This is a genomic window from Acinetobacter sp. SH024, from assembly GCF_000163635.1.
In the GTDB taxonomy this organism is placed as follows: domain Bacteria; phylum Pseudomonadota; class Gammaproteobacteria; order Pseudomonadales; family Moraxellaceae; genus Acinetobacter; species Acinetobacter pittii.
In genome coordinates this window covers 149,362-207,032 of the sequence record NZ_GG753603.1, presented here as the reverse complement: position 1 = coordinate 207,032, position 57,671 = coordinate 149,362, and the positions used below count along the sequence as shown (strand labels likewise).

47 protein-coding genes and 1 riboswitch (2 of these 48 only partly in view) are annotated in these 57,671 nt (G+C 40.3%); of the genes, 15 read left to right on the top strand and 32 right to left on the bottom strand.

Annotation, left to right across the window (positions count from 1 at the left end; genetic code table 11):
- Nucleotides 1–800, bottom strand: partial view of a 4-aminobutyrate--2-oxoglutarate transaminase gene (gene gabT / locus HMPREF0013_RS19730; protein ID WP_002117401.1) — the 5' portion only. The gene continues 493 nt to the left of window position 1, outside the view; the window shows 800 of its 1,293 coding nt (coding positions 1–800); it begins with the start codon at nucleotides 798–800; its stop codon lies beyond the left edge, outside the window.
- A 156-nt stretch (nucleotides 801–956) separates the two neighbouring features.
- On the opposite strand from gabT, the gene HMPREF0013_RS19725 reads away from it, so the two are divergent.
- Nucleotides 957–2,456 (top strand): PLP-dependent aminotransferase family protein, encoded by a 1,500-nt coding sequence (locus tag HMPREF0013_RS19725; protein WP_005804466.1) that lies wholly within the window; start codon nucleotides 957–959, stop codon nucleotides 2,454–2,456.
- A gap of 66 nt (nucleotides 2,457–2,522) precedes the next feature.
- On the opposite strand, the gene HMPREF0013_RS19720 is transcribed toward HMPREF0013_RS19725, so the two are convergent.
- Together HMPREF0013_RS19720 and HMPREF0013_RS19715 are read right to left on the bottom strand one after the other, a co-directional pair.
- Nucleotides 2,523–3,965: an amino acid permease gene (locus tag HMPREF0013_RS19720; protein ID WP_005804465.1), complete on the bottom strand. Its 1,443-nt coding sequence runs from the start codon at nucleotides 3,963–3,965 to the stop codon at nucleotides 2,523–2,525.
- Between the two features lie 305 nt (nucleotides 3,966–4,270).
- A complete protein-coding gene (locus tag HMPREF0013_RS19715; RefSeq protein ID WP_002117406.1) occupies nucleotides 4,271–4,819 on the bottom strand; it encodes a helix-turn-helix domain-containing protein in 549 nt (182 codons plus the stop codon).
- 68 nt (nucleotides 4,820–4,887) lie between these two features.
- On the opposite strand from HMPREF0013_RS19715, the gene HMPREF0013_RS19710 reads away from it, so the two are divergent.
- Nucleotides 4,888–5,583: an AzlC family ABC transporter permease gene (locus HMPREF0013_RS19710; protein ID WP_005804464.1), complete on the top strand. Its 696-nt coding sequence runs from the start codon at nucleotides 4,888–4,890 to the stop codon at nucleotides 5,581–5,583.
- Nucleotides 5,580–5,903 carry an AzlD domain-containing protein gene (locus HMPREF0013_RS19705; RefSeq protein ID WP_005804463.1) on the top strand — a complete coding sequence of 108 codons (324 nt, stop codon included), beginning with the start codon at nucleotides 5,580–5,582 and terminating at the stop codon, nucleotides 5,901–5,903. Before HMPREF0013_RS19710 ends, HMPREF0013_RS19705 begins: the two co-directional genes overlap by 4 nt.
- A gap of 40 nt (nucleotides 5,904–5,943) precedes the next feature.
- Here HMPREF0013_RS19705 and ssb read toward each other — a convergent pair whose 3' ends face one another.
- The 3 genes from ssb to HMPREF0013_RS19690 form a co-directional block, all read right to left on the bottom strand.
- Nucleotides 5,944–6,531, bottom strand: coding sequence for a single-stranded DNA-binding protein (gene ssb / locus HMPREF0013_RS19700; RefSeq protein ID WP_005804461.1), 588 nt, complete (start codon nucleotides 6,529–6,531; stop codon nucleotides 5,944–5,946).
- A 51-nt stretch (nucleotides 6,532–6,582) separates the two neighbouring features.
- Nucleotides 6,583–7,947 (bottom strand): MFS transporter, encoded by a 1,365-nt coding sequence (locus HMPREF0013_RS19695; protein WP_005078603.1) that lies wholly within the window; start codon nucleotides 7,945–7,947, stop codon nucleotides 6,583–6,585.
- 146 nt (nucleotides 7,948–8,093) lie between these two features.
- On the bottom strand, nucleotides 8,094–9,176 hold the full coding sequence (locus HMPREF0013_RS19690; protein WP_005066886.1) for a DUF475 domain-containing protein: 1,083 nt from the start codon (nucleotides 9,174–9,176) through the stop codon (nucleotides 8,094–8,096).
- Nucleotides 9,177–9,438: 262 nt separating this feature from the next.
- Between HMPREF0013_RS19690 and tenA the strand changes: the two genes are divergently transcribed.
- Complete coding sequence (gene tenA / locus HMPREF0013_RS19685; protein ID WP_005804459.1) at nucleotides 9,439–10,113, top strand: thiaminase II; 675 nt, start codon at nucleotides 9,439–9,441, stop codon at nucleotides 10,111–10,113.
- A gap of 50 nt (nucleotides 10,114–10,163) precedes the next feature.
- On the opposite strand, the gene HMPREF0013_RS19680 is transcribed toward tenA, so the two are convergent.
- The 4 genes from HMPREF0013_RS19680 to HMPREF0013_RS19665 all read right to left on the bottom strand — a co-directional run bounded on the left by HMPREF0013_RS19680 (nucleotide 10,164) and on the right by HMPREF0013_RS19665 (nucleotide 12,560).
- Nucleotides 10,164–10,505 (bottom strand): GlpM family protein, encoded by a 342-nt coding sequence (locus HMPREF0013_RS19680; protein ID WP_005804458.1) that lies wholly within the window; start codon nucleotides 10,503–10,505, stop codon nucleotides 10,164–10,166.
- Nucleotides 10,506–10,557: 52 nt separating this feature from the next.
- The gene (locus tag HMPREF0013_RS19675; protein ID WP_005066877.1) at nucleotides 10,558–10,911 is read right to left on the bottom strand and encodes a DUF1304 domain-containing protein; all 354 of its coding nucleotides are present in this window, start codon (nucleotides 10,909–10,911) and stop codon (nucleotides 10,558–10,560) included.
- Between the two features lie 65 nt (nucleotides 10,912–10,976).
- A complete protein-coding gene (locus HMPREF0013_RS19670) occupies nucleotides 10,977–11,954 on the bottom strand; it encodes a zinc-binding dehydrogenase (RefSeq protein WP_005804457.1) in 978 nt (325 codons plus the stop codon).
- A 3-nt stretch (nucleotides 11,955–11,957) separates the two neighbouring features.
- Nucleotides 11,958–12,560 carry a TetR/AcrR family transcriptional regulator gene (locus HMPREF0013_RS19665; RefSeq protein WP_005804456.1) on the bottom strand — a complete coding sequence of 201 codons (603 nt, stop codon included), beginning with the start codon at nucleotides 12,558–12,560 and terminating at the stop codon, nucleotides 11,958–11,960.
- A gap of 296 nt (nucleotides 12,561–12,856) precedes the next feature.
- Here HMPREF0013_RS19665 and uvrA point away from each other — a divergent pair, with 296 nt between their 5' ends.
- Nucleotides 12,857–15,688: an excinuclease ABC subunit UvrA gene (uvrA, locus tag HMPREF0013_RS19660; protein WP_025464166.1), complete on the top strand. Its 2,832-nt coding sequence runs from the start codon at nucleotides 12,857–12,859 to the stop codon at nucleotides 15,686–15,688.
- 39 nt (nucleotides 15,689–15,727) lie between these two features.
- On the opposite strand, the gene HMPREF0013_RS19655 is transcribed toward uvrA, so the two are convergent.
- Nucleotides 15,728–17,437: a GGDEF domain-containing protein gene (locus HMPREF0013_RS19655; protein ID WP_005804454.1), complete on the bottom strand. Its 1,710-nt coding sequence runs from the start codon at nucleotides 17,435–17,437 to the stop codon at nucleotides 15,728–15,730.
- Nucleotides 17,438–18,446: 1,009 nt separating this feature from the next.
- On the opposite strand from HMPREF0013_RS19655, the gene omp33-36 reads away from it, so the two are divergent.
- Nucleotides 18,447–19,346, top strand: coding sequence for a porin Omp33-36 (gene omp33-36, locus HMPREF0013_RS19650; RefSeq protein ID WP_025464165.1), 900 nt, complete (start codon nucleotides 18,447–18,449; stop codon nucleotides 19,344–19,346).
- Between the two features lie 60 nt (nucleotides 19,347–19,406).
- Here the strand turns inward: omp33-36 and HMPREF0013_RS19645 are convergent, their stop codons facing one another.
- From HMPREF0013_RS19645 to HMPREF0013_RS19630, 4 genes are all read right to left on the bottom strand, one after another.
- On the bottom strand, nucleotides 19,407–21,374 hold the full coding sequence (locus HMPREF0013_RS19645) for a BCCT family transporter (protein ID WP_005078623.1): 1,968 nt from the start codon (nucleotides 21,372–21,374) through the stop codon (nucleotides 19,407–19,409).
- 166 nt (nucleotides 21,375–21,540) lie between these two features.
- Nucleotides 21,541–22,233 carry an ion channel gene (locus HMPREF0013_RS19640; protein ID WP_005804452.1) on the bottom strand — a complete coding sequence of 231 codons (693 nt, stop codon included), beginning with the start codon at nucleotides 22,231–22,233 and terminating at the stop codon, nucleotides 21,541–21,543.
- A 172-nt stretch (nucleotides 22,234–22,405) separates the two neighbouring features.
- Nucleotides 22,406–24,121: a cation acetate symporter gene (locus HMPREF0013_RS19635; protein ID WP_002121878.1), complete on the bottom strand. Its 1,716-nt coding sequence runs from the start codon at nucleotides 24,119–24,121 to the stop codon at nucleotides 22,406–22,408.
- Nucleotide 24,122: 1 nt separating this feature from the next.
- Nucleotides 24,123–24,455, bottom strand: a complete 333-nt coding sequence (locus tag HMPREF0013_RS19630; RefSeq protein ID WP_000372818.1) for a DUF485 domain-containing protein — start codon at nucleotides 24,453–24,455, stop codon at nucleotides 24,123–24,125.
- A gap of 181 nt (nucleotides 24,456–24,636) precedes the next feature.
- On the opposite strand from HMPREF0013_RS19630, the gene HMPREF0013_RS19625 reads away from it, so the two are divergent.
- Nucleotides 24,637–28,134: a PAS domain-containing hybrid sensor histidine kinase/response regulator gene (locus tag HMPREF0013_RS19625; protein ID WP_005804448.1), complete on the top strand. Its 3,498-nt coding sequence runs from the start codon at nucleotides 24,637–24,639 to the stop codon at nucleotides 28,132–28,134.
- A 387-nt stretch (nucleotides 28,135–28,521) separates the two neighbouring features.
- On the top strand, nucleotides 28,522–29,289 hold the full coding sequence (locus HMPREF0013_RS19620) for a hypothetical protein (protein ID WP_005804447.1): 768 nt from the start codon (nucleotides 28,522–28,524) through the stop codon (nucleotides 29,287–29,289).
- Between the two features lie 39 nt (nucleotides 29,290–29,328).
- Here the strand turns inward: HMPREF0013_RS19620 and HMPREF0013_RS19615 are convergent, their stop codons facing one another.
- The gene (locus tag HMPREF0013_RS19615; RefSeq protein WP_002122041.1) at nucleotides 29,329–29,979 is read right to left on the bottom strand and encodes a response regulator; all 651 of its coding nucleotides are present in this window, start codon (nucleotides 29,977–29,979) and stop codon (nucleotides 29,329–29,331) included.
- A gap of 376 nt (nucleotides 29,980–30,355) precedes the next feature.
- Between HMPREF0013_RS19615 and msuE the strand changes: the two genes are divergently transcribed.
- On the top strand, nucleotides 30,356–31,093 hold the full coding sequence (msuE, locus tag HMPREF0013_RS19610) for an FMN reductase (protein WP_005066848.1): 738 nt from the start codon (nucleotides 30,356–30,358) through the stop codon (nucleotides 31,091–31,093).
- Between the two features lie 44 nt (nucleotides 31,094–31,137).
- The gene (gene sfnG / locus HMPREF0013_RS19605; protein WP_005804446.1) at nucleotides 31,138–32,250 is read left to right on the top strand and encodes a dimethylsulfone monooxygenase SfnG; all 1,113 of its coding nucleotides are present in this window, start codon (nucleotides 31,138–31,140) and stop codon (nucleotides 32,248–32,250) included.
- A gap of 95 nt (nucleotides 32,251–32,345) precedes the next feature.
- Here the strand turns inward: sfnG and HMPREF0013_RS19600 are convergent, their stop codons facing one another.
- On the bottom strand, nucleotides 32,346–32,759 hold the full coding sequence (locus HMPREF0013_RS19600) for an Lrp/AsnC family transcriptional regulator (RefSeq protein ID WP_005804445.1): 414 nt from the start codon (nucleotides 32,757–32,759) through the stop codon (nucleotides 32,346–32,348).
- A 105-nt stretch (nucleotides 32,760–32,864) separates the two neighbouring features.
- Between HMPREF0013_RS19600 and HMPREF0013_RS19595 the strand changes: the two genes are divergently transcribed.
- On the top strand, nucleotides 32,865–33,407 hold the full coding sequence (locus tag HMPREF0013_RS19595) for a cysteine hydrolase family protein (protein ID WP_005804444.1): 543 nt from the start codon (nucleotides 32,865–32,867) through the stop codon (nucleotides 33,405–33,407).
- A gap of 41 nt (nucleotides 33,408–33,448) precedes the next feature.
- Here HMPREF0013_RS19595 and acs read toward each other — a convergent pair whose 3' ends face one another.
- A complete protein-coding gene (gene acs, locus HMPREF0013_RS19590; protein WP_025464164.1) occupies nucleotides 33,449–35,398 on the bottom strand; it encodes an acetate--CoA ligase in 1,950 nt (649 codons plus the stop codon).
- Nucleotides 35,399–35,692: 294 nt separating this feature from the next.
- Here acs and HMPREF0013_RS19585 point away from each other — a divergent pair, with 294 nt between their 5' ends.
- Together HMPREF0013_RS19585 and HMPREF0013_RS19580 are read left to right on the top strand one after the other, a co-directional pair.
- A complete protein-coding gene (locus HMPREF0013_RS19585; RefSeq protein ID WP_005804442.1) occupies nucleotides 35,693–36,268 on the top strand; it encodes a DUF805 domain-containing protein in 576 nt (191 codons plus the stop codon).
- Nucleotides 36,269–36,381: 113 nt separating this feature from the next.
- Nucleotides 36,382–37,362, top strand: a complete 981-nt coding sequence (locus HMPREF0013_RS19580; RefSeq protein ID WP_002121934.1) for a mechanosensitive ion channel family protein — start codon at nucleotides 36,382–36,384, stop codon at nucleotides 37,360–37,362.
- Here the strand turns inward: HMPREF0013_RS19580 and HMPREF0013_RS19575 are convergent.
- The 5 genes from HMPREF0013_RS19575 to prfB all read right to left on the bottom strand — a co-directional run bounded on the left by HMPREF0013_RS19575 (nucleotide 37,342) and on the right by prfB (nucleotide 42,203).
- Entirely contained in the window at nucleotides 37,342–38,049 is a 708-nt protein-coding gene (locus HMPREF0013_RS19575) for a 16S rRNA (uracil(1498)-N(3))-methyltransferase (protein WP_005804441.1), read from the bottom strand. The genes HMPREF0013_RS19580 and HMPREF0013_RS19575 overlap by 21 nt on opposite strands.
- Nucleotides 38,046–39,338 carry a 3-deoxy-D-manno-octulosonic acid transferase gene (locus HMPREF0013_RS19570; protein WP_005804440.1) on the bottom strand — a complete coding sequence of 431 codons (1,293 nt, stop codon included), beginning with the start codon at nucleotides 39,336–39,338 and terminating at the stop codon, nucleotides 38,046–38,048. The genes HMPREF0013_RS19575 and HMPREF0013_RS19570 overlap by 4 nt, the downstream gene beginning before the upstream one ends.
- A 158-nt stretch (nucleotides 39,339–39,496) precedes the next feature.
- On the bottom strand, nucleotides 39,497–40,555 hold the full coding sequence (locus tag HMPREF0013_RS19565) for an alkene reductase (protein WP_005804439.1): 1,059 nt from the start codon (nucleotides 40,553–40,555) through the stop codon (nucleotides 39,497–39,499).
- A 28-nt stretch (nucleotides 40,556–40,583) separates the two neighbouring features.
- Complete coding sequence (locus HMPREF0013_RS19560) at nucleotides 40,584–40,886, bottom strand: ArsR/SmtB family transcription factor (protein WP_002121891.1); 303 nt, start codon at nucleotides 40,884–40,886, stop codon at nucleotides 40,584–40,586.
- Nucleotides 40,887–41,107: 221 nt separating this feature from the next.
- A protein-coding gene (prfB, locus tag HMPREF0013_RS19555) for a peptide chain release factor 2 (RefSeq protein ID WP_099475557.1) occupies nucleotides 41,108–42,203 on the bottom strand; the annotation gives its coding sequence in 2 pieces (ribosomal slippage) (nucleotides 41,108–42,130 and nucleotides 42,132–42,203; 1,095 coding nt in all).
- A gap of 392 nt (nucleotides 42,204–42,595) precedes the next feature.
- On the opposite strand from prfB, the gene HMPREF0013_RS19550 reads away from it, so the two are divergent.
- Nucleotides 42,596–43,363: a putative porin gene (locus HMPREF0013_RS19550; RefSeq protein WP_002121889.1), complete on the top strand. Its 768-nt coding sequence runs from the start codon at nucleotides 42,596–42,598 to the stop codon at nucleotides 43,361–43,363.
- A 46-nt stretch (nucleotides 43,364–43,409) separates the two neighbouring features.
- On the opposite strand, the gene recJ is transcribed toward HMPREF0013_RS19550, so the two are convergent.
- The 5 genes from recJ to HMPREF0013_RS19525 form a co-directional block, all read right to left on the bottom strand.
- Nucleotides 43,410–45,110 carry a single-stranded-DNA-specific exonuclease RecJ gene (recJ, locus tag HMPREF0013_RS19545; protein WP_005804436.1) on the bottom strand — a complete coding sequence of 567 codons (1,701 nt, stop codon included), beginning with the start codon at nucleotides 45,108–45,110 and terminating at the stop codon, nucleotides 43,410–43,412.
- A complete protein-coding gene (gene pdxH / locus HMPREF0013_RS19540) occupies nucleotides 45,111–45,767 on the bottom strand; it encodes a pyridoxamine 5'-phosphate oxidase (protein ID WP_002121930.1) in 657 nt (218 codons plus the stop codon).
- A 10-nt stretch (nucleotides 45,768–45,777) separates the two neighbouring features.
- On the bottom strand, nucleotides 45,778–47,115 hold the full coding sequence (glmM, locus tag HMPREF0013_RS19535; RefSeq protein ID WP_002121981.1) for a phosphoglucosamine mutase: 1,338 nt from the start codon (nucleotides 47,113–47,115) through the stop codon (nucleotides 45,778–45,780).
- Between the two features lie 149 nt (nucleotides 47,116–47,264).
- The gene (guaB, locus tag HMPREF0013_RS19530) at nucleotides 47,265–48,731 is read right to left on the bottom strand and encodes an IMP dehydrogenase (protein ID WP_002121951.1); all 1,467 of its coding nucleotides are present in this window, start codon (nucleotides 48,729–48,731) and stop codon (nucleotides 47,265–47,267) included.
- A 194-nt stretch (nucleotides 48,732–48,925) separates the two neighbouring features.
- The gene (locus tag HMPREF0013_RS19525) at nucleotides 48,926–49,723 is read right to left on the bottom strand and encodes an MBL fold metallo-hydrolase (RefSeq protein WP_002121869.1); all 798 of its coding nucleotides are present in this window, start codon (nucleotides 49,721–49,723) and stop codon (nucleotides 48,926–48,928) included.
- 227 nt (nucleotides 49,724–49,950) lie between these two features.
- On the opposite strand from HMPREF0013_RS19525, the gene HMPREF0013_RS19520 reads away from it, so the two are divergent.
- Nucleotides 49,951–52,122 carry a TonB-dependent siderophore receptor gene (locus HMPREF0013_RS19520; protein ID WP_005804435.1) on the top strand — a complete coding sequence of 724 codons (2,172 nt, stop codon included), beginning with the start codon at nucleotides 49,951–49,953 and terminating at the stop codon, nucleotides 52,120–52,122.
- A 59-nt stretch (nucleotides 52,123–52,181) separates the two neighbouring features.
- On the opposite strand, the gene HMPREF0013_RS19515 is transcribed toward HMPREF0013_RS19520, so the two are convergent.
- The 4 genes from HMPREF0013_RS19515 to aceE form a co-directional block, all read right to left on the bottom strand.
- Nucleotides 52,182–52,757 (bottom strand): TMEM165/GDT1 family protein, encoded by a 576-nt coding sequence (locus HMPREF0013_RS19515; RefSeq protein WP_005804434.1) that lies wholly within the window; start codon nucleotides 52,755–52,757, stop codon nucleotides 52,182–52,184.
- Nucleotides 52,758–52,772: 15 nt separating this feature from the next.
- Nucleotides 52,773–52,958, bottom strand: a riboswitch (yybP-ykoY riboswitch).
- Nucleotides 52,959–52,994: 36 nt separating this feature from the next.
- Nucleotides 52,995–53,273: a hypothetical protein gene (locus HMPREF0013_RS19510; protein WP_005078662.1), complete on the bottom strand. Its 279-nt coding sequence runs from the start codon at nucleotides 53,271–53,273 to the stop codon at nucleotides 52,995–52,997.
- A 146-nt stretch (nucleotides 53,274–53,419) separates the two neighbouring features.
- Nucleotides 53,420–55,408, bottom strand: coding sequence for a 2-oxo acid dehydrogenase subunit E2 (locus HMPREF0013_RS19505; protein WP_005804433.1), 1,989 nt, complete (start codon nucleotides 55,406–55,408; stop codon nucleotides 53,420–53,422).
- A 2-nt stretch (nucleotides 55,409–55,410) separates the two neighbouring features.
- A protein-coding gene (gene aceE, locus HMPREF0013_RS19500; RefSeq protein ID WP_005804432.1) for a pyruvate dehydrogenase (acetyl-transferring), homodimeric type crosses the window boundary here: on the bottom strand, nucleotides 55,411–57,671 show its 3' portion. It continues 457 nt past the right edge of the window; only the last 2,261 of its 2,718 coding nucleotides appear in the window; its start codon lies beyond the right edge, outside the window; it ends in the stop codon at nucleotides 55,411–55,413.

The window sequence follows — 57,671 nt, the reverse complement described above, 5'->3', positions numbered from 1 at the left end:
ATCGTAATTAAGTCTGCTTTAGTCTCGTAATAATTCATTGCGAACAATTTACCAGTACGGGCAAAACCTGATTGTACTTCGTCAGCAACCAATAAAATGCCATGCTTGTCGCAAATTGAACGTAAACGTTTTAAGAACTCAGCTGGCACAACATTGAAACCGCCTTCACCTTGTACTGGCTCAAGTACGATTGCAGCAACATCATGTGGTGCAATATCTTCACTGAAAATATCTTCAACGCTTTCAATTGCCGCGTCTACTGAAATACCTTTAGCAGGCACTGGGTAACGCGCATGGAACACACCCGCTGGCATCACACCGAAATCACGTTTGTAAGGCGCAGTTTTACCTGTCATTGCCATGGTCATGAATGAACGACCGTGGAAACCATTACCAAAAGTGATAATGCCGTGACGACCTGTATAAGAACGCGCAATCTTCACCGCATTTTCAACTGCTTCTGCACCAGTTGTGAAAAAAGCAGACTTTGCAGGACCAGCAATTGGCGCGCGTTCATTAATACGCTCAGCTAAAGCGACATAGCTTTCATATGGTGTTACTTGATAGGCAGTATGCGTAAATTTAGTAAGTTGCTCAGTCACCGCTGCAATGACTTTAGGGTGGCGATGGCCTGTATTTAAAACCGCAATACCACCAGCAAAGTCGATAAATTGGTTGCCTTCCTTGTCCCAAAGCGTGGCATTTTCAGCTTTTTCCGCATACCACTGGCACATCACGCCTACACCACGTGGAGTTGCTTGCTGTTTACGTGCGTTAAGTGCAGAATGTTGATTATCCATTTGATTCCCTCATATTTTCATCATCAGTTGCAGCTTTGGTTTCTTGCATCCTGTGCTTAATTTTCAGGGTGCTTTACAACGACTGCCTATGCATGTAATTTCGCTCGTCTGATGCCAACTGACGAGAGCCACTTTTTAACTGTAGGAGAGAGCCAATTGCGTAGTTTACTTGGAGATCATTTGCTACAACGACTCCAACAGGACACTGAAGGGAAACTACATCAACGCCTTTTCCGTTGCCTGCGTGGTGCCATTATTGATGGAGTCATCCAGCCCAAGACTCGTCTACCTGCCTCACGCGACTTAGCCAGCGAAATTCATGTTTCAAGAAATACAGTGCTTAGTGCCTATGAACAGCTACAAGCTGAAGGCTACTTAGAAGCCCGTACGGGACACGGCACATGGGTTGCCGAAAAATTACCAGAGAGTTTTTTAAATACACAAAACAAGAAAAAAGTAGTTTCAAGCCCGAAAGTTCAAAATTCTTATGCGCTATCACAGCGTGGTTCCAACTTATTGGGCTATGCCGCAGCGTCGCCACACCAATGGGGAGCTTTCGTGCCGGGAGCGCCCGATGTAACTGAGTTTCCACATCATATTTTTAGTCGTATTCAAGCACGCTTAAGCCGCGAACCAGACATTAACCGTTTAATTTACAGTAATGCTGGTGGCTGTATTGAGCTTCGAAGTGCATTGGCAGATTACTTACGTGTTGCGCGTTCAGTCCAGTGCGATGCTGACCAGATTATTATTACCGAAGGCATTCACCAAGCGATTGATTTAGTCTCACGTGCGCTCAGTGATATGGGAGACAAAATCTGGATTGAAGATCCTGCTTATTGGGGAATGCGTAATACATTGCGTATTAATGGTCTAGATATTCAGCCGATGCCTGTCGATGCTGAAGGCATTATTCCTGAGGAAAATCCGGCCAAGCCTCCTAAACTCATTTTTGTCACGCCTTCACACCAATATCCGCTTGGCTCTCACTTAAGCCTAAACCGCCGACGTAAACTGATTGAGATTGCACGTCAGCATAATAGCTGGATTGTCGAGGATGACTATGACAGTGAGTTCCGTTTCTCGGGTCAGCCTTATCCCTCTTTACAAGGTTTAGAAAATGATGCGCCTGTGCTGTACATGGGCACGTTTAGTAAAACTATTTATCCATCCTTAAGAATTGGCTATTTAGTCATACCTAAGCCGTTATTTTCACCATTACGCATTGTAGCAGCCGAGCTTTATCGTGGTGGACACTTGCTTGAGCAAAAAGCCCTAGCTGAATTTATTCGTGAAGGCCATTATGAAGCGCATATTCGCCGTATGCGCCTACTCTATGGCAAGCGCCGCGACTACTTGGTGAGCTTAATTCAACGTTATCTTGGTCCCGAATTTATTCATGAATATGATGAAGCGGCAGGGTTACATCTGGTTTTAAAACTACCGAACTCTTGCGATGATGTCGCGATTGCAGCCACAGCGCTTGAACGTGGTGTCAAAGTTCGTCCTCTTTCACAGTACTACATGCAGTCACATGCACATGCAGAACGTGGGCTGCTGATGGGCTTTGCCTGTGTAAATGAAAAAGATATGGTGATGGCTTTTGGCGTCTTGCTCCAATGCTTACGTGAAGCAGGCGTACCTACGCTAAATTAACTTTCCTCTGTTATTAAAACAAATAAAAAAGAGCCTGTTTGTAAGGCTCTTTTTTTATTTAAAAATTTAAACTAACTTTTCTTCATGACTATGAGTTAAATGGGTTGCGCGACGCTCTTTACCCCAACCCAATTTTTCAGACAACAAACCGAAGAACACAATAATGCCGAACAATGCTGTGGTGTAAATCACTTCTTTAAAGTAGGTGCCTTCAATCAACATGGTAAGAATTGCACCAATAATTGCAAAAATCACCACATAAGTTAGATAAGGGAACATCCACATTTTAAAGTCAATTTTTACGCCTTCAGCCTCTAATTTTTTACGCATACGAAGCTGAGAATAAGCAATAGTCAGGTAAACATAGAGTGTGGCTGCACCTGTTGTTAGCATGAAAAAGTCATAAACATTCATACTCTCGGTTGCAGTTAAAATCACGGCAATTACAGAGAAGAAGCATGACACAATCACGCCCACCCAAGGACTGCTTTTACTGTTTACAGAGCCAAAACTTTTCGGTGCATCACCACGTTTAGCTAAAGAGAACAACATACGTGAACACGTATAAAGTGCTGAGTTAAAGCAACTACATACTGAGGTTAGAACCACAAAGTTTACGATATGGCGCGCGCCAGGAATGCCTAGTGCAGACAGAGTTACGCTATAGGTTCCCCAAGTTGAATCTTTCAAAAGTTCATTATTGTGGGGAATCAAACATACCGCAACGAACATTGAACCAACGTAGAATAAAATAATTCGCCAAACCACCGAGTTTGATGCTTTACGAATTTCTTTCGATGGGTTTGCCGACTCTGCTGCCGCTACCGTAACAATTTCAGCACCTATGTAGGCAAACATGACCCCAAGCAAGGCTGTAATAACGGATGAGCCGCCATTTGGCATAAAGCCTTCAGCGGTTAAATTACTAATACCAGAAGCAGCCGGATTACCCCAAGGCCACAAATGCATGATGGCTAAACTACCAATCACAAGGAAAATAACAATCGCGATGACTTTGATGAGGGCGAACCAAAACTCAAATTCACCATAGTTTTTCACGTTTTGTAAATTAACAACAACCAGTGCGCCAATCACCACGACCATATAGACCCAGATCGGTATAAACGGGAACCAACTGTTTAGAATTTTTCCTGCCACATAGGCTTCCCACCCCATGAGCATGGCCAGAGTACACCAGTACAACCAGCCAATTGAGAAACCTGCCCAACGGCCAATCGCACGGTCAGCGTAAGTTGAAAAAGAGCCACTATCAGGGTTTAAAACGGCCATCTCGCCTAACATACGCATGATGAACCAAACGAGTAGACCACCTAAAGCGTAAGTTAAGAAAACTACAGGTCCGGTATTGTAAATAATACTGCCTGAACCCACGAATAGAGAACCACCAATAACCCCTGCAATCGAGATCATCGTTAAGTGGCGTGATTTGAGTCCATGTTTTAAACTTTGGGAGTGATTGGCTTCAGAACCATTTTGATGAGCTGCCATATCATTTTCCTTAATATATGGAGGATATCGGCTAGTCTCGGAAATCCTCCGAAGCCAAAAAATATCCCCTAAAAATTTAGCCGTTCTGCCCAATTCCTAAAACAGAAAATTCACTGAGCTTATCCGGCGCTTCCGTATGCATACTTCCAATAGCTTTAATTTGTCGTTTCGGCACTCAAGAAACGAGAGCCATTTTTGTAATAAAAGAGAGAGCCAATTGCAAAATTTATACGCAAAATTGGCCCTTTTTGTAGGGGATGCTGGTAAATGGCTTTTAGTTTTTATTTTAATCAGATTGAAATTCTTTAGTTTTGTTCAGAAATTAATAATGCCTTTGTGCCTGTTTCCAACGCTCTAAATATATGTTTCTGGTCAGCTGGATAACAAATGTAGTCTCCAACACCAAGCTCAACAGCTTCATCAATTAAGCCCACCAAAGCTTTACCTTCAACCACAATAATATGCTCCACAGAACCAACTGGATGCGGCTCTGAAAGACGGTCTTCGCCTGGTTCAACAATCAGTAAATACACATCTCGACGGGCATGGGGTGGACAAGTCGCCAGCAAAATTGCTTTGTAATTGGCAATCTCTGAGCTCACTGTTGGACCATCACCACAGCGAATGACTTGTACCTGATTGCTTGGTTCTTCCATCAACCGTGCAAATGGAATATTGAGCGCCACACAAAGTGCCCATAAGGTTTCAATGCTAGGGTTACCTTGGCCCGCTTCTAATTGTGAAAGAGTCGATTTGGCAACACCTGCACGACGAGCAACCTCTGCCAATGAAAGCCCTGCTCTTTGACGTTCACGCGTTAAACCTTTGGCAATAATTTCGATTGGCTGAGACATTCACCACATCCGTTCTATAAAAAAAACGATCGTTCGTTTTGACAAAACGATCAGACTTATTCATTATAATGGAAAATCGTTCGTTATATCATGCTATGTCCACATACTCTCTAATTAAAAAACTTAGTAAAGACACTACCCGCTCGATTTTCTTTGTATGTCTAGCGACGAGTGTCGTTGGTATGTCTTTAGGTTCACTCGCTGCAAGTTATGGCTTAGCGCTCTGGATCCCGCTTTGTCTATCCGTGTTTGTGCTCGCAGGAACTGCTGAATTTATTTTTATTGGTTTCTTGGCTGTAGGTGGTAGCCCAATTGCAGCTGCGATTGCAGGACTACTCGTCAATTTAAGACATCTACCTTTTGGTATTGCAGTCAATGAACTAATCCGTGGCAAATATTCTCGATATTTCGGGGCTCATATCATGAACGATGAAAGCGTTTTGTTTGGCATGGCACAGCCCGATTTTGAAACAAAAAAGGCTGCTTACTGGTTATGTGGTATATGCATTATGCTGAGTTGGCCACTGGGTGTAACGGCAGGTTATTTCATTGGAAGTGCTATTCCAGACCCTAAAACATTTGGCTTAGATGCCATTTTCCCCGCGATTTTAATTGCTCTTACTTTTAATGCTTTAAAGAATAAATCCACTCGAAAAGCTGCATTTGCCGGATCAACTTTAGCACTGATCACCACACCCTTTTTGGCCTCAGGGCTTCCAATTCTGATTTCACTTTTTGGCTTAATATTTGGTAGAAAGAAATGAGTCAACAATTACTAATTATTTTAGGTATAGGCTTACTAGCACTTGGAACGTATGGGATTCGTTTCGCTGGGTTTCACTTGGGTGCCAAATTCTCTTTTTCTGAAAAGTACCAAGTTTTACTCTCAAACGGTGCGACTGTTTTGCTCTGTGCGATTGCAGTGACGACAACATTTTTTGAAGGTCAACATTTCGCAGGTTTTGCACGTATTTTCGGTGTTGGCTTAGCACTGTTATTGGTTTGGAAAAAAGTACCGCTGTTATTAGTGATTTGCTTGGCAGCTGCCGGCACGGCACTTATACGTTTGCTTGGAATTGAGTAATAAAAAAGGCGAGATAAACTCGCCTTTTTTGAAACTTTGATTAGAACGGTAAATCGTCGTCTAAATCAGCTGGTGCAGAAGCTGGTTGTTGTGGCGCTTTAGGCGCAAAACCACCCGCTTGAGGGTTGCTTCCACCATTACCGAAACCACCTTGGCTACCATAACCACCGCTGTTTTGGCCATAGCCGCCACCTTGGTTGTTATTATTTTGATAACCATTACCACCTTGTTGAGGTGCGTTAAAACGTGGTTGATTAAAATCATTACCACCAGCGAAACCTTGTTCACCTTGTTGACGAGCATCTAACATTTGCATCTGGTCGCCACGGATTTCTGTAGTGTAACGCTCTTGGCCATTTTGGTCTGTCCACTGACGCGTACGTAGTGAACCTTCAATATAAACCTTAGAACCTTTACGCAAGAACTGCTGAGCAATTTCCCCTAAACGGTTATGCAAAACAATACGGTGCCATTCTGTTTGTTCTTTACGTTCACCGGTATTTTTATCAGTCCAAGCTTCACTTGTCGCGATTGAAAATTGGGTCAACGAGCCCCCATTTGGAAAAGTTTTTGTTTCAGGATCACGACCCAAAGTACCAACCAAAATAACCTTATTTACACCACGCATTAGCTGTCTTCATCCTATACATTTCTATGTTTTACTTTATAAGAGTTATGCTTAAATGGCTACCTCTTTACCGAACAACTGCGTTAAATCACGTCGCGCAGCATCATCTAGAGACTGTTTATCGACTTTAATATAAGCAACTTGCTGGTCAGGCATCACCACAACTTCTTCGATACCACGAATTGCCAATAGCTGTGTGGTCCACTCATTCACCTGTTGCACTTGCGGCAATGGCAACACAATCGATGACAAATACCGCGGCTGAGCTAAACCAAAACTAATTAGCAACCATATTATAGCAATCCCTGCTAAGACACTCCATCCAATCGCAGTATTATGTAACATCAATAATTGACCACCTAGTGTGCCACCAAAAAAAGCGCCTAAAAACTGACTACTGGCATTTACGCCCATAGCCGTTGCTTTTGACTGAATTGGAGCAGACTTCGACAACCAAGAAGGCAATAAAGCCTCCATCACATTAAATGCAATAAAGAAAATTCCTAGGCCAGCAAGCAAAACATATTTTGACTGATAACCAAATATGAGCAGCAGCAAACCTGCAATAATGCCTGTAATTGCTGTTAAGAAAATCCCGCGCATTTTGCGATATTTTTCAGCAATGATAATACTTGGAAATGCAAAGAACAGGCTAATGACTAACAGTGGTAAATACACTAGACCATGGCTTGCTAAAGGAATATGTGCAAACTCGATGAGCTGTGAAGGCACATAAATAAACATGGCGGTCAGCAATAAATGCAATGCAAAAACCGAAACATGTAAACGGTTTAAATCACCCATTTGAATGACTTGCTTAAGCTGCGCCATATAGCCTTGTTGATAATTACGATGGTGGCGAGTCACTTTAGGTACAAGCAATAACATCGCAATCGCAATTAAGCCCATAATGGTTGTCACAAAGAACAAACCAGAAATGCCGACAAGGCTTGTGAGCCAAGGCCCAAGGCTAAAAGCCACCACAAAAGACAGACCAATACTCATGCCCATGGCAGCCATGGCTTTAGTACGTTGCTCTTCGCGCGTCACATCTGCTAAAAGCGCCATGACAACAGCTGAAACTGCACCAGCGCCAGCGATAGCACGGCCAATAATTACGCCATAAATCGTGTCAGATAAACCCGCAATTGCACCACCAATCGCAAACAGTAATAGACCAAATACCACAAGCGGTTTACGGCTAAAACGGTCTGCCAGTAAGCTAAATGGAATTTGCAAAATTGCCTGACTTAAGCCGTAGACACCTACAGCCAAACCAATGAGTGCTGGAGTCGCATATTGATATGACTGCCCAACTACAGAAAAGACAGGAATAATCATGAACAAGCCCAACATGCGTAGTGCAAAAATACTACTTAAGGCAAAAGTTGAGCGACGTTCCAAAGCATTCATCATATCAATACACGTTATCAAACTAGGTAAATTATAAGCCGATTCGTTTCTAAAAATACGGAACACCTTATTTAAAATAACGATTTGGGCTTAAAAAAATAAAGAGGCATTTAGCCTCTTTATTCTATCGAACTTTACTGAAAATTAGCTTAAGGCGATTGTTGCTCGCGCTTTGAATATTGAATTGAAGCAATAACCGCCCAAACAATAAACGCTACACCAATTAAACCAGTAACAACTTCAGGTACATGTACGCCAGTACCACTTGCAATCATAATGAATGCCAAGGCACCGATCGCATAATGCGCACCATGTTCCAAGAACACATAGGCATCTAGGGTGCCTTTTTCTACAAGGTAAACTGTCATTGAACGGACAAAAATAGCACCGATTGCAAGACCCAGCATAATCACGACAACGTCGCTGGTAATCGCAAATGCACCGATTACACCATCAAAACTGAATGATGCATCTAACACTTCAAGATATAAGAAACCACCTATACCCGCTTTAACTACGCCAGAAGCCGCGCCCGATCCATCTTTCATAATAGCATTGCCATCTTCGTCAATTTCAGGCTCACCACCTAACATATGACTTAATACTTCAACGCCAATATAAACCACAATGCCCCAAATACCAGCCATAGTCACCACAAGGCGCTGCGACTCATCAACATTTGCTGCCATAATTAACATCGCAATTAGAGCAATAAAGACAGACATTGCCGGTACGCTTGCTAAACTAGAAAGTTTAGCTTCAAGCCATCTGAACCAATGGGTTTCTTTTTCTTCATCAAAGAAGAAGTTTAAGAACACCAGTAATAGGAATGTTCCACCAAAAGCCGAAATTTCAGCGTGATGTGCCATTAAACGTTCAGAATAGGTTTTCGGATCATTGAGTGCCAACTTAGCTACTTCAATCATTCCCATATCCGCAGTCACCGCAACAATCGCCACCGGGAAAATTAAACGCATACCAAAAACGGCGATTAAAATACCTACCGTTAAAAAGAGCATTTTCCAGAACGGATCCCAATTACGTAGAACCGATGCATTTACGACAGCATTGTCAAAAGATAAAGAGACCTCCATTACAGCTAAAATGGCTGTAATTGTTAAAGCTTTAAGCATGGTAGACACGCCCGCTTCAGGTCCATGGGTAAAACCCCAATACGCGGATAGTGCTAAACACACCACCGTAAAAAATATCGAAAATCGGAAATGCTTCATGGATCAGACCTATACCAAGAATAAATTTAATCTTTCTTAAAAACCGCCGCTATTATATCGATAATTAACCACAAAACGATGTTGTTTTGTGCCGTTATTCCCTTTACTTTATCTCTCTGTTTAATAAAGAAATTTATAACATTTAATTAACTCATTAATCGTATTAAATATTTTCTTTCGATATATCTATCATTATTATTTTTGTATTTTAAAATTGATTTAAAATCTGGTTCAGCTGTCTTAATTTAAATGGAATGTTTTTATGCTTTTTTCTCAAGAACTTTGGCAACGCAATTTAAATTTATATCAAAAAATTCTCGACCTGCCTTTTAATCAGGAACTTGCTAACGGTACTTTAGATAAAGAAGCTTTTTGTCATTATGTTATTCAAGATGCTCAATATTTAGTGGCCTATGGTCGTGTGCTGGCTGTTGCAGCAGCAAAGGCCTTTGAGGCTGACGATATTATACAATTTTCAGATGCAGCTAAAATTGCAATTGTGGTGGAGCGTAGCTTGCATGATGACTTCATGAAAAACTTTGGTGTCACCAAAGAAGAATTTCAAAATACACCATTAACTTTGGCAGGCCACCACTACACTTCATTTTTAACAGCAACTGCTTGGTCTGAAAGCTACCCCGTTGTACTTGCTGCGCTTTTACCTTGCTTCTGGATTTATGCCGAAGTTGGCAAAGATATTGTAAATAAATCAATTCCAAATAACCCTTACCAAGCATGGATTGATACCTACGCAGGTGAAGAGTTCCATACAGCGGTTCGTAATGTGATTGCGACAGTGGATAAAGTTGCCGCACGTTGTGATGCAGATACTTTAGAGAAAATGCATGCTGCATACACAATGGGTGCAAAACTTGAATGGTTATTTTGGGATAGTGCTTACCATCAAAGACAATGGTTAGGTTTAGATCAGATCTAAATCAAGATGAGGCTTTGACCATTTAATTATTTAAATGGTCAGCCTTAAATTTAACTTTGAAACAACTGCCAACCGTAAATCAAACCTGCCGCGGCCACCACCCAACATAAAGTTGCCAGTCCTAGACAAGACCACATCGACATCCGTGTTGCCAGCACATAAACAGCAATTAAATAAATGGCATAAGGAATAAGTGACCATAGACCAAACAGAGCCGTTTTTTGTAATGCTTCGGCTCCTTTTTGCTGAAAAACAATCACATGAGCAATTAAAGCAAAGGTAGGAAAAAGTGGGACTAAACCTGCAATGTAAAAGGCCTTACTTTTCGATAAAATCGAAATAATGAGGACAACCCCAGCCCCTAACATACACTTTAAAAATAACGCCCACATGCGCTGATCCTATCTGGTCATTTCCATTTCAAAACGCTGTATTTTGCGCTTTTTAAAGAAAATTAACAGCGACCAAAGCAATTAAAGCAGGAACTGCTTGAATATAAATAATCTTTTTGCTGGCAGTCAGACCGCCATAAATACCTGCAATCAGTACACAACCTAAAAAGAAATTAGCAATTGATGTTGCAAATGGTGCATCAACTAATAAGGACCAGAATAAACCTGCCGCTAAAAAGCCATTATAAAGACCTTGGTTCTGTGCCATGACTTTGGTGAGTTTTGCTTTTTCGGCATTATTTCCAAAGGCTTTCATGCCATAGGGTTTGTCCCACAAAAACATTTCTAACACTAAAATATAGACATGTAATATTGCGATAAGTGCAATTAAAATTTGTCCAATCATACGATTTTCCTTTTTATTTTAAAGATATGAAAAAAGATCAGTCTCTCGACTGATCTTTTAGTGTTTTACGGTTTTAACAACACTTTGCCTTGGCGAGCACCTTGTGTTGCTCTTTGAGCAGCTGTTTTAATCTCATCAAAACTAAACACACCTTCTACAGGCAGAATTAATTTTTTCTGAGTTGCTAACGTTAATAACTCAACAATCAGTTCTTTTTTACGTTCTGCCGGCATTTCTTTGTTGACCACACTTGCCCAAAAACCTTTTACTGTCACTTGTTTGAAAATCAAATCACCCGATGAAATCTGCATGGTTTCGCCAGTCATACTACCGAACGAAACGAGCAAGCTATTTTCACTGAGTAAATTCAGCATTTCACCACTTGCGGTTCCTCCAATCGAGTCCACACCAGCAATAAGAGGTTGGTCGCCGTGAATCTGTTTAACTTGCTCTTTCCAGTTAGGCTGATCAGTCGCAACAACATGCTGAATACCTAATGCTTGCATCTCTGCAATCGCATCAGTACGACGGACCAGATTAATGACAGGTAAGCCACGTGCCTGAGCAATCATTGCAACCGTTTTACCGACTGCACCATTTGCCGTGTTTTGAATGAGCCATTGACCCGGTTGAACATTTACAAAGTCGAGTAGCATGAGAGCACTAATTGGCATACCAATTATTTGTGCTGCTGTTTCATCATCAATTTCATTATTGAGTGGAATAATCCCATGAGCAGGCGCAATAAAGTATTCAGCCCAACTGCCATGCACAGCCGCAACTGCAATACGCTGCCCTACTTGTAGATGAGTGACCCCATCGCCCAACGCATCAACAATACCAACCGCTTCACTACCACCAATTGCAGGTAAGGTCGGCTTGTAGCCATAGCTTCCACGTACTGTCCATACATCATGATTATGAATTGGAGACATGATAGTTTTAATACGCACTTCGCCTGCTTTTGGTTCTGGCTTTGGCATATCCGCCTGCTCTAAAACGTCTACAGGTTCGCCAAAATTACCATGGATAATACTTCGCATGCTTTATTCCTCTATCGGTTTTATGAGTTGTTGGGTAGTTTCTAAGGCTAAATGTAGATGTGCTTTGTCTTGCGACAATTTTGTGAGTAAAGCAGCACCTAACCATAACTGATACATGACTTGCGCAGTTTTTAAAGGCTCAATATGTTTTGGAATTGATCCTTCTTGTTGCCCTTCTTTGAGTAGCAAAGCCAAACGTTGCGTTAGTTTGTGCACACCGTCATTGAGAATTTGGCGCATGTCTTCTGATAAGTCAGAAACCTCTGCCGCTAACTTCACAATCAGACAGTTTTCAGCCCAACTACCGTTTACGGGATCATCAATCCATGCCTGCCATAGGGCCATTAAACGAGCATGGGCACTTTGCTCACTGCGTTGCCAAAGTTGTTCCATACGAACTTTATAATCAGCCATATATTGCTCGAGCAATGCACAGCCAAATGCCTCTTTCGAAGCAAAGTAGTGATAGAACGAACCTTTGGGTACGTCACAAGCCTTTAAGATTTCTTGCAAACCAACACCGACAAAACCTTTACGTAGTACCAGCTCAAAGCTCGTATCTAAAATGTGTTGTCGCGTGGTTTCACTTTTATTTAATCGTTTCATGCATACATCATAAACAACTATTAGACCAGTCGTCTAGTAAAGTTATGTTGCTGGTTAAAATTTGCTTAGAGTAGAAATCTGAAGAAAGGAATGTTAAAAATACAATCTGCTTATTTAAACAAATTTTGTCGATTGTCGTTTAACCGTCACAATTTGTCGCTTTAAATCATTTTGTACCACTTGAACAATTTTAAATCGTTATCATATATAGGGTCTGTTGTTTATAACCAGTCACACCTCTCTGCGACTGAGCAATCAGCACCTAAATTTTCATCAATATATAATTGAGATGTTTTATGAGCCAAAGTCATATCCGTATTCGAGGCGCACGTACCCATAATTTAAAAAATGTGTCTCTCGATATTCCACGCGACAAATTTGTGGTAATTACGGGGTTATCAGGTTCAGGAAAATCTTCTCTTGCCTTCGATACCCTGTACGCCGAAGGACAACGCCGTTACGTCGAATCACTTTCAGCGTATGCCCGTCAGTTTTTATCGCAAATGGAAAAGCCTGAAGTCGACTCGATTGAAGGTTTATCACCAGCGATTGCCATTGAGCAAAAATCTACCAGTCATAACCCACGTTCAACGGTTGGTACGATTACCGAAATTTATGACTATTTGCGTTTGCTTTATGCACGTGTCGGTACACCATATTGCCCAGAACATGATTTGCCGATGGTCGCGCAAACTATTTCTGAAATGGTCGATGCGGTAAAAACGCTTGAAGAAGGCACAGCACTCATGTTGCTTGCCCCTGTCGTTCGTGAGCGTAAAGGTGAGTACAGTAACCTGTTCGAACAACTACAAGGCCAAGGTTTTGTTCGTGCCCGTGTGGATGGCGAAATCATTGATATTGATACACCACCAGAACTCGACAAAAAGAAAAAACATACCATTGAAGTCGTTGTTGACCGCTTCAAAGTACGTGAAGACTTAGGTAACCGTATTGCAGAATCATTTGAAACCGCACTACGTTTAGGTGGCGATATTGCAGTTTTATCATGGATGAATGGTGAACATCCTGATCGCGTTTTTTCTGCAAAGCACTCATGTCCTGAATGTGATCGCGCTGTGGCAGAGCTTGAGCCGCGTTTGTTTTCATTTAACAACCCGTTTGGTGCCTGCCCTGTTTGTGATGGTTTAGGTACCCGTAGTCATTTTAGCTCTGAAAAGCTCATTCCAAATCCTGATCTTGCAATTAGTGAAGGCGCGATCCGTGGATGGGATCGTCAGCGTCCATATTATTATTCGATGCTGCAAAAAGTTGCCGACCATTTCGGTTTTCAACTTGATAAGCCTTGGAATCAGCTAGATAAAGATACTCAAAAGAAATTCTTACAAGGTACGGGCAAAGAAAAAGTTGATTTAAGCTATATCGACGAACGTGGCCGTAAACATACTCGCGTGCAACCATTTGAAGGAATTTTGCCGCACCTTGAACGTCGTTACCGTGAAACTGAAAGTAACTATGTACGAGATGATTTAGCTCAGTACCTTTCTAATGCAGCGTGTGATGCATGTGATGGTTCACGCCTTAATGAAATTTCACGTCATGTTCGTGTGAAAGACAAAACCATTGCTGACATTACCCGCATGTCAATTGGTGATGCTGAAAGCTATTATCAAGGCCTAAATCTTGAAGGTGCTAAAGGCGAAATCGCAGATAAAATCTTTAAAGAGATTCGTGAGCGTCTACACTTCTTGGTGAGTGTGGGACTTAACTATTTAAGCCTAGCTCGCTCTGCCGAAACCCTATCTGGTGGTGAAGCACAGCGTATCCGTTTAGCTTCGCAGATTGGTGCAGGTTTGATGGGCGTCATGTATGTTCTTGATGAACCATCAATTGGTCTACATCAACGCGATAACGATCGTTTATTGCAAACGCTCATTCGCTTACGTGATTTAGGTAACACGGTATTAGTCGTTGAACACGATGAAGATGCAATCCGTGCTGCTGACCATATTATTGATATCGGTCCTGGTGCTGGTGTACACGGCGGTGTGATTATTGCTGAAGGCACGTATGATGAATTGGCTAAACATGCTGATTCTCTTACAGGACAGTATCTTTCTGGCAAACTCAAAATTGAAGTGCCAAAAAAACGTACTGAATCACCACGTCCAGATGAAGTCATCAAGCTTTCAGGTGCAGCAGGTCATAACTTAAAAAATGTCGATTTAACGATTCCGCTCGGCATTATGACCTGCGTAACCGGGGTTTCAGGTTCGGGTAAATCGACGTTGATTAACCGCACATTACTTCCATTAGCAGCGACACAGCTCAATGGTGCAACGACTTTAACAGCCGAGAAGTTTGACTCAATTGATGGACTTCAACATCTAGATAAAGTTGTTGATATTGACCAAAGCCCGATTGGCCGTACACCGCGTTCTAACCCAGCGACTTATACAGGGTTATTTACGCCAATCCGTGAGTTATTTGCTCAAACCCCAGAGGCAAAAGCACGTGGTTATAGTGCTGGTCGTTTCTCGTTTAACGTAAAAGGCGGACGCTGCGAAGCGTGTGAAGGCGACGGTATGATTAAAGTCGCAATGCACTTCCTACCAGATATGTATGTGCCTTGCGATGCATGTCATGGCAAACGTTATAACCGTGAAACGCTTGAAGTCGGCTATAAAGGCAAAAACATTTCTGATGTTTTAGAAATGACTGTCGAAGATGCTGCTGAATTCTTTAGTGCCATTCCAGTCATCCACCGCCGCTTAGAAACCTTAACTCAGGTGGGCTTAGGCTATATTCGTTTAGGTCAAGCAGCTACGACCTTATCGGGTGGTGAAGCGCAACGTGTAAAACTTGCACGTGAGTTAGCAAAACGAGATACGGGTAAAACTTTATATATCTTGGATGAACCAACAACAGGTCTACATTTCCATGATATTGCCAAGTTACTCGATATTTTGCATGAGCTACGTAACAAGGGTAATACCATTGTGGTGATTGAACATAACCTTGATGTGATTAAAACAGCAGACTGGGTTGTCGACTTAGGTCCAGAAGGTGGTTCGGGCGGTGGTATGATCATTGCCGAAGGCACACCTGAACAAGTGGCTGAGGTTGAGATTTCCCACACAGGTCGTTTCTTAAAACCGATGTTGAAATAAGTTATTGAATAAAAAAGCCGGAATTTATTTCCGGCTTTTTTATCCCTCAACTGCATTTCGTCCTCGGGCTTTTGCTCTTAATAGCGAACGGTCAGCTTTCTCTAAAAGCTCTATCCAACTCGCCGCGCCTATGGCAAAACCAATACTGACAGAGACATGCAATTTTTCATCTGAACCAGATAAACAAATTTCTTCTAAAGAAATCGCAATCCGAATTTTCTCTGCTAAAAGTCGAGCATCTACAAATTGTACTTGCTCTAACAATATTAAAAATTCATCACCCCCATAACGAACAATTAAATCCGAACTTCGAATATTTTGCTTTAATTGCTCGGCAATACTGACAATGACGCGATCACCTACAATATGCCCATATTGGTCGTTCACCTGTTTAAAACGATCAATATCAATAATCATTAAACAGGTTTGCGTAAATTTTTGAGGGTAACTTTCAACAATTTTTAAATATTCAGATAAAGCTAAACGATTGGAGACTCCGGTGAGTGGATCAGTATTGGCAATATTCTTTAACTGAAATTCAAAAGCGTCGCGTTGTTGCAACATACGTTGTAATCGATCAATTGCTTCAAATAGAGAAAAAAATTCACCTTTGGTGGCGACATTCATCTCATCTTTACAATGATCAGAACTATGCGATAAATCTAAAATTAAAGTTCTCGCTTTAATTAAAGGCGAAAATACTCTTCTTTGCGCATATATCAGGGTAAGTAACGCTGTTGCTAAAGAAATTAGAGAAATAAATAAAGTTAAAAAGAAACCATTTCGAGCAATTGCATTTTCTTGAGTGGCAATGACTACACTCTCATTAAGAATATAACTCTGCAAATCAACCACAGTGGTAAATTTACCTACAATTGCTTCGGTTAACTGTGTACCACTTAAAAAATATGGTTCGCTCTTTTGGCTTTCTTCTAATAGCCTTTCTACAATCGGAATACCCTGATCTATAAACTCTGTTTTCACTCTAGAATATAACCGACGGTATTCTGGAGTTTTTGCCTGTTCAGGCTGTAAGGTATCGACCAAAATCCATAAATATCTAGCTTGATGTTGAGTTTGTAATGAACGTGCACGATTATTACTTGGAATCTCTTCATTAAAACTGACGGGAGCAATAATGTTAGATGCCATACGCCCAGCCTGATCACGCATATCAGTCAGAACGATAATAAGCGTAAAATAATTAGAGATACGGCTATCTTTACTTTTTAACTGCAACATTAGTTTTTGCAGTATTTCCCTACAATTATCCCATGCGCCAAACATCCCTAAAATGGCATTATCCAGTTGAACAGAAGTTCTTGCTGTATATGGAGTTTCACCGTAATAATCAACTACGTGTCGGGCTTGTCTAAGATTTTCTTTAAAATTAGTTTGTAGCTCATTGGCTAAGGAAACATAACCAGCTTGTTTTAAAATTAAAATGCTTGTATCAATTTGCGCATCAACGATTAAACGAAACGTTTTTAGTTCTTGCTGATTTTTTACTAAATCATGAGGACCACTCGACATCATTTTATTGGCAGGAGCACGTTCCTTAGAAACTTTATAGGCAATATCGGCTACTGCTCTTAAACTTTTTATTTCAGCTAGGGCTTGTCTAGTTTTTATATAATCCTGATAGCTTCCTACAATAAGAGGTACTGCCATGAATAATAAGGATAAAATAATAACCAGCATAAAAAAGAACAGTCGATTACTAATATGCTCTGAACGTAATCCTGACATTTCTAGCTGGTACTCCGTAAATGTCCTGCCATTTTTAATACGATATAAATTAGGCTTAAATCCATCCTAGCATTTTAATAACTAAAATTTCATCATTAACCCCTTCATTTCTTTTTTAATAATTATACGATCCCTAAATTTTGTCAGCTTAAATAACAAATGAATCGAAAAATTGAATGCTTTTTATAAAAAAACTCTATTTTACAGATTAAAGATTTTTAATCATGATAGTAAAAACAGTATTTACTTGTCCTCTTGGATACCTCTCCCAGCATCCACTGCCCAGCTTTAAGCTGGGCTCTTTTTGGCCTCTTATTTTTTCAATAAAATTCACATAACTCTTATTTTAATTTTTAGATTTTCTTACAGATAAAAAAAAGCTCAACCTTGGGGAAAGCTGAGCTCGTAAAATCTGATGTGTTCTACACATCGTATCTGGGCAAGCACTTTAAATCCTAAAAAACGTTAGGCAGTGAACTTTGCAATCGAATTATGTGATTTACTTCTACCTTTGTAAAGTTGATTAAATTAATCAGGATTAAAATTTTAATCGTTTTTTCAACTTAAAATAGAGATTTCTTTTATTTTATTCACTTATATAATAATTAAGAATAGTTAAATTTTTTAGTTAAACTAATCCAAATATTGTTAACTATTCCTCAAAATAAAACGAATTTGACAATAAAATGGCGATTTTTTATTCATATTGTAAACACAGCTATATTTTTGTGAATGTTAAAACCGATTAATGCAATCTATTTTTCCAATCACAATTGTAATATCTTTTTAACATTTACTTCTTAATTCTTAATGAAATATAATTATTAGCTTATTGTAAATGTTCATTTTTTTATCAGGTTGACAAACCACTTTTCATTTGATTAGTTTTTCACCAATTTTAACATAAGTGTCAAATATCTTTAACATTACCTTTTCTAGATTATTGACTTCATAAATTGTTACAATACAATGACCCCAGCTTTATCTCTTGTTAATGCTGGAAATGATTATGAAAAAACTTGGTTTAGCCACTGCTGTATTATTAGCCATGACCGGTGCTCATGCTTATCAATTTGAAGTTCAAGGTCAATCTGAATATGTTGACACAACTGCAAACGATAAAAACTTCACTGGTGACGTTGCTGGTACATTCTATTTAAAAAATGTTGATACCGCTAAGGGTCCTTTAGCTGAAGCAGCTTTCTTGAACCAAGCTTCTAGCGTATCTTTAGGTTATAGCTACCAACAGTATGACCAAAACAACGTAAACTACCACGTAGGTACATACGGTGTTAAAGGTGAGGCTTACGTTCCTACTCCTTACCTTCCTGTATATGCTAGCGCAACTTATAACCACACTGATGTTGATGGTAAAAACAACTTCTCTAAAGATGACAACGGCGACCGTTATGCATTAGAAGTTGGTGCTATGTTGTTACCTAACTTCTTGATGACTGTTGGTTATACAAGCGTTGCTAACCAATTCGCTTTAGATAACTTCGGTATCATCAGCAACGGTATCTACACTGCTGCGAACCAAACTGCTGCGATTCAAGACGACCAAGATGCTGTTACAGCTCGTGCTAAATATGTAGGTCCAATCGATGGAACTAACATGGCAATTGGTTTTGAAGCTGCTGGTGCTTTCGGTCAAGAAAACCAATACGGTTTGAAAACTGACCTTTACTTAACTCCTAAGTTAAGCGTTGGCGCTTCTTTCGTTGGTAACGATGGTTCAGCTGACATCAAAGGCAATGACCTTGGTGAATTCCGTCAAGCTTGGGGTGGTAACGTAAACTACTTCATTACTCCAGCTGTAGCAGTTGGTGCATCGTACATGAAAGCTGACGTTAAAAAGTCTAGCTACGATACACAAACTATCGGCTTAAATGCTAAATTCCGTTTCTAATTTAATTTAGAAATCGAATTAAAAAAGGACTCAAATGAGTCCTTTTTTTTACAGCTAAATTTAGCTTCGTACAATATTTAAGAAATATAAATGGCGTTCATACTGATCGATAATGTCCTGAATTAAATCTTCTTGGGTCCAATCCATTACATCATAGTTCTGTCCACCTTCTCTTAAAAACACTTCGGCTTGGAAATATTGTCCATCTTCGGCTTCAGTACGTCCAATTAAAAAACTTGGTGGCACTGTTTCACGTGAAACAACTTTATAAATAAAATTAATTTCATTGTGATGATCGACTCGAAGCTGCATCCCATCCTCAAGTTGAGTAATTGAAACTTCTAAATGACGGCGTCTAAATTCATGTTTGATATTTTCAAACGCACGAGCCACTTGTTTTTCGATATATTCTCTTACCTCTTCTTCACTATGAGGATAGTGCATGATTAAACCTAGCCGCTGTTGCCAGCTTCTTGGATTATGAATAGCACGTGGCGTAATGCGCGCTTCCTGAATGGCTTGCATTTTCGTGACATCAAGATGCAATGCTTTTATTAATCCCCAACTCATGAACAGCATAACCAAAGTAAACGGCAATGCGCTCATAATGATTGAAGATTGAAGCGCAGCCAAACCACCGACTAACAATAAAATAATGGCGAGTACAGCCATCAGTACTGTCCAGAACAAACGTTGCCAAGTCGGTGAGTTGTCAGTTTTTGACGTTAAGTAGTCTGTTACCAATGCTCCAGAGTCAGCAGAGGTCACAAAGAAAAGAATAACCAGCACAGTGGCTAAAACATTCATAACACCTGACCACGGCAAGTGACCTAAAAACTCAAATAGAGCTACAGATGAGTCTTGCTGAACAGCCTGAATAAGAGTGTTTTGATGCTCATGAATAATGCTAAATAACGCAGCGTTTCCTAAAAAACCCATCCAGATAATGGTAAAGCCTGTCGGGATGAGGAGAACCCCTACAATAAATTCTCGAATACTGCGTCCACGTGAAACCCTTGCGATAAACATACCCACAAATGGTGACCAAGAAATCCACCAAGCCCAATACAAAATTGTCCAACCACCTATCCAGCCATTCGGTTGGTAAGCATAAAGGTTGAAGGTCATTGTAAATAAATTAGAAAAATACTGACCTGTATTTTGAATTGTCGTTTGAAGCAAATAAATGCTTGGTCCACAAATGAAAACAAAGGTTAATAAAATAACGGCTAAAACTAGATTCAATTCGGATAGGCGTTTTACCCCTTTATCAAGGCCTAAAAAGACCGATAAAGAAGCCAAAATACTCACCACGACAATTAAAATAATCTGTATATAAGTGCTTTGCTCTATACCTAAAAGATAATGCAAGCCAGAGTTAATCTGGGTAACACCGAATCCGAGAGAAGTTGCTACACCAAATACCGTACCAATAGTCGCAAATATATCGATGCTGTCGCCCCAAGGCCCATAAATCTTTTTACCAATGAGAGGATAAAGGGCTGAACGGGTCTTTAAGGGTAAATTATGTCGATAAGCAAAATAAGCTAAAGATAGTCCCACTAATGCATAAATTGCCCAAGCATGTAAGCCCCAGTGGAAGAAGGTCACCCTTAATGCTTGCTGTGCTGCCTCAATAGTCTGAGCATCCCCACTCGGTGGATTAACATAATGCATGACAGGTTCGGCAACTCCGAAGAACATGAGACCGATACCCATCCCTGCTGTAAACAGCATGGCAAACCAAGACCCATTATTATATTCAGGCTGACTATGGTCAGGTCCTAATTTAATTCGACCTATTGATGAACAGGCGATATAAATCAATAAAATAAGAAAGAAGGCTACAGATAAAACATAAAACCAGCTAAATGAATCGGTGATCCATTGTTTTAATTGCTGCGTTAGAAGTTCAAAAGAACTCGGGGCGATCACAACAACTGCCAAGAACAAAGCAATAATAATGACCGTACCAAAAAATACGTTAGGATTAACGTTTGCGAACCAACCTGGTTGTTTGGAAGGCATAACTCCTCCATGTTATTTTAATGAAAAGTGATAGGCATAAAGCCAATAAAGACATTCACAGAATGAACAAAGTTAAATCTTTCAATAGAGAAAGCCGATAATACTTTAAATAAACTTAAATAATATTGCAGTTACAAAGGTGTAAAAAATTAAAACACCGTCTCCTTTATTTGTCAGAATCCTTCTTTGCTGGATGGGCAATGTACTGTAGAGCAATTAAACGTGTGACAATCAAAGCGAGATACATCACGCCACAAAACATTTGTAGCATGGCTAAAACGCGTGCTGGTGGACTAAGCGGCATTAAATCAGATAAGCCTGTTGCTGACTGTAAGCTAAAGCTCAGGAACAGTAGATCTAACCAAGTCTGGAAATGATGAGCATTGTTTGGATTTTGGAAGCTCGCAGGAATCAATAACTGACAAATGTTGTAGAGGAAGGCAAAGCCCCAAGCAAGCAAAGTAAAAACTGCAGCAGCTGCAAATAGTTCATCTCTTGTTAAATATCGATCAGCAAACATATAACGAAATAAACCGTAAGCAGCCGAAAAGTAAGCCAGTGCTTCACAGCTATGGGCAAAAATCTGGACCGTTAAATTGCTATAGCCTAATAAAATAAAGACTGAGGATATAATCGCTCCACTGACAAAAGTTAATCCCAGAAAAGTAAACATTGGGGTTTGACGAATGACCTTGGCAATAATAAGTAGGGCAAGCACTCCTAAAGCCCACGTTAGGGTCCGGTAAAATACATCATGAAAAGTGAGCATGGCCAAAATGAGTAGGATAAATTGCACAAGCAGTAACCATGCAGAAGGTAGCAGTCGAAAGCTCGCCCAGAAGTCCATGATAGATCGCATTTAATTATTTTCCTTTTTCATTATGTTTTGAATTATAGGAAATCATACTGTACAAAAAATAGGACAAACAAGTTGTTCTTTATTAAAGAGCTTCTTTCACTTTAAGTTATACGATCAACAAAAAAAGCCCCGCAGGGCTTTTAATGAGATAGATATTTAATCCATTTTGATTTTAGTGATCTGAGGCACCAGAAGCACCGATACCTGTCATTGAACGAACGTATTGGGCATCGAATGCAGCACGCTCTTTTTTAGCACGGGCAGAGTTGTCAGTCACCGAGAAGAACCAACAGCAAAGGAATGACAATGGCATCGCAAATAATGCAGGACCATTGAATGGGTTAACTGGTGTATCAGAGATTTTTAAAGTATCTACCCAAACCGCTTTAGACAGAACAATAAGTACTACCGCTGTTACAAGACCAACTACACCACCGATAACTGCACCACGAGTGGTTAAACCTTTCCAGAACATTGATAGAACAAGAATTGGGAAGTTTGCACAGCATGCCACAGAGAACGCTAAGCCCACCATGAATGCTACGTTTTGCTTTTCAAACAAGATACCCAAAATCATGGCAAAGATTGCTAAACCAAGTGTCGCAATTTTTGACATACGAAGTTCTGAAGCTGGAGTCGTTTGACCTTTCTTGAATACGTTAGCGTATAAGTCATGTGAGATTGCAGATGCACCAGAAAGTGTTAAACCAGCAACAACAGCAAGAATCGTTGCGAACGCTACTGCTGAAATGAAGCCCATGAATAAGTCACCGCCTAAAGCGTCACTTAAATGCACGGCTGCCATGTTGTTACCACCAACAAGTTCAAGCTTGCCTGATACTGCCATTTTTGCAACATCAAGGAATTGAGGGTTGTTTGATACGAAAAGGATCGCACCGAAACCAATAATGAAAGTTAAAAGATAGAAGTAACCAATGAAACCTGTCGCAACCACAACCGATTTACGCGCTTCTTTTGCATCTTTTACAGTGAAGAAACGCATAAGAATATGTGGAAGACCTGCTGTACCAAACATGAGTGCCAAGCCAAGAGATAATGCATCAATCGGGTTTGCGGCAAGTTTACCCGGACCCATAATTTTTGCAGCTTCTTCAAAGCTTACACTGTGGACTTTACTGAATACTTCAATTGATTGAGTGAACATGTTGCTGAAGCTAAAACCAACCGCTTTCATCACCATGAATGCCATGAAAGTCGCGCCACTAAGCAACATAACTGCTTTAATGATCTGTACCCATGTTGTTGCCAACATGCCACCAAAAATTACGTATGCCATCATTAATAGACCAACGATGACAACAGCAATGTTGTAGTTCAAACCAAATAGTAATTTGATGAGCTGGCCCGCACCTACCATTTGAGCGATCAAATAGAATGCGACAACCACAAGCGAGCTTAAGGCAGCTAAAGTACGGACCGGTTTTTCTTCGAGACGGAATGACACTACATCTGAAAGATTGTATTTACCGAGGTTACGTAAACGCTCTGCAACCAAGAATAAAACGATTGGCCAACCTACCATAAACCCAAGAGAATAAAGTAAGCCATCAAAACCCGAACTAAACACCATCGCGGAAATACCAAGGAAAGATGCTGCTGACATGTAGTCACCGGCAATTGCCAATCCGTTTTGGAAACCGCTGATTCCGCCCCCTGCGGTATAGAAATCTTGTGCTGATTGAGTTTGTTTTGCAGCCCACTTAGTAATAAACAAAGTGAAACCAACAAAGATCAAGAACATAATAATGGCATGCCAGTTGGTGGCTTGCTGTTCGGCTTCACCCAAATCTGGACCAGCCATAGCAACAGTTGAATATAGCGATGCTGCTGCCAATAAGGCTTTCGCTTTTAATGAATTCCATTTCATATTAGTGTAATCCTTTCTCATGCGTGATGGCTTCAACTTCCTTCAACGCTTCTTCACTCAACTGGTCAAGGGTATTGTTTGCGATATAGGAATACACGCCACACAGTAGGAAAGATAAAACAATAATTCCTAAGCCTAGTGGAATACCCCATGTCGTTACACCACCACTAAATGAACTCATTAAAAATTCTTTGTTGTAGCCAACAAGTAGCATAAAGCCCACATAAAGCACTAACATAATGATTGTGAGCGTCCAGCTTAATGCACTTTTTTTCTTGACCATCTTTTGAAACTTTGGATTGCGTAGAATCTGTTCTACTTGGCTTTGATCCATAACCAAACTCCTTGCCTGTGCCCAACCTTGGTCACTTTTTTAATAGTAGTTTCTCATTATTAAAATTAGCAAAATAACGTGTAATTCGTAACTTAGACTTTGGTCGTTAAAATTTAATCAATTTATAGCTTTGTTTCTGCTTGCGGTATGATAGGCGCAAGGTTTTAATCATGTAGGTCATATGAACAGCTGGCTGATTATTGGGGTACTCACTTTTTATATAGCACTCTTATTTATTTGTGCTTTTTTTGGCGAGAAGCATGCTAGTCGCCTGAGTACACGTGGCCGGATGTTCTTGTTTAGTTTGACCTTAGGTGTTTACTGTTCATCTTGGACATTTTATGGTGCAACCGGAGCTGCCGTCCGAGAAGGCGTCATTTTCTTACCTATTTATTTAGGTCCGCTGTTATTTGTCTGGTTTGGTTACGATATCTGGCGACGTTTAGGCCGAGTACGTCAACACCACGCGATTTCCTCAATTGCTGACTTTGTTGCTGCACGTTATGGCAAAAGCGGCGTATTGGCATCGTTGGTTACGATCTTGGCAGTTATTGCGATTATTCCCTACCTTGCCCTACAGTTACGCGCAATTGCCTTAAGTACATCAGTCATATTGGAGCAAAATGCTCATATTCATACGACCACCAATAGCGTTTTGCTTTTAACTAGTGTCCTTGCGATTTTAGCCATGATCTTCGGTACAAGGCAGATTGCAAACACTGAGCAGCATGGTGGCCTCATGTTAGCGGTGGCATTTGAATCTTTTGTAAAATTATTCGCCCTAATCTGTGTCGCTTTATTTTTTATTTTTGAAGCACCCGCGAACTTAGTACAAGTCTCAGCCGACGTAAACCAAACCTTTCAAGAAGTTCAGTTATTTGGGGTGCCTGAAACTTTCTGGATTCAGACATTATTGGCAGGTCTGGCAATTATCTGTTTACCCCGTCAGTTTCATGTGGCTGTTGTCGAATTACGCGATGAAAAGCACATTCGCGGTGCACGTAAATGGTTTGCGGCTTATCTCATTTTAACGATTTTAGCTATTATCCCGATTGCAAGCTGGGCTTTGCATGCAGCGCCAAAATTCCTAACTGTGCCTGATGTGGCAGTACTCTCATTACCATTGAGTTATAACCAAGAATGGTTAGCCCTACTGGCCTTTTTAGGTGGGTTCTCTGCCTCAACAGGCATGTTACTGGTGTCATCAGTTGCATTATCTATCATGCTCAGTAACGACTTGATTATGCCCGCACTATGGCGTTTTAAGCTGCTATCACGTCACGATAAACATTTACCTAAAGTTCTTAAATTCAGCCGTCGTATTAGTATTGTCGCGGTGATGTTACTTGGCTTTTTATTCTTCCATTTCTTTAATGATATTAACCAGCTTTCAGTATTTGGTTTATTGGCATTTAGTGCGGTTGCTCAATTCGCTCCTGCACTAATTGGAGGATTGTATTGGCGAGGTGGAAGTCGCCAAGGCGTTTATGCAGGTCTTATTGTTGGCTTTTTAATGTGGAGTTACACATTACTATTTCCAACCATCTTACGTAGTTTGCCGGAAGCCTATCAAGAAACAGCCCAGAGTATTTTGCTTTTTGGCCCTTTTGGAATTAATGCATTACGTCCAGAATCACTTTTTGGCTTTGAATCATTTGCTCCACTTACACACGGCGTTATTTGGTCACTCGGTTTAAATATTGTTTTATATATTTGGATTTCTAAACTTTACCGCCCAAGTGTGGCAGAACAAATTCAGGCAGAAAGCTTTTTCTACTATGAAACTAAGCCTCTGCCATCTCCACATACTTCTACCGATTTGACCTATTTACCGCACGATGCTGCACGTTTAAAAGTAGGTGATCTGTTCGCCCTTGCTAAAAGAATTACGGGTGAGCAACCCACAACCCAAGCGTTCGAGAACTTTTGTGAACAAAATCATCTCACGCTCAACCCCAATAGTATCGCCAACGGGATGTGGTGGCGATTCACCGAACAATACTTAGCTGGCATTATCGGCGCAGCCTCTGCCCGTACTTTGCTCACTACAGCAATGATTAATAATGGTTTGGCATTAGGCCAAGTCGCCAATATTTTAGACCAAGCCTCACAATGGCAACGTTTCAATCAAAACTTGCTGATGACCATGATTGACCACATGACACAAGGGGTAAGTGTGGTCGATAAAAACATGTGTTTAGTCGCGTGGAACAACCAATATTTAAAACTGTTTGGCTACCCAAAAGATTTAGTCTATGTGGGTTGTCCAATTGCCGATCTGATTCGTTATAACGCTGAACGCGGCGAATGCGGCCCCGGTTCAGTCGAAGAGCATGTTCGTAAACGCTTACACTGGATGAAAGTCGGAAGTGCGCATGAATTTGAACGAATCCGTAAAGACGGACGCGTTATTCAAATGCGCGGTAATCCTATTTCAGGCGGGGGCTTTGTAACTACCTTCGCCGACATTACTGCTTTCCGTGCAAATGAGGCAATACTGGAAGCCCGTGTAAAAGACCGAACCCAACAACTTGCCGATGCCTTAACCGAGCAACAGCTCGCGCGCGAACAAGCCGATATGGCTAATATGTCAAAAAGCCGCTTTATTGCTGCGGCAAGTCATGACTTATTACAACCAATGCACGCTGCCCGTCTGTTTAGTACGGTTCTTGAACAAAGCATTGCGACCGAAGAAGATCGTCAAACTTTGCAACAACTTGACCGTGCTCTATATGGTGCAGAAAGTATGCTCTCTGCCCTGCTCGATATTGCACGTTTAGAAGGCGGCACCATACAGCCAAAAAGACAGCCTTATCCTCTGCACGATTTATTAAGCGACCTCGAACTACAGTTTAAGTCGATTGCTGCACAGCGAAATATTTCATTAAAAGTTCACGATGTATCATTCTGGATTGACACAGATCCACAGTGGATACGACGCATTATTCAAAACTTTGTGAGTAATGCACTGCGTTATACAGCCAAAGGCCGAGTGATTGTTGGTGTATTACGTTCAGCTCAAAAACCTGGACACATTCGAATTGGTGTCTGGGATACAGGTCCCGGAATTGCCGAAGAGCAACGTATTAAACTATTTCAAGAATTCGAACGCTGTGGGCATTTATCACCGTGGGGTGAGCAAGGTTTAGGTTTGGGTCTTGCTATTGTGCAGCGTATGACGGGTTTGTTGAATTATCCAGTCCATGTCTATTCGCAACTCGATAAAGGTTCCTGCTTTATGATTGAGGTTCCGGTGGTAGAAGCTCCAAAAGTGATAACCCCAACCGTACAGGCAGTACCTTTAAAAACCAAAGCCTATCGGATTTTATGTTTAGACAATGATGAAACTATTCTTGAGGGCATGAGTAGCTTATTAGGTCGATGGGGTTATGAGGTTTTTAAAGCCACTGAACCTGAACAAGCACTTGAAATTATTCAAAAAGAAAATACTCAGGTCTGGCTTATCGATCAGCATTTAAACAACAACCAACTCGGTGTCGATTTTATTATGCAAAATCGCCAGCATGATGTTCCGGTTGCTTTAATTACCGCAGACTCTCATCCTGAGTTACCTCAGCAATTGAAAGAACTGAATATTGTTTTACTCAAAAAACCGCTTAAGCCAGCTTCTCTAAGAGCATGGTTATCGGGACTTAAAATTGCCAGCGAGGTAGATTAAATATTTTTCTCCCAAACCTTTTTATAAGTTTGGGAGAGATTTTTGGCAAAAATTATTGGACTAATTTAAGCCAATAGGCAGAACTGCTCAAAAAGTCTACTTTTGTTGATTAAATAATTGGCCAAACTTTCCATTAGCCCTTTTTCTATGGCAAAGCTCACCTTTTTTGTAAGTGAACACTTGTACACTTAGTTACAATTTCATAAGTTAATGTTTTTTAAAATTATAATTAGCAAAAAATAACCACATACGACTTTAGTCGTATTCTACTTGCATTCTTGATGACACATAAATATTCAAAACCTATTTATTAAATGTACAGTCATTTTTATAACCCATTTCCATATTAAGCACCCCGCTCACGAATTAATGCAAAGGACAATTGCCATGAATATTTCTGATAACAGCCCACAAGGCCAACTTTCGTCTCAACAATTTTATCGTCAATACAGTGCCAATGCTTTACTTCCTGAACTAGATTGGCAAAGTATTTTCCCCCACAGCAAACTGAATGATGCCCACATCAAAGCATTAAATACGATTTATCAGTGTGCCGTCCCCCTTGCACTTAATGTATTTCATGATCTAAATTTTGATGTATTTGCACCTGCGGCTTATCATCCTCAAGGTTTAGGTTTATTTGACAAATTGGCTCAACAAGAAGAAAACTTTTTAAAAGTTCTTAGCGCTGAAAGTGAAAATCTTGACCATGACACACGTCATCAAATCTGGAGCATGCTACTCCGTGGTGGCGCTGTTTTAGTTTTCAAAGCTTGGCTAGGTCATGTCAAACTTGGAGAAAATCAGTTAGATATGACTCAGTTTGATGAGCTTTCTGACTTGCTCTTTATTAAGACACCTCCGCATCAACTTGCTGAACGTTTGCATGTAGATGAAAAAGCAAAACTTGACCATATCTTCTTAATGTATGGCAATGACATTTTCCTTGATCGATTCAATAGTCTGGAAACTGCTGCTCTGTTCGTTGATTTAGGTGTTTATGATGCAGCTTTCTTAAGCTTGCGTGATGACCGTGTGGCTGAATATTTAAAAAGCAAAGGCTATGTGACTCAAGAACAAATTGATGATTTGCAATGCGCGCTTAACCCATTGTACTGCGACAGCCTAACACCAAAGCAAGATTGTCTTGCTTAAGTGGCACACATAAAAAAGACCTCAATCGAGGTCTTTTTTTTAGATTTTCTTATCTTCAATATTTAATGCACTAATGGCCAATACGGCTTGTGTACGGTTTTGCACACCTAATTTTCTAAAGATAGCCGTTACGTGAGCTTTAATCGTTGCTTCTGAAACATCAAGCTCGTATGCAATCTGTTTATTTAACAAACCTTCTGCAACCATCATCAACACACGGAATTGCTGAGGTGTTAATGATTGAATACGTTCAGCTAAAGCAGTTTCATCTGCTGCTCTCGGGTCAAGGTTAAGATTAGATGGCAAGTTAGGTGGCAACCAGATATCACCTTCTAAGACTTGACGAATCGCTTCGCCAATATGGCTTGGATGAGCCGACTTAGGAATATAACCCATCGCACCATGAGCGATTGCACGCTGAATGATTGAAGTTTCTTCATGTGCAGAAACAACAATAATCGGAATAGATGGATACTGTGCTCTTACATAAACCAGAGCCGAAAAGCCTGAAGCACCCGGTAAATTTAAATCGAGTAATACTAGATCAGGTTCTGCCCCATTTTCCAAACGCTCATAAAACTCATCAACCGAGGCTGTTTCATGAATTTGTGCCTGTGGCAGGCTATAACGTACTGCTTGAATTAAAGCATGACGAAACAAAGGATGATCATCAACGATTAAAATATTCATAAGCGATTAAAGTAATCTTGAGCATAAGTATGGCCTATTGTAACCCTACTATTTAGATGAAAGATACGTTCATCTTATCCATTTTTATGCAAAATGTTGATAAATGCAGAACTTAGCCAAGATTTTCAGATGTTTTTTAACTTTTAATCAAAATTAATCTGTTTTTTATATAAGCTTCCTTTTTATTATAAAAAATATATCACCTATAATTATATAAAATAAAAACAGCAACTTAATAGAAAAACAAAGTATAAAAATCCACTATTTATCTTTTATATTTAAAACTGATAAGGTTGACCAATTTCGTTATTTTACAGTTTACCGTCGTTGTTGATTAATAAGTCCAATCTCTTGTTTTAGGCTTAGGAACCAAATTATGACTGGTATCACATCACCAAAACCTTTAAATATCGTTGCTGTTTCTGGTGGCTTAAATACCCCATCTAAAACGGAAAGTCTGGTTCAAGCCATTCTTGATGAATTATCAGAAGCAATCGATATTAAAGTTCACTTTATTAAATTAAGCGAAATCGGGCCTCTATTAGGCGGCGCATTTTATCGCAACCAACTTCCACAACGCGTACAAGATGACCTTGCAGCAGTTGAAGCAGCAGATGCTTTAATTGTAGGAACACCCGTTTACCGTGCTTCTTTTACAGGTCTTTTCAAACATTTCTTCGATTTTGTTGAACAGACTGCTTTAGTCGATGTGCCTGTACTTTTAGCAGCATCGGGCGGTAGTGATCGTCATGCACTCGTACTTGAACATCAACTTCGTCCATTATTTAGTTTCTTCCAAGCACAAACTTTACCAATTGGCGTATATGCGACAGATCGTGACTTTACTCCGGAATATACGGTGAAAAGCGAGCAATTATCAGATCGTATTACGTTAGCAGTAGCACGCGCATTACCAATTTTAGAATGGGCGCCAGCGAAAGGTAAACGTGCTGAAGTGGTTAAATCTAAATCACAGCAAGCAAATCAAGAGCTTGGTATTAACAAGCAAATTGAGCAAGAAGAAGTATTACCTTCAGCAGCTGTACCAGACCTTGATGCGGCAGAATCTCGTTTGCATCACAAGTCTGGCAAATCATTAACGCATGTTGCCTAAGCGCAATATCGCTAAATAAAAAGAACGAATGGGGAGAGCGAACCATGACGCAATTACAACAACCAATTAAATTTGCTTATTGGGTACCAAACGTAAGCGGTGGCCTTGTAGTGAGTAACATCGAACAGCGTACAGACTGGAGTTATGACTACAATGTTCGACTTGCACAGGCTGCCGAAAACAATGGTTTTGAATATGCGCTCACCCAAATTCGTTTTACGGCGGGGTACGGGGCAGAAAACCAACATGAATCGGTAAGTTTCAGTCATGCATTACTAGCAAAAACTGAAAAATTAAAAGTCATTGCGGCTATTCTGCCCGGCCCTTGGAAACCTGCACTTGCGGCTAAACAACTTGCAACGATTGATTATCTAACTGAAGGTCGTATTGCGATTAACGTAGTGAGTGGCTGGTTCAGAGGCGAGTTTGATGCCATTGGTGAAGAGTGGCCTGAGCATGATGAACGTTATGTTCGCTCCGAAGAGTTTATTCGCACTCTAAAAGGAATATGGACCACCGATAACTATAGTTTCGATGGTAAATACTACCAGTTCCGAAACTACACGCTTAAACCAAAACCTTTGCAAAAGCCTTATATCGAAGTTTTCCAAGGTGGCAGTTCACGTGCTGCACGTGACATGGCGTCTCGCGTATCTGACTGGTATTTCACTAACGGTAATACGGTAGAAGAAATTCAAAAACAAGTCGAAGATATTCGCACTAAAGCAAAAGCCAATAATCACCATGTCAAAATTGGGGTAAATGCGTTCATTATTGCCAGAGATACCGAAGAAGAAGCAAAAGCGGTACTCCAAGAAATTATTGATAAAGCCAATACGGAAGCGGTAAATGCATTTGGAGATGCTACACGTGAAGCAGGTGCTGCTTCACCAGAGCAACAAGGTAACTGGGCAAAATCAACTTTTGAAGATCTAGTGCAATACAACGATGGCTTTAAAACCAATTTAATTGGTACGCCGCAGCAAATTGCAGAGCGTATTGTGGCACTCAAAAATGTAGGTGTTGATTTGATTCTTTCCGGATTTTTACACTTTATTGAAGAGGTGGAATATTTCGGAGAAAAAATTCTGCCGCTCGTTCGTCAGTTAGAACTTCAACAGGAAAAGGAGGTAGAAATCCAAGCTAAATCAGCCTAACCCCCCCCAGTTAAAACAGCGCAAGATAATAAAAACAATAAATTAAAAATAAAGAATTTATTGGCTCCAAGACTCGGCTTGGAGCCTTTATTTTTTTAGGATTTCTCGACTTCTCGAATCACTGTTTCAACCGAGTAACGGCACCATTTTGAAAGTTTTTCGATAAATTCATTTAAGGCAGCGGGTTCAAAATGGCTTACGATCATATAGCAAGCATTACCCATGACTTTAAAACATTCATCGATTTGTTCGTATTGCTTCACTAAATTTTCAATTTCTTCAAATGCGCGTTGTTCATTTAAATGCAAATGAACAAATTGTTTATGCGAATATTGAACGGCAATGGTGTAGTTTTTGATAACACCTGCATCCATTAACTGAGCAATTCGAGCGCCCACCGCCTGCCCTGTTCGATGGACACGCTGCCCAATTTCTTTATTTGTCAGACGAGAATCTTGTTTGAGTAATGCAATAATTTTTAGATCAATCGGGTCTAATTCAATATTCATTTTTCATGGCGAAAGAAAACTAGCGTTAATGCTTTCATAGGACTATAGCCGATTTTTCAAGCAGAGAATAATCTTGTTTTATCTCATATCAACAAGAGTGACCTCATGAAACAAGCTCTATTAGTTATCGATGTACAAAATGATTATTTTAAAAATGGCAAAATGGAATTGGTTGGGCCAGATCAAGCGCTCGATAAAATAAAGCAGCTTGAACAATATTTTAACGAGAAAAATTTACCGATTATTTATGTGCAGCATATTAACCCGCCACAAGCCAGCTTCTTTCAAGAAAATACAGATGGAGTGTTACTTCATCCTGAACTCAGTGCTGGCAGTGATTCATTAATCGTGACAAAGCATTATCCAAACAGTTTTTTAGAGACCAATTTAGATGAGCTTTTAAAAGCACATCAAATTGAACAACTTATTATTACAGGCATGATGACGCATATGTGTATTGATTCAGGTACACGTGCAGCCAAAGAACTTGGCTATCAACCCATCTTAATTGCAGATGCAACCGCAACTCGCGATTTAAGCCATGACGGAAAAACTGTAAAAGCTGAAGACGTACAAACTGCTTTTTTAACTGCGCTAAGTACGTTTGCAAATGTAGAAAATACTGCTGACTTTTTAGCAAGCTCTTAGTAGAAAGCAATAAAAAAGCCCCAGATGGGGCTTTTTTAAAATTAGTTCTGCTTATCAGGATAAACCGTTGTAATTAACTGATCTACCACTGCAGGCTCAGCCAAGGTTGAGGTATCACCTAAACTATCTAGCTCATTCGCTGCAATTTTTCTTAAAATACGGCGCATGATTTTACCCGAACGCGTTTTAGGTAACGCTGGTGCCCAATGTAGTGCATCAGGTGAGGCCACAGGTCCAAGCACTTTACGTACCCAGTTGATTAACTCTTTACGCAGCTCTTCCGATTCTGCAACACCTGCCTGTAAGGTCACGAAAGTACAAATACCTTGTCCTTTAATCTCATGTGGCATACCCACCACTGCTGCTTCTGCTACAGATTCATGCGAAACCAAAGCACTTTCAATTTCAGCAGTACCTAGACGATGACCTGAAACGTTTAAGACGTCGTCAACACGACCTGTGATCCAGTAATACCCATCTTCATCACGGCGAGCACCATCGCCTGTAAAATAAGTATTTTTAAAGGTCGAGAAATAAGCTTCAATAAAGCGGTCCGGATCACCCCAAATAGTACGCATCTGGCCTGGCCATGAATCTTTAATCACAAGGTTACCTTCAACCGCACCTTCTAGCTCATTACCTTCACCATCCACAATGGCGGGTTGAATCCCAAATAACGGACGTGTTGCTGAACCTGGTTTTAAAGCTGTTGCACCCGGCAATGGAGCAATCAAAATACCGCCTGTTTCGGTTTGCCACCATGTATCAACAATCGGGCAGCGGCCTTCACCAACAACATTGTAGTACCAATTCCAAGCTTCAGGGTTAATAGGTTCACCGACCGAACCGAGTAAACGCAAGCTGCTACGGTTACTTTCGCGTACAAATGAATCACCCTCTCGCATCATGGCGCGAATTGCGGTTGGAGCTGTATATAAGATAGAAACTTTATGTTTATCGACTACGTGACCAAGACGTGCCCATGTTGGGTATTGAGGCACGCCTTCAAACATTAAGGTCGTGGTACCATTTGCTAGCGGTCCATAAATTAGATAACTATGTCCTGTAATCCAACCGATATCGGCTGTACACCAATACACATCATCTTGTTTTAAATCGAAGACCTCTTTAAAGGTACTGGTTACATAAACTAAGTAACCGCCTGTCGTATGCAACACACCTTTCGGTTTACCTGTCGAGCCCGATGTATAAAGAATAAATAAAGGGTCTTCTGCCTTCATCGGCTCTGGAGGACAGTTTGCATCAACCTCCATAATAATGAGGTGATACCACAAATCACGACCAGGCTTCATTTCAATCGGGTTTGCATTACGGTAAACCACAATCACATTTTCAACACACTCAGTACCCGGCAATGCTAAAGCCAAATCAACATTTTCTTTGAGCGGTAATAGTTTTCCGGCACGTAGACTTGAGTCTGCGGTAATCACCAGTTTAGCTTGGCTGTCTTCAATACGACTTGCTAAAGAATCTGGCGAGAACCCACCAAATACCACACAGTGAACAGCACCAATACGGGCACAAGCTAACATGGCAATTGCAGCTTCTGTCACCATTGGCATATACAGTACAACGCGGTCACCTTTACCAATGCCATATTTCTTTAAAACGTTGGCAAAACGGCAGACTTCGTCGTGTAATTCTTTATAAGAGACAATCTTATGACGAGAAGGATGGTCACCTTCCCAAATAATTGCAGGTTTATGTGGATGTTCTTTAAGATGCCTGTCTAGGCAGTTTGCTGACACGTTCAACTCACCATCAGCAAACCATTCAATTTTAAAATTGTCTTTGTCAAAACTAGTATTTTTAACTTGGGTAAATGGCTTTATCCAATCGACAATTTTAGCTTGCTCTGCCCAGAATTCATCTGGGTTCTCGATAGAGTGTTGATAACGTTTAAAGTAGTCTGCTTCAACAGTACGAGCTGTTTTTTTAAATTCCTCTGGTACTGGATAGATCTCATTCATACGCAACTTCCTTGATCTTGTGCATCCCATCTCGAGACTGTGGCTATTATTTTACTGGATCTTATTTGCATGCCTTTGCAGTATGATGACTCTTTCAAAGCCTAGACAATGCGACTTTGGTCATATATTAACCACTTACTCAAGCATACGAAATTATGAACATTTTTATAAAATTAAGTTGATTTAAAACATTTGTCTATAGCTTTTACTTTTATAATTTTTTCAATATTTGATGGTTTTGATCATCAACAAAGATTATTTTGTCTCTCATATGCAACCTAGGAATAAAATAATATGTTTGCCCAAACAACTTCCTCACGCCCACCACAACTGCCTTTAAAAGATAGCCCTTTTTCAATTCATGGCCGTTTTAACCGTATGAGTTATTTAGGTGGATATGGACTGATTTATTTAGTCACAATCGTGGGTTATTTTATTCTGGCCTCCTTTCTTGGAAGTTTTCAGCTTTCAAGTAATTTATTTAATTTTGAGTTTTATAGCTCTCTTTCTGGCCTCAGTGCTTTGGTGGTATGGGCTTTTTGGCTATTCCTGATTTATTTAAATGTTGTTCTCGTCGTGCGACGTTTGCATGATCTAAATAAAAGTGGTTGGATGGGATTACTACTATTCATTCCAGTTGTTCAGTTCTTTTTTATGATTTATTTACTACTTGCCTCAGGTACAGCAGGTCCAAATCAATATGGTCCATCTCGACCATCAACGTTCATAGAAAAGTTAATGGCTTGGTTTATTTTATTCGCTATTTTAATTAGCCTTATTTCTACCGCAGGCTTTTTTTACTACTTCTCTGGTACCGATACTATTCAAACCCCGTCACAAATCTTACAAAAAGGAACGGAATACTTTTAATTAAAAAACACTTTATTATTCAGATGAACTCATTATAGTAGGCGCACATTTTATCTCCTACTATGATGAAAGCCGATCATCGCTTTCATAATTTTTTAAAATAGAGACTTGTCGTGGCTGATGAACAAAAATCCTTAACGGATGTTGCAAAAAATACAGGCGAACTTTTGCAAGAAGCAGGTACTAAAACCACTCAAACGGTTTTAGCCCATACCGAAAAGTATCATGATGCCTATACCACTATTGATAAAATCGTGGATAGCTTCTGGGAACGTGTGCCTTATATTTGTATTGCGATTATCGTTTTTATTATTTTTTGGCTACTCACCAAATTATTTAAGTTCTTTGTTCGTAAAACCTTAGAAAATCGTTCTTATACGCGCCAAAACCTAGTGTTGGTTCTAAACCGTGTAGGAAGTACGACAATTTTATTTTTTGGATTCTTAATTGCACTTGTCATCATGATCCCAGGTTTTACCCCAGGGCAACTCATGAGCGCGTTAGGGATCGGTTCGGTCGCAATTGGTTTCGCATTTAAAGATATTTTCCAAAACTTGCTTTCAGGTATTTTGATTTTATTGAGCGAACCGTTCCGTATTGGCGACTCAATTGTGGTGAATTCGCTTGAAGGAACTGTTGAAGATATCCAAATTCGTGCAACATTCTTACGCTCTCCAGATGGCCGTCGTATTGTTATTCCAAATGCCACAGTTTATACGAGCGCTTTAACTGTAAATACGGCTTATCAGCAACGACGTTGTGAGTTTGTAGTCGGCATTGGATATGACGACGATGAACAAAAAGCTAAACAGATTATTTTAGATATTCTTAATAATGACCGAAATGTACTCAGTCAGCCGGCTTTCTCGGTTAACGTTACAGCTTTAGCAGATTTCTCGGTTAACTTGACTGTACGTTGGTGGGTTGATACTACTGAAACTGATATGTCCTCATCTACAAGCACCATTCAAGCTCAAGTAAAACAAGCTTTCAATGAGAATGGAATTAATATTCCTTACCCAATTCAGGAATTAAAAATGGCTTCAAATCAGCCACTTTTAAACCCAGAAGCATCAACTAAAGAGACGACCTAAAATATAAGAAATAGACGTTTCAGTTCTTAAAATACGGTTGCATAAGCTCACAGCTTGGCAGCCGTTTTTTGTGAGCAAATCAATTTCATAGGGAATAAAGCCGCCTTCGGGTCCAACGACTACACTGCACGCATGCGGAATATTAACTGGCATGCTCTGCTCGGCATACGGATGAGCCACATAGGCGGGACTTTCCTTTGAAATTAAGTTTGGTAAAACATCTTCAACAAAAGGTTTAAAGCGTTTATATAATTGAATTTCAGGAACAATGGTGTCGCCTGCTTGCTCAAGCCCTAAAGTCACATAGTTATCAAGTTGTTGCAAAAATGGAGTTTGCCAATAGCTTTTATCTACCCGATAACTATGAATCAAACTAATTCTTTCAACACCTAGAGTCACACTATCCATAATTAAACGGCGTAAAACTTTGGGCCTTGGTAACCCTACGATTAAATGTACTGGAAGTTTTGCAGGTACAACTTCTTCAGTGATAGGCCGTATACAAACTTCTTGCTCATTCATCGAAACAATTTCAGTGGTATAGCGTGCACCATTACGAACACCAACTTTTAGATTTTGGCCAACCGTAATATCAAGATGTTCACGCAAATGCTGTAATTGGCGTTTTGAACGGATTGACCACAACTCTGACTGAACATCATCAGATTCTAACAAAACGATATTCATAGTTTTTCGGCCAAATACCGATTAATTACGCCAATATGTTTTTGTAATGAACCTTGGTTACGCTGCAAAACTTTATGCGCCTGCTCAACCACCTGCTTTGCTTCTTCAGGCTCGGCTAAACATGCCATCCAGATTGCTACAACTTGCTCAGCGTCTTGAGCAATGAGCACCCCATTTTCATCAATAAATTCATCAACAATGGTTTGGAAATTAAAGTAACGAGGTCCAATTACGGTCGGTACATTTAAAACCATAGGCTCCAAAATATTATGCCCACCGCCCGGTTCATTAAGTGATCCACCCACAAAACACACCTGACTTAGGGCGTACCATAACCAAAGCTCCCCCATACTATCGGCTAGATAAACCTGTGTACTCGTATGAATACTTTGGTTCAAGCTTCTACGATGAGTAATTAAATCTAGGTTTTGGCAAATTTCAAAGACTTCGTCGAAACGTTCAGGATGTCGAGGTACGACAATACAAACTAACTCTGGATCTGACCTTAGATAAGGCTGAAGTGCTTGCAAAATTTGTAGTTCTTCGGGTGCATGTGTACTGGCAATTGTCAGTACTTTTCGTTGGCCCAAATACCATAGCTGGTATAGCTTTGCTGCCTGATTTATAAATGCTTCTGGTGCGTGAATATCAAATTTAATATTTCCAACCACCTGACTTTTTTGTTGATCTAAACCAAGTTCTACATAACGTTGTCGAGTCGCATTATCTTGTGCCAGCACCCAATCAATTTGTTTCAGCATTCCTGCTGTTAGACCTGAAACACGGCTATAACCTTTAGCTGATTTTTCTGATAATCGCGCATTTAATAATAAACAAGGAACCTGTTGTAGCTTGGCTTGATCAATTAAATTTGGCCAAAGTTCAGTTTCAACCAATGCTAAAAGTTTTGGCTGGTACAACTCAAAAAATTGTTTTAACAGATGTTTTTGATCAACAGGCAAATAAACTGCTTGAAATAAATCTAAATACGGCGCTTTTAAAAATAATGATTTGGCACGCGCTTGCCCAGTTTTAGTCGTATTAGTAACTAACACAGGCTGACCGAGTTTAAGATAATGCTCGATTAAAGGCTGCGCAGCATTGGTTTCTCCAACCGAAACAGCATGGAACCAAATTGCTCTCACATTTTTCGGAGATTCAAACGGCCCAAATCTTTCAAGACATTCCTGATTATATAATTCCTGGCTTTCTGCACGTTTTTTTATACGCCAGTGGTAAAAAGGTTTTAATAAATGGAGTGCGGTGTTGTACCAAAATGGGGTCGCCAAGCGGTTTGCCTCAAATAGTCAAAGTTTAAAACTGGGGAAAATATAACATAGATAGAAAAAATGGCAGAGTTTCGATACCTAAACTCTACCATTACAAGAAAAGCGATTTACTGAATTCAGAAATGGACGAAGTCAGCAAAACATCATTTCAAAGAACCTTATGAAGCTTCTAGTGTTGGATAGTCTGTATAACCTTCAGCACCTTTCGCATATAAAGTCGTTGCTTGAAGTTCGTTTAGTGGCAAATCTTGCTCTAAACGCTGTAAAAGATCTGGGTTAGCAATATATGCCTTACCAAAAGATACAGCATCTGCCTGACCTTCACGCAAGATACGTTTTGCTGACTCTGGTGTTAGATTCTCATTGGCAATCCATACACCATTAAATTTTTCGCGAAGTGTAGGGCTAATACTATCAGCAGCTTCATATTCACGAGAGAAAATGAAAGCAACATTACGTTGATTAAGCTGTTCCACTACATAACCAAAAGTTGCTAATGGGTTTTCATCTCCCATATCGTGTGAATCACCACGCGGTGCAATATGAACACCTACTCGGCCTGCGCCCCACACTTCAATAAATGCATCAACGACTTCTAATAATAAACGTGCGCGATTTTCAACAGGACCACCGTATTCATCATCACGTTGGTTGGTATTACTTTGAAGGAACTGGTCAATTAAGTAACCGTTCGCTGCGTGTAATTCAACACCATCAAAACCTGCTGCTTTAGCCAGTTCTGCTGAATGTTTGTATTGAGCAATAACTTCTTGAATCTCTTCAATTGAAAGTGCACGCGGTGTTACATAGGGACGTTTAGGACGTAATAAACTCACTTCACCCGCAGGTTGAATTGCACTTGGTGCAACAGGAATATCACCATCTAAAAGTTCAGGATGCGAAATACGGCCTACATGCCAAAGTTGAGCTACAATTTTTGAACCTTGAGCATGAACTGCCTCAATAATTTTATTCCAAGCTTGTGCCTGCTCTTGTGACCATAATCCTGGGGTGTCTGCGTAACCCACAGTTTTTGAACCAATTACTGTTGCTTCGGTCAAAATTAGACCAGCATTTGCACGTTGTTGATAGTATTCAACCATTAAATCATTAGGCACTCGGCTTTCACCACTACGCGCACGCGTTAATGGAGCCATTACCAATCGATTTTTGATTTCAAAATCACCAACCGTTAAAGGAGTATTGAGTTCAGCCATAATCGCCTCGACTTACACTTTTAATAATTTAAAGTGTTTGTTTTAAATGTTCGATATATTGCTGAATCAAAGCTTCGTTACGTGAAAAATAAGACCATTGACCATATTTTTGGACCTGAATAAGCCCCGCCTGTTGTAACACAGACAAATGATTGGACATTGTAGACTGAGCTACTTTACCCAAACGTTCAATATGACCTGCACAAACACCCTTCTCAAAACTACCACCACATTCTTCCACCGGTAAATAATGTGCAGGTTCTTTTAACCATTGCAAAATTTGCCGACGTAGAGGGTTGGAAAGGGCTTTGCTAATTGCATCAATATCCATAGGCTCAACACGTCTTTTAAACGAACAAAGCTTTGTTCAGCATTTCGAAAACATAATATCGCATTTTTTCGATATTCATATCTATTTTTTTCGATATTCATATCGCATTTTTTCGATTAACATTCGAAGACTGAACTGCTTTGCCGTTTTAATCGCTAAAAATCCAAGAGTTCTACATATTCATAGATGAACTGTATTTAAACTAAAAGTTCAGCAGACTCTTATAAACCTTGTTTTAAACTCGCTTCGATAAAACGATCAAGGTCACCATCAAGAACAGCACCTGTATTAGAGTTTTCAACACCCGTACGTAAATCTTTAATACGAGAATCATCTAATACATATGAACGAATTTGGCTTCCCCAACCAATATCAGACTTCGAGTCTTCTAGAGCTTGAGCTGCTTCATTACGTTTTTGCATTTCCAATTCATATAAACGTGCACGTAACTGTTTCCATGCGTGGTCACGGTTAGCATGTTGCGAACGCTGGTTCTGACACGCCACCACAATACCTGTTGGAATGTGAGTCAAACGCACAGCAGAGTCGGTTTTGTTAATATGCTGACCACCTGCACCAGATGCACGGTACGTATCGGTACGAACATCAGAAGGGTTAATATCAATTTCAATATTGTCATCAACTTCTGGTGAAATAAATACCGCAGAGAATGAAGTGTGACGACGGTTGCCACTGTCAAATGGTGATTTACGAACTAAACGGTGTACACCTGACTCTGTGCGTAACCAACCGTAGGCATATTCACCTTCAACACGAATCGTTGCTGATTTAATACCTGCTACGTCACCGTCAGACACTTCCATAAGTTCTGCTTTAAAGCCATGACGTTCAATCCAGCGCATATACATACGTAAAAGCATAGACGCCCAATCTTGTGCTTCTGTACCACCTGAACCTGATTGAATCTCTACATAGCAAGGATTCGGGTCCATTGGGTTACTAAACATACGACGGAATTCAAGTTTAGCCAGTTCATCTTCGGCAGCCCCAAGCTCAGACTGAACATCTTCAAGCAGGCTTTCATCGTCGGCTTCTACAGCCAAATCTAACATCGCTTTTGCATCTTCAAGCTGTGTAGATAAGCCATCCAATACATTAATAACGTTTTCTAGTTCACCTTTTTCTTTCGCCATTGCCTGAGCACGGCTTTGATCATTCCAGATCGCAGGGTCTTCTAACTCACGTAAAACTTCTTCTAAACGTTCTTTTTTCAGATCGTAGTCAAAGATACCCCCGTAGTGTTTGGCTACGATCAGTTAAGTCTTTCAATTGGTTTAGATAAGGATTAATTTCCACGCGAGTGTTCCCATAAGAGCAGATAAACAGTCAATTATTTTAGCATAGCTGCGGTTATCTACGAACCCGCTTTGTATTTCTCATCATATTTCATCAATTTAATTTATAAATTTTCTTCAGTTCAATTTAAGATTAATTGGTAACATTCTCATACAAAATTGGGTACTTTTACAGCATTTTTTATGATCTACACAAAATATCCTCAATTTTAATAAAATAAAACATTATGTTTTTATACTTTAAAATCAATTTGTTAAATTAAATTGATTTACATAAATATCACACGGTTACAGTACGGTTACTTGCGCAAGATTGACGACTAAGCTTTTTCGTCTAGACTAAAAGTTGTAACAAAACATTTATAAAATCGCTTTTTAGAGGGGAGAGATTCCATGAAAAAACTAGCAATTGCATCAGCTCTTTTATCTGCACTCGCAGTGAGTGGCGCAGCAAACGCTTACCAAGCTGAAGTTGGTGGTTCTTACAATTATCTTGATCCAGACAACGGTAGCAGCGTAAGTAAATTCGGTGTTGACGGGACTTATTACTTTAATCCTGTTCAAACTCGTAACGCTCCACTTGCTGAAGCAGCTTTCTTAAGCCGTGCAAGTAACGTTAACGCCCTTATCAACTATGGCGATAACAGCGGTACAAAAGATACTCAGTATGGCGTAGGTGTTGAATATTACGTTCCTAACTCAGATTTCTACCTTAGCGGTGATGTAGGTCGAAATGAGCGTGAAATTGATAACACTAATTACGACCAAAAAGTAACTACTTATGCAGCCGAAGTAGGTTATTTACCAGCTCCAGGTTTATTACTTGCTCTAGGTGTTAAAGGCTACGACGAAAAAGACGGTAAAGACGGAGCTGATCCAACAGTTCGTGCTAAATACGTAACTCAAGTAGGCCAACATGACGTAAACCTTGAAGCGTTCGGTGCGTTTGGTGACCTAGACGAATATAAAGTTCGTGGTGACTACTACATCGACAAAACTTTAAGTGTTGGTGCTGATTACTACAACAACGACTTAACTGATAAAGATGAATTTGGTATTAATGCTAAAAAATTCTTAAATCAGCAAGTAAGTGTTGAAGGCCGTGTTGGATTTGGTGATAACGACAACACTTATGGTGTTCGTGCAGCATACCGCTTCTAATCAATCCTAAAGTCATAAAAAAATCCGCTCAATTGAGCGGATTTTTTTATTGGTTTAAATGTATGATGCGTAATTGTAAATTCACATTGCCATTAAATGCATTACGATCTATTTCATAGACCAAATGTACATAATCCCGCATTGGGTCAAATTCAAAACGGCCTGCTGCATTAAAAGCAATTGCATCAAAACTGTATTGGTCGAGTGCTAATTTAAGCTTCAAATGCGTTTCTTTAAGCCAGCGATAATCAACAACTTTAAAATGCCCCTCAAACTGAGGAAAAGAGAATTTTTGTCCCCAAGGCCCCAACTGTTCTATCCAATCTAATGTATTTAGTTGCAAAGCCGAAGCAGGGAGTTCTCCATCCGTCCATAGCGTTGCTTGAAACAAAGATTCTTCCATTGCTGCAATGCAATTGGTAAATGCTGTTTTAAAAGCTTCGAAGTTTTCTTTACGTATGGTTAAACCTGCTGCTGCTGCATGCCCACCAAAATGGCTCACCAATTCTGGATGTTGTTCAGCAACCTGTTCAATCGTATCTCGAATATGCACCCCATCAATTGAACGTGCAGACCCTTTTATATGAATACCATCTTCATCAGGTGCAAACACAATAGTGGGACGATGAAACTGCTCTTTTAAACGCCCTGCAACAATCCCAATCACACCTTGATGCCAGTTTTCTTCGAAGAGTATAAGAGCTTGAGGAACGTCTTCCTTTGAGAGCTGCAAGCTATCTAAAGCAGACAAGGCTTGTTGCTTCATCTCCCCTTCGATTTGACGGCGCTCTATATTTAATTGATTTAACTGTCTCGCGATTGGATAGGCAGATTCCATAGTGTCAGCTAATAAACATTCAATGCCTATACGCATGCTCTCCATGCGTCCAGCAGCGTTAATACGCGGACCTAAAACAAAACCTAAATCTTGTGCACGCAAAGATGAAGCCTCACGGCCAGCAATATCTAGCAACGCCAATATTCCGACTCGGCATTGATGTTGTTGAATACGTTTTACGCCTGCATCGACCAAAATACGATTGTTATAATCTAACACAGCAACATCCGCATACGTTCCCAAAGCAACCAAGTCTAGATATTGAGTGACTTTACTTGTACTTTTGTTTTGCTTGTTACGTAAACTTGCTAAATTGGCCAGTACATAAAATGCAACTCCAACACCTGCAAGCGCCTTACTTGGGAACTCACAACCTAACTGATTTGGATTTACAACTGCTTCTGCAAGCGGTGTTTCTTTAGTGGTTAAATGGTGATCTGTAATAACCACTTGCATGCCCAGTGCATGTGCCGCATCAACACCAGCATGGCTGGAAATCCCATTATCGACAGTAATTAATAAATCGGGTTGATAAGTTTGATGTGCAAGCTCTGCAATTGCGGGGGTAAGCCCATAACCGTATTTAAATCGGTCTGGAACCAAATAGTCGACTTGTGCCCCCATATCGCGAAGCACCAATACCATTAAAGCTGTACTGGTTGCACCATCGGCATCATAATCACCGACAATAACAATTTTTTTCTGCTCATCAATAGCTTGATCTATTAATGCCACAGCAGTTTCTAATCCCTTGAGCTGTGGAGCTAATAAATTCTTAAGCTTTAACTCTAATTCCTGTTCAGATTGTACCCCACGCCTTGCCAAAATTTCGGCAATAAACGGAGGCACGCCCTGAAACTGTTCAGGGCGTGTTAATAAAGGTCTTTGTTTGATTTGTATTTTTGTCATTTAAGGCATCAGTCGGTGCAGCGTCCATTGACCGTCGATTTTTTCATAACTCAAGCGGTCATGTAAACGATTTGGTCTTCCCTGCCAGAATTCATAATAATCTGGTTGCAGACGATAGCCTCCCCAGAACTCTGGCTTATCAAGTACTTCACGACTTGTAACTTGCTGTTGTAAGTCTTGAAAACGTTGCTGCAACAGCTCTCGGCTTTCAATCTTACCACTTTGCGGAGTACTGATATGCGCTGCAATCTGGCTATCACGTGGTCGTTTACGATAGTAATCTGTAGACTCTTGCTCAGCAATTTTGACTACACGACCACCAACTCGCACCTGACGCTCTAGACTTGGCCAGTAAAATAATAATTCGGCATATGGATTTTCTGCCAAATCGATACCTTTTTGACTGTCGTAATTAGTATAAAAATCATACCCAGCTTCTGTAGCCCCACGTAACAAAACTGTTCGAACATGAGGTCTGCCATTCGCGCTTGCTGTCGCTAATGACATTGCATAGGGTTCATGCAAATTGGCTGCTAGAGCATGGTTAAACCAACCAAGAAACTGCTGATGAGGATTAGATTCAACTTGCCCCTCATGCAATTCTCCTTGCTCGTAGCTTAAGCGTAATTCACTTAAATCTTTAATGACATCACTCATGTCATGCACCTTATGCGACTTGTGCTTGTGAACGAACTGAATCTGCTAAATGCTGAGCTAAAGCATTCACTTCTTGCTCATCATCACCTTCGACCATAACACGAATTACAGGCTCTGTTCCTGACTTACGAATTAAGATTCGTCCATGTCCTTTGAGCTGTGCTTCTGCTTTATCAAACTCGGCAACCAATGTAGGAATAGAATACGGATCAAGCATTTGTTCTAAACGTACATTCACAAGAATTTGCGGGAATAATTTAAAGTCTTGAACCAACTCATGAAGAGCTTTATTTTGCTCGACCATCACGGTTAAAACTTGAAGTGCTGCAATAATCGCATCACCTGTCGTACTCTTGTCTAAAGTTAGAATATGACCAGATGGTTCCCCACCAGTAACCCAACCATTTTCTTCTAAAGCTTGTAATACATATCGGTCGCCAACCTTAGCACGAACAAAACCAACATTCGCTTTTTCAAGTGCAATTTCGAGTGCCATGTTACTCATGACAGTACCAACAACGCCTGCTGGTTTTTTCTGAGCCTGAGTCGCCAAGATATATAAAATATGATCGCCATCAATCAAGTTACCAAACTTATCGACCATCACGACACGGTCAGCATCACCATCAAAGGCAATCCCTAAATCTGCTTCGTGCTCAACTACAGCTTTTTGTAGGTTCTCAGGATGTGTTGAACCACAACCTTCATTAATATTTAAACCATCCGGCTCATTATATAAAGCAACAACTTTTGCACCTAACTCACGGAAAACCGAAGGACCAACGCTATACGCTGCACCATGAGCACAATCCACCACAATTGTTAAATTACTTAAATCAAAATGGTAAGGAAAAGTAGATTTACAGAATTCAATGTAACGACCATTTGCATCTTTTACACGAACACTTTTACCTAAGTTTGCTGTGTCATCAATATATAAATCTTTTTCTAATTCGAGGTTAATTTCTTCTTGTAGCGCATCTGGTAGTTTTTTACCTTCGCTTGAGAAAAATTTAATACCATTATCAAAATATGGGTTATGTGATGCAGAAATCACGATACCTGCATGCGCATGTAAAGCACGAGTAAGGTGCGCAATTGCTGGGGTTGGTAATGGGCCAAGCAAATGAACATATACGCCAGCAGCGTTTAACCCCGCCTGCAAAGCAGACTCTAAAATATAACCAGATAAACGAGTGTCTTTTCCTAATACAACAAGTGGCTTATTTTTTGGACTCGTTCGTTTTAATACCTTCCCTGCAGCAAAACCGAGTTTTAAAGCAAACTCTGGAGTAATAGGCATTTGCCCAAATTTTCCACGAATACCATCCGTTCCAAAATAACTCATAGCTTATCTCATTTTTACGCCACTTCAGCCGTGGCTTACTGCATATATGGCAATTCCGCCATATCTCTTTTCGTCAGATTCACTTTACACCAAAAACAAAAAGCCGTCAGTGTAATGACGGCTTTCTTCATTGTTTTGGTTACTAAAATCTAACCAACACGATAGTTCGGAGCTTCTTTAGTAATCGTTACATCATGAACATGTGACTCAGACATGCCTGCTGAAGTAATTTTCACAAATTTCGCATTTTGGCGAAGATCTTCAATCACAGCTGAACCTGTATAACCCATCGAAGAACGTAAACCACCCATCATTTGATGAACGATGTTACCCATTGGGCCTTTATAAGGAACACGGCCTTCGATTCCTTCTGGTACTAACTTCTCAGCACCTGCTTTTGAATCTTGGAAATAACGGTCAGCAGAACCAGTTGCTCCCGCCATTGCACCTAATGAACCCATACCACGATATGCTTTGTAGTAACGACCTTGGAAAAACTCAACTTCGCCCGGCGCTTCTTCAGTACCTGCAAGTAATGAACCAACCATGATCGTACTTGCACCCGCACCGATCGCTTTTGCCATATCACCAGAGAAGCGGATACCACCATCTGCAATTAAAGGAATTTGATCTTTTAGTGCGCTAGCAACGCTGTCAATCGCAGAAATTTGTGGCATACCAATACCTGCCACAATACGTGTTGTACAGATAGAACCAGGGCCAATACCTACTTTTACAGCATCTGCACCTGCATCTAATAATGCTAATGCAGCATCACCAGTTGCAATGTTGCCACCAATCACTTGTACTTGAGGGAAGTTTTGTTTCACCCAACGTACACGTTCAATTACACCAGCAGAGTGACCATGTGCTGTATCAACAACAATTACGTCAACACCGGCTTCAACCAATGCTTCCACACGACTTGGTGTATCAGCACCTGTACCTACCGCAGCACCCACACGTAAACGACCAAGATCATCTTTACAACTGTTTGGATAGCTCTCAGCTTTGCGGAAGTCCGTTACTGTAATTAAGCCTTTAAGTTCGTTGCTCTCACCAACGACCAAGACTTTTTCAATACGGTGTTTTTGCAATAATGCTTGAATATTTTCTTTAGACTCGCCTTCACGTACAGTTACTAAACGATCTTGGCCTGTCATGATGTTGCTAACAGGTTGTTCTAAATTGGTTTCAAAACGCGTATCACGGCCTGTCACAATACCAACAACCTTGCCGTCTTTAACAACAGGTACACCGCTAATGTTATTAGCGCTGGTAATTGCAATCAGTTCACGTACTGTAGTTTCAGGCGTTACAGTGATTGGATCTTTCACCATACCCGCTTCGAATTTTTTCACACGGCGTACTTCTGCAGCTTGAGCAGCAATATCCATGTTTTTGTGCAAAATCCCGATACCACCATTTTGTGACATAGCAATCGCCATACGTGACTCAGTCACTGTATCCATTGCAGCTGAAACTAATGGAATATTTAAATGAATGCCGCGAGTTAAACGTGTCTTTAAAGAGACATCTTTTGGGAGAACAGTAGAGTAGGCAGGAAGTAATAAGACATCATCGAAGGTTAGCGCTTCTTGAACGATGGTCAGCATAACAATCTCACTGGTAAATTCCGTGAGCTATTATAAACAAATTTCAATGCAATTTTCATATTATCTTTGCCTTTTTCAGCAATAGATATAGAGCTTCTCCAAATAATTCCCACTTATTATAGTTTTAACGTTATTTTTTAATCGAGGTTTTTGCAACCCAGAATTTTATCTGGGTTGATCATTAGACATAATATTTAGGTAGGACAACTAAAAATTTGCTCATTCATTAAATCTACGCCGCATGGCAAGGTCTCAATCCAGTCTAAAAACTGATTGACCATTTCTTTACCCATAAATGGACTACCATGCTGAGGCACAATCATTTCAATATCCATCTGGCGCACCATGTTTACCCACAAACGGATAACTTTATTGGAACACATATAGCGTTGGTGAAAAGCCTTCATTTTCATGACGTGCGTATCGAAATCTTTTAAAGGCTGATTAGCATCTTCAACAATCGAGGCACCCATATCGCCAGAAAACAGAATCTTAGCAACTGGATCATAAAACTGAAAATTACCCACCGAATGTAAGAAGTGAGCGGGAACTACCACAAGCTTTGATTCACCTAATTGAATCACTTGACCACGATCTGGCAGCTCAATAAGACGGTCTTCCCAATTCCCTTTCATTCGCTCACTCATAAATGAGGAATTTAGGTGTGGTAAAAAACGTGCCCATAATTTTGATGCAACGACTTTAGCATCGGTATAAACCAGCCAGCGTGGCATTGAAGTAATAATGTCCGGATCTTGATGCGAGGCCATCACATAGTCCAGATTTTTCAAACGTGTATATTTATTTAATTCCATCGTTAATGGAACGTAGGTCAAATCGCCACCCGGATCAATTACAGCAGCACGTTCATGGTCAATAATTAAAAATTGATTGGCTTGGATGCCTTCCCCTTTAACCAAGCTGGTAAAACTAATACATTTATGTACGCCATTATCAAATAATATCTGCGATGTTGTTTTTTCAAACCCCATACAATTCCCCAAAAAAACTTTAAATATTAGATATTTTTATATCCATACTAAAATAAAGGGATTCAGTAACTCTTGCAATAAACTACTTTATTTTTCTAATAATATTTTAAAATTGATTTTGCTTTTCTTATTTTATAAATGAATCATAATGTTATTTAAAATTAACCCACAATAAATTAAAATAATTCTCATTATCAAATTTACTTTTTGTGCTGCTTAGGCCTCCCATGAATCAACCCTTCCGTTTTTCAACATCAAAAACATTGTTAGCAGTTGCTATTTTTACTTCGATGACAGCAAGTCACGCTGAAGAAATAACAGAACAACAAAATTCGACCAGTGTTCTCCCCACTATTTCTGTTCAAGCGCAAAAAGAAAGCTCTTCACCTTACGTCGCAACGAAAGCAAACTCTGCCTTAAAATCAGACGCACCTTTATTTAAAACTGCTCAGTCGGTTTCAGTGGTGACCCGTGAGCAACTTGACCAAAAACAAGCAAAGACACTTACAGATGCACTTGAAGGCGTTGCAGGTGTTGGAGCTGGGAAACTTGGTCGTCGTGGTTGGGATGATTTCATTATTCGAGGACAAACTTCTTCTGATTCAGTTTATGTAGATGGTTTAAGAATTGGTCAAAGCTCTCCAACTCCATCTGTAGCAGCTGAAATATCAGGCATGGATCAGGTACAAGTTTTAAAAGGGCCTGCATCTATTAATTTTGGTTTGGTTGCTCCAGGAGGTATGGTCAACTTAGTGACTAAACGCCCTCAAGCTGAAAGCTTTGCTCGGGCCACTATGACTTATGGCAGCTACAGCCTTAAAGAAGGTACGTTCGATCTAAACTATAGTCCTAATAATAGTGAAAAAGGTGCTTTCCGTTTAAATGGTCGTATCTCAGACCAAGATGACCCAACAGATTATGTATATTTTAAAAATTACTACATCTCTCCCTCTTATAACTTTGACTTAGGGGATAACACTGATCTCTCTGTCATCGCAAGCTATCAGCATCGCGAATACATCCGTCAACAAGGTTTACCTGTCATTGGTACATTAAAAGACAATCCCAACGGGGCTATAGACCGAAGTTTATATATTGGCGATCCTAACTTTGGTAAATATGAAGCAGATGTTTACCGCACAGGTTATACCTTTAAACACGCTTTTGATAATGGTTGGAACTTTAATCAGAACTTTGCCGTACAAAAAACTGAAATGGATGGTACTGCTGTCTTTGCTCGCACGGGCAACAACTTTTGGGCAAAAAACAAACAAGGTGAAATCGACTACACAACCATTAGCCGTAAAAATAATAGCCGCCACCAAATTATTGATAATTTAAGCTTTGCCATCGATAACCGTTTCAATAAACAGTTTGATTTATATGGCATGCAGCACGACCTTAATATTGGGGTAGATGCTTTTCAGGAAAAAAGTGATTACACCAACAACCGTTGTAATGTCGGGGATTTAAACATATATGCTCCTGTATATGGGCAAACTGTTACCTGTTCCAATCCTATCAGCAACCACGATATTAACCGCTTAAAATACACAGGATTATATATTCGTGACCGTATTCAGCTTAATGACCAATTACTTTTAAGCTTATCTGGTCGTCAAGACTGGGCGCAAACTCAAACTACAAGTCTGGTTAACAGCAACACGAGTAAACAGTCTGATGAAGCATTTACGGGCAGCGCCTCTGTCATGTATACCCTTAATGACATTGTGGCTCCTTATGTGAGCTATGCCACCTCGTTTACCCCAAATAGCGGTACTGATGTAAATAACAATCCGTTCAAACCTGAAGAAGGGAAACAGGTTGAAGTCGGAATGAAATTACAAAGCCCAGATCAACGAGTTCAAGGTGCTATCGCTTGGTATGACCTAAAACGTCAGAATGTTGTAGTTAATGATCCAATTAATACGAGTGAGAAAGTTCAGCGTGGCGAACAATTAACTCGTGGTATCGAGACTGAGCTAAGCGCAGAAATTTTAGAAGGTTTAAAATTAACGGCTGCCTATACCTACACAATTGATGCTGAAATTAGTAAAGATGCAAATGTGAGCAATGTAGGAAAAGCACTCGATAATATTCCTGAACATGCTTACAGTCTGTCGGCTCGTTATAAATTTGACCCTGCCTCAAAACTTGGTTGGTATATCGGCGGTGGATTCCGTGGTGAAACTTATAAAACTATGGATAAGCTAGATGTCCATATTCCAGGCTATACCGTATTTGATACAGAAGCTGGCTATGATGCAGGATATTGGGGTGCTCAACTAGCAATCCGTAATCTATTCGATAAAGATTACTATGCAGGTGCCTTAAATGAAAATTTGGTGACTTTAGGTAATCCACGTCAAATTAACTTTACTGTGAAATTTAACTATTAAAATTACCTATAAAAAAACGCACTCGATTCGAGTGCGTTTTTTTCGCAGCTTAAAATGCGTTAGAAAAAATAATGCTGTACTAAAGTAGAGATACCTACAATTAAGAAAATAGCAGCACCAATTTTATGAATGAGCGAGATAGATAAACGTTCAGCCAATTTATTACCAATAAATACAGCTGGCGCATTGGCAATCATCATCCCTAAGGTTGTACCTAACATCACCCAAAAAATGCTGTCATAACGTGCAGCTAAAGCGACTGTTGCAATTTGGGTTTTGTCACCAATTTCAGCTAAGAAAAATAAGATGAAGGTAGCACCAAAAACACCAAATTTTTGCCATCTGTTAATACTATCCGTTTCATCATCGAGCTTATCTGGAATAAGCATCCAGAACGCCATACCAATGAAGCCAGCTGCAAGAACCCAGACTAAAATTTCGGGGCTCAACACGGTCGTAATCCACTGTCCAAGTACAGCAGAAATACCATGATTAATTAGAGTAGCTAAAAGAATCGCAATAAGAATAGGGATTGGCTTACGGAAACGTGCAGACAGTAAAAGGGCCAATAATTGGGTTTTATCGCCCATTTCAGCAAGGGCAACAATCGAAGTAGAAATCAGAAATTCTTGCATGTCGTTTCTCTGGCTAGCATAAATGCCCATGACCTACCCCTCCTGCTAGCCAAATATCTGCAGAGTGGTAAATCAAAGGTCTTGCCAACTCAGAAACGATGAGACGTTTAAGCTATGATGACCATGTTCTGTTGAACAATTATGTTGATCATCACCTATTCATTTAGAAATGAATAGCGGCTACTCCCCAATGAAGTATGCGTTTATTATATTCGAGTAGTTCTATTTTTCAAACATTCAGGCAAAAAATTTTATCCACGCCCAAACTAACAATCGCCCTAGACCCAATAATAAAGCTAAACCAATACTTAAGTTAATAAATCCAAAATGATTAATGCCAGTTACGTGCTGAGATTGAAATTCAAATGGCAAAATAAGCATTGCTAGAAATACTTCCAAGCCCATTGCAACGTAAGTCATCCATTCCCAAGGAAAGTGTAAAACACTCACCCATACCCCCATTAATAAAAATACAATTAATAGAATCGGCACCATGATTTTTAAAAATCCTACCATTCATTCTTTCTCCTTTACCGACTAACGAGAAATTTCTCCTCTCTCGACACTTCATTTTTCGTCCTTAGATTAACTTAAAACCAATTAAATTAAATATCAAAATAAAACCCCGCCGAAGCGAGGTTTTAATGATTCATTTAAAAATATTAGATTAATAAAGTACGAATATCTTTAAGAAGTTTCGTAAGCTTATTAGTAAAGCGAGCAGCATCTGCACCATTAATTACACGGTGGTCATAAGACAACGACAACGGCAACATTAAGCGTGGATCAAAGTCTTTACCATTCCAAACCGGTTGCATCGTTGCAGGTGAAATACCCAAAATCGCAACTTGCGGCCAGTTCACAAGTGGTGTAAATGCTGTACCACCTATTGCGCCCAAACTTGAAATGGTGAAATTCGCACCTTGCAAGTCTTTTGGTGTTAATTTCTTATCACGTGCTTTTTGACCTAACATACCCAATTCAACTGCAATTTGCTTAATTGATTTTTGGTCAGGATTACGTAGTACTGGTACTGTCAAACCATCAGGTGTTGCTACCGCAATACCCATATGAATTTCATTGCGCAAGAGCACTGATTTACCGTCATCAGATAGATGACCTGCGAATTCACGCTCTTCTTTCAACAAATATGCAACCGCTTTGATAATGAATGCCATAATCGTCAGGCTGATACCTTCTTTTTTGAAGTTGCCTTTTAACTCATTACGCCAATCTTCCAACTCAGTAATGTCAGCCAAATCAAATTGAGTGACTTGCGGAATAAAGTTGTTCAACGACAATTGCGGAATTGAAACTTGCTGCAAACGTGTCAATACTTTTTCTTCTACGCCACCAAACGCAGTGAAGTCAGGAAGCTTTGGCAAACCCGAAACCGCTGGTGCAGCCGAAGCAACTGGTGCCGCTTGCGGTGCAGTTAAACGAGTCTTCACATAAGCAAAGATATCTTCTTTAACAACACGGCCATGCTCACCAGAAGTTTTAACTTGAGATAAAACTACACCAAGTTCACGAGCAAGCTTACGAACAGCAGGGCCTGCATATACTTTAGCATTTTCAGCTTCTTGCTCTTTCGTTAACTTATCAGCACCAGATGTTGACGCTACAGGCGCAGACTGAGTCGCAGCAGGAGCTGCTGCTTTAGGCGCTGCTGCCTGCGGAGCTGGAGCTGATTCTGCTTTCGCCGCTGGTGCAGCAGCAGGTGCTTGGCCTTCAGCTTCAATTGTTGCCAGCAATACACCTTGTGAAACTTGTTGGCCTGCTTGCAAGTGAATTGCTTTCACAACACCAGCAACAGTACTTGGAACTTCCACAGTTGCTTTATCTGACTCAACAACAACAAGGCTTTGGTCTACATCAACTTTATCACCAACCTGAACCAAGATTTCAGCAACAACTGCTTTATCTACACCCAAATCAGGAACGTTAATATCAACCGGTCCAGATTGAGCAGCAGACGATGCTACAGTTTCTTGCTGAGCTGGTGCAGGTGCTGCCGCTGGAGCTTCTGTTGTAGAAGCAGGAGCTTCTGCTTGCGCACTTGATGCAGACGTTGTTTTCACTTTAATGAGCACAACACCTTCTTTAACTGTATCGCCTTCTTTAACTTGAATGCTTTCTACAGTACCTGCAACACTGCTTGGTACTTCTACAGTTGCTTTGTCAGACTCAACCACAACGATGCTTTGTTCAACATCAATCTGTTCGCCAACTTTTACTAAAATTTCACCAACTAGTGCTTTTTCAACACCAATATCGGGAACTTGAACTTCAACCACTTGGCTAGTGGTTGCCGTTGCTGGTTGAGCAGCAGTTGAAGGCTGTTGAGCCGCTGCCGGTGCTGCTGTTTGTTCAGCTGCTGGTGCAGCTTTTGGAGCTTCTTCTGCTTGAGCTACTGGTGCAGCACCCTCAGCTTCAAGTTCAAGCAATACCGTACCTTCAGTTACGCTATCACCTTCTTTGATTAAGATGCTTTTTACCACACCTGCTGAAGTGCTAGGCACTTCAACAGAGGCTTTATCTGACTCAAGCAAAACAAGGCTGTCATTTTCTGCAATGCTGTCGCCAACTTTTACTAAAATTTCAGCAACAACTGCTTTATCTACACCAATATCAGGGGTCTTAATTTGCATGCTTAGTTCCCCTCACCTGTTTGCGTTTCATTATATTCAGCAACTGCCTGAACTTCTGGATGCGCTTGAGGAGCCCATGCCACTGGACGGTCAGTATCTAACTCAAAGTTAGAAATTGCATCTTTAACTAAACGTGCATCCACTTCACCTTCGTCAGCTAATTTTTTCAAAGTAGCAACAACGATATGTGCAGCATCAACACCAAAGAAACTACGTAAGTTAGCACGTGTATCTGAACGACCGTATCCATCTGTACCTAATGCAACAAATGGGCGACCATCTGGAAGATAAGCACGGATTTGTTCGCTGTAAGCACGCATATGGTCTGTTGCTGAAACAACGATACCTTCTGTACCACGTAACTGTTTAGATACCCAAGATTCTTTCACTTCTTCAGAAAGTGGGTGTAAACGGTTATATTCTTCACATGCCATACCATCACGTGACAACTCATTGAAGCTTGTTACACTCCAAACGTTTGAGTGGATTTGATATTCATCACGTAAGATTTTCGCAGCTTTGATTACTTCACGAAGAATTACACCTGAACCAAGTAATTGGACAGTTGCTTTTTCATCTTTTTCGAACAAGTACATACCACGTTTAATGCCTTCCTCAGCGCCTTCAGGCATTGCAGGATGCTCGTAGTTTTCGTTCATTACAGTTAAGTAGTAGAACACACGCTCTTGGTTCACATACATACGTTGTAAACCGTCGTGTACGATTACAGCTAATTCATAACCAAAACATGGATCATAAGATACACAGTTTGGAATCGTGTTCGCCAAGATATGTGAATGACCATCTTGGTGCTGTAGACCTTCACCGTTCAATGTTGTACGACCAGCCGTTGCACCTAACAAGAAGCCTTGAGCTTGTGCATCGCCCGCTGCCCACGCAATGTCACCAATACGTTGGAAACCGAACATTGAGTAGTACATATACATTGGAATCATTGGCAAGTTATTCGTTGAATAACTTGTTGCCAACGCAGCCCATGCACTCATTGCACCAGCTTCGTTAATCCCTTCTTGAAGCATGTGACCGTCACTTGCTTCACGGTAATGCATTAACTGTTCTTGGTCTTCTGGGGTATATTTTTGACCGTGAGCGGCATAGATACCGAGCTGACGGAACATACCTTCTAAACCGAAAGTACGCGCTTCATCTGGAACGATTGGTACTACGCGGTCTTTAATTGCTTTTTCTTTAAGTAAAGCAGCAATTAAACGAACCATCACCATCGTGGTAGATTGTTCTTTACCACCTGAACCATTTAATACAGCATCAAATACAGATAATTCAGGAATCGCTAAAATTTCACTCTCTTTACGACGTGCAGGTAGGTAACCACCTAACGCTTCACGACGCGCCTTCATATACTTCATTTCTGGAGAGTTTTCACTTGGGCGGTAGAATGGAAGCTCTTCTAACTTATCGTCTGTAAATGGAAGGTTGAAACGGTCACGTACATATTTCAAAGAGTCGATCTGCATTTTTTTGATTTGGTGAGTTTTGTTCACCGCTTCAATTTCTTCAGACAAACCGTAACCTTTAACAGTTTTCGCAAGAATAACTGTTGGTTGACCTTTAGCTTTCATTGCTTCTGCATATGCAGCAAACACTTTGTAAGGGTCATGACCACCACGGTTGAGATTATCGATGTCTTCATCGCTTAAATCTTTTACAAGTTCCGCAGCTTCTGGGTACTTGCCAAAGAACTTCTCACGCGTGTATGCACCACCTTTCACTTGATAGCGTTGGTATTCACCATCAACTGTCTCTTCCATTACCGCTTTCAAAGCGCCTGAGGTGTCTTTTGCAAGAAGTGGGTCCCAATGACGGCCCCATACCACTTTAATTACACGCCAGCCCGCACCACGGAATAAAGATTCTAGTTCTTGAATGATTTTACCGTTACCACGTACAGGACCATCTAGACGCTGTAAGTTACAGTTAACAACCCAGATAAGGTTATCAAGCTTTTCACGGCCAGCAAGTGAAATAGCACCAGTACTTTCTGGCTCATCCATCTCACCATCGCCAAGATAAGCCCAAACTTTACGATCTTCTTCTTTGATCAAGCCACGGTTCATCAAATATTTTTGAATATGTGCTTGATAAATCGACATGATTGGACCAAGACCCATTGATACGGTTGGGAATTGCCAATAGTCAGGCATTAAATATGGATGTGGATAGCTTGGTAAACCGTTACCGCCAACTTCACGGCGGAAATTACTTAACTGTTCTTCAGTTAAAC

Excerpts from the sequence above, each read along its gene's own strand:
- msuE (WP_005066848.1), top strand. The coding sequence starts at position 30,356 with ATGACTGGTATCACATCACCAAAACCTTTAAATATCGTTGCTGTTTCT.
- HMPREF0013_RS19515 (WP_005804434.1), bottom strand. The coding sequence starts at position 52,757 with ATGCAAGAATTTCTGATTTCTACTTCGATTGTTGCCCTTGCTGAAATG.
- guaB (WP_002121951.1), bottom strand. The coding sequence starts at position 48,731 with ATGCTGACCATCGTTCAAGAAGCGCTAACCTTCGATGATGTCTTATTA.
- HMPREF0013_RS19680 (WP_005804458.1), bottom strand. The coding sequence starts at position 10,505 with ATGTGGGCGTTATTTTTAAAGTGTATGTTAGGGGCTGGGGTTGTCCTC.
- HMPREF0013_RS19720 (WP_005804465.1), bottom strand. The coding sequence starts at position 3,965 with ATGGCAGCTCATCAAAATGGTTCTGAAGCCAATCACTCCCAAAGTTTA.
- HMPREF0013_RS19690 (WP_005066886.1), bottom strand. The coding sequence starts at position 9,176 with ATGAAGCATTTCCGATTTTCGATATTTTTTACGGTGGTGTGTTTAGCA.
- HMPREF0013_RS19665 (WP_005804456.1), bottom strand. The coding sequence starts at position 12,560 with ATGAAACGATTAAATAAAAGTGAAACCACGCGACAACACATTTTAGAT.
- HMPREF0013_RS19630 (WP_000372818.1), bottom strand. The coding sequence starts at position 24,455 with ATGGATCAAAGCCAAGTAGAACAGATTCTACGCAATCCAAAGTTTCAA.
- HMPREF0013_RS19640 (WP_005804452.1), bottom strand. The coding sequence starts at position 22,233 with ATGCGATCTATCATGGACTTCTGGGCGAGCTTTCGACTGCTACCTTCT.
- HMPREF0013_RS19505 (WP_005804433.1), bottom strand. The coding sequence starts at position 55,408 with ATGCAAATTAAGACCCCTGATATTGGTGTAGATAAAGCAGTTGTTGCT.
- omp33-36 (WP_025464165.1), top strand. The coding sequence starts at position 18,447 with ATGAAAAAACTTGGTTTAGCCACTGCTGTATTATTAGCCATGACCGGT.
- recJ (WP_005804436.1), bottom strand. The coding sequence starts at position 45,110 with ATGACAAAAATACAAATCAAACAAAGACCTTTATTAACACGCCCTGAA.
- HMPREF0013_RS19575 (WP_005804441.1), bottom strand. The coding sequence starts at position 38,049 with ATGAATATCGTTTTGTTAGAATCTGATGATGTTCAGTCAGAGTTGTGG.
- HMPREF0013_RS19600 (WP_005804445.1), bottom strand. The coding sequence starts at position 32,759 with ATGAATATTGAATTAGACCCGATTGATCTAAAAATTATTGCATTACTC.
- HMPREF0013_RS19520 (WP_005804435.1), top strand. The coding sequence starts at position 49,951 with ATGAATCAACCCTTCCGTTTTTCAACATCAAAAACATTGTTAGCAGTT.
- HMPREF0013_RS19525 (WP_002121869.1), bottom strand. The coding sequence starts at position 49,723 with ATGGGGTTTGAAAAAACAACATCGCAGATATTATTTGATAATGGCGTA.
- HMPREF0013_RS19645 (WP_005078623.1), bottom strand. The coding sequence starts at position 21,374 with ATGCCTTCCAAACAACCAGGTTGGTTCGCAAACGTTAATCCTAACGTA.
- HMPREF0013_RS19625 (WP_005804448.1), top strand. The coding sequence starts at position 24,637 with ATGAACAGCTGGCTGATTATTGGGGTACTCACTTTTTATATAGCACTC.
- acs (WP_025464164.1), bottom strand. The coding sequence starts at position 35,398 with ATGAATGAGATCTATCCAGTACCAGAGGAATTTAAAAAAACAGCTCGT.
- HMPREF0013_RS19635 (WP_002121878.1), bottom strand. The coding sequence starts at position 24,121 with ATGAAATGGAATTCATTAAAAGCGAAAGCCTTATTGGCAGCAGCATCG.
- HMPREF0013_RS19565 (WP_005804439.1), bottom strand. The coding sequence starts at position 40,555 with ATGGCTGAACTCAATACTCCTTTAACGGTTGGTGATTTTGAAATCAAA.
- HMPREF0013_RS19715 (WP_002117406.1), bottom strand. The coding sequence starts at position 4,819 with ATGTCTCAGCCAATCGAAATTATTGCCAAAGGTTTAACGCGTGAACGT.
- pdxH (WP_002121930.1), bottom strand. The coding sequence starts at position 45,767 with ATGAGTGATGTCATTAAAGATTTAAGTGAATTACGCTTAAGCTACGAG.
- HMPREF0013_RS19585 (WP_005804442.1), top strand. The coding sequence starts at position 35,693 with ATGTTTGCCCAAACAACTTCCTCACGCCCACCACAACTGCCTTTAAAA.
- HMPREF0013_RS19655 (WP_005804454.1), bottom strand. The coding sequence starts at position 17,437 with ATGTCAGGATTACGTTCAGAGCATATTAGTAATCGACTGTTCTTTTTT.
- HMPREF0013_RS19615 (WP_002122041.1), bottom strand. The coding sequence starts at position 29,979 with ATGAATATTTTAATCGTTGATGATCATCCTTTGTTTCGTCATGCTTTA.
- HMPREF0013_RS19550 (WP_002121889.1), top strand. The coding sequence starts at position 42,596 with ATGAAAAAACTAGCAATTGCATCAGCTCTTTTATCTGCACTCGCAGTG.
- tenA (WP_005804459.1), top strand. The coding sequence starts at position 9,439 with ATGCTTTTTTCTCAAGAACTTTGGCAACGCAATTTAAATTTATATCAA.
- HMPREF0013_RS19595 (WP_005804444.1), top strand. The coding sequence starts at position 32,865 with ATGAAACAAGCTCTATTAGTTATCGATGTACAAAATGATTATTTTAAA.
- HMPREF0013_RS19670 (WP_005804457.1), bottom strand. The coding sequence starts at position 11,954 with ATGCGAAGTATTATCCATGGTAATTTTGGCGAACCTGTAGACGTTTTA.
- uvrA (WP_025464166.1), top strand. The coding sequence starts at position 12,857 with ATGAGCCAAAGTCATATCCGTATTCGAGGCGCACGTACCCATAATTTA.
- HMPREF0013_RS19705 (WP_005804463.1), top strand. The coding sequence starts at position 5,580 with ATGAGTCAACAATTACTAATTATTTTAGGTATAGGCTTACTAGCACTT.
- HMPREF0013_RS19710 (WP_005804464.1), top strand. The coding sequence starts at position 4,888 with ATGGAAAATCGTTCGTTATATCATGCTATGTCCACATACTCTCTAATT.
- sfnG (WP_005804446.1), top strand. The coding sequence starts at position 31,138 with ATGACGCAATTACAACAACCAATTAAATTTGCTTATTGGGTACCAAAC.
- HMPREF0013_RS19675 (WP_005066877.1), bottom strand. The coding sequence starts at position 10,911 with ATGATTGGACAAATTTTAATTGCACTTATCGCAATATTACATGTCTAT.
- HMPREF0013_RS19560 (WP_002121891.1), bottom strand. The coding sequence starts at position 40,886 with ATGGATATTGATGCAATTAGCAAAGCCCTTTCCAACCCTCTACGTCGG.
- ssb (WP_005804461.1), bottom strand. The coding sequence starts at position 6,531 with ATGCGTGGTGTAAATAAGGTTATTTTGGTTGGTACTTTGGGTCGTGAT.
- HMPREF0013_RS19510 (WP_005078662.1), bottom strand. The coding sequence starts at position 53,273 with ATGGTAGGATTTTTAAAAATCATGGTGCCGATTCTATTAATTGTATTT.
- HMPREF0013_RS19695 (WP_005078603.1), bottom strand. The coding sequence starts at position 7,947 with ATGATGAATGCTTTGGAACGTCGCTCAACTTTTGCCTTAAGTAGTATT.
- glmM (WP_002121981.1), bottom strand. The coding sequence starts at position 47,115 with ATGAGTTATTTTGGAACGGATGGTATTCGTGGAAAATTTGGGCAAATG.
- HMPREF0013_RS19620 (WP_005804447.1), top strand. The coding sequence starts at position 28,522 with ATGAATATTTCTGATAACAGCCCACAAGGCCAACTTTCGTCTCAACAA.